49 protein-coding genes, 1 pseudogene and 1 riboswitch (1 of these 51 running past the window's edge) are annotated in these 57,671 nt (G+C 61.8%); of the genes and pseudogenes, 31 read left to right on the top strand and 19 right to left on the bottom strand.

The features are described 5' to 3' along the window. Positions 1-825: the 5' portion of an ABC transporter substrate-binding protein gene (locus ACXJKO_RS06090; RefSeq protein ID WP_457090210.1), read on the bottom strand. It extends 381 nt beyond the left edge of the window; only the first 825 of its 1,206 coding nucleotides appear in the window; it begins with the start codon at positions 823-825; its stop codon lies off the left edge, out of view. A gap of 296 nt (positions 826-1,121) precedes the next feature. Between ACXJKO_RS06090 and ACXJKO_RS06085 the strand changes: the two genes are divergently transcribed. From ACXJKO_RS06085 to ACXJKO_RS06040, 10 genes are all read left to right on the top strand, one after another. Then, positions 1,122-1,814 carry an SDR family oxidoreductase gene (locus tag ACXJKO_RS06085; protein WP_457090209.1) on the top strand — a complete coding sequence of 231 codons (693 nt, stop codon included), beginning with the start codon at positions 1,122-1,124 and terminating at the stop codon, positions 1,812-1,814. A 15-nt stretch (positions 1,815-1,829) separates the two neighbouring features. After that, complete coding sequence (locus ACXJKO_RS06080) at positions 1,830-2,903, top strand: ABC transporter ATP-binding protein (RefSeq protein ID WP_457090191.1); 1,074 nt, start codon at positions 1,830-1,832, stop codon at positions 2,901-2,903. Positions 2,904-2,905: 2 nt separating this feature from the next. Further along, positions 2,906-3,787 carry a MurR/RpiR family transcriptional regulator gene (locus tag ACXJKO_RS06075; protein ID WP_457090190.1) on the top strand — a complete coding sequence of 294 codons (882 nt, stop codon included), beginning with the start codon at positions 2,906-2,908 and terminating at the stop codon, positions 3,785-3,787. An 18-nt stretch (positions 3,788-3,805) separates the two neighbouring features. Next, on the top strand, positions 3,806-4,867 hold the full coding sequence (locus ACXJKO_RS06070; protein ID WP_457090189.1) for a D-TA family PLP-dependent enzyme: 1,062 nt from the start codon (positions 3,806-3,808) through the stop codon (positions 4,865-4,867). 44 nt (positions 4,868-4,911) lie between these two features. After that, positions 4,912-5,406 carry a hypothetical protein gene (locus ACXJKO_RS06065; protein ID WP_457090208.1) on the top strand — a complete coding sequence of 165 codons (495 nt, stop codon included), beginning with the start codon at positions 4,912-4,914 and terminating at the stop codon, positions 5,404-5,406. A gap of 36 nt (positions 5,407-5,442) precedes the next feature. Beyond that, complete coding sequence (locus ACXJKO_RS06060) at positions 5,443-7,044, top strand: N-acyl-D-amino-acid deacylase family protein (protein ID WP_457090188.1); 1,602 nt, start codon at positions 5,443-5,445, stop codon at positions 7,042-7,044. Between the two features lie 251 nt (positions 7,045-7,295). Further along, the gene (locus tag ACXJKO_RS06055) at positions 7,296-12,533 is read left to right on the top strand and encodes an alpha-2-macroglobulin family protein (RefSeq protein ID WP_457090187.1); all 5,238 of its coding nucleotides are present in this window, start codon (positions 7,296-7,298) and stop codon (positions 12,531-12,533) included. Next, positions 12,530-14,641 (top strand): penicillin-binding protein 1C, encoded by a 2,112-nt coding sequence (gene pbpC / locus ACXJKO_RS06050; protein WP_457090186.1) that lies wholly within the window; start codon positions 12,530-12,532, stop codon positions 14,639-14,641. Before ACXJKO_RS06055 ends, pbpC begins: the two co-directional genes overlap by 4 nt. A 152-nt stretch (positions 14,642-14,793) precedes the next feature. Further along, positions 14,794-15,498 (top strand): response regulator transcription factor, encoded by a 705-nt coding sequence (locus tag ACXJKO_RS06045; protein WP_457090185.1) that lies wholly within the window; start codon positions 14,794-14,796, stop codon positions 15,496-15,498. Beyond that, positions 15,495-17,084, top strand: a complete 1,590-nt coding sequence (locus tag ACXJKO_RS06040; RefSeq protein ID WP_457090184.1) for a HAMP domain-containing sensor histidine kinase — start codon at positions 15,495-15,497, stop codon at positions 17,082-17,084. The genes ACXJKO_RS06045 and ACXJKO_RS06040 overlap by 4 nt, the downstream gene beginning before the upstream one ends. Before the next feature lie 16 nt (positions 17,085-17,100). Here ACXJKO_RS06040 and ACXJKO_RS06035 read toward each other — a convergent pair whose 3' ends face one another. Further along, positions 17,101-17,691 (bottom strand): IMPACT family protein, encoded by a 591-nt coding sequence (locus ACXJKO_RS06035; protein WP_457090183.1) that lies wholly within the window; start codon positions 17,689-17,691, stop codon positions 17,101-17,103. Between the two features lie 155 nt (positions 17,692-17,846). On the opposite strand from ACXJKO_RS06035, the gene pepT reads away from it, so the two are divergent. Then, positions 17,847-19,082, top strand: coding sequence for a peptidase T (pepT, locus tag ACXJKO_RS06030; protein ID WP_457090182.1), 1,236 nt, complete (start codon positions 17,847-17,849; stop codon positions 19,080-19,082). A 235-nt stretch (positions 19,083-19,317) separates the two neighbouring features. On the opposite strand, the gene ACXJKO_RS06025 is transcribed toward pepT, so the two are convergent. From ACXJKO_RS06025 to uxaC, 7 genes are all read right to left on the bottom strand, one after another. Next, positions 19,318-20,142, bottom strand: a complete 825-nt coding sequence (locus ACXJKO_RS06025) for an alpha/beta fold hydrolase (protein ID WP_457090181.1) — start codon at positions 20,140-20,142, stop codon at positions 19,318-19,320. A gap of 432 nt (positions 20,143-20,574) precedes the next feature. After that, the gene (locus ACXJKO_RS06020; RefSeq protein ID WP_457090180.1) at positions 20,575-22,065 is read right to left on the bottom strand and encodes a mannitol dehydrogenase family protein; all 1,491 of its coding nucleotides are present in this window, start codon (positions 22,063-22,065) and stop codon (positions 20,575-20,577) included. Positions 22,066-22,072: 7 nt separating this feature from the next. Beyond that, the gene (locus ACXJKO_RS06015) at positions 22,073-22,915 is read right to left on the bottom strand and encodes an ABC transporter permease (RefSeq protein ID WP_457090179.1); all 843 of its coding nucleotides are present in this window, start codon (positions 22,913-22,915) and stop codon (positions 22,073-22,075) included. 4 nt (positions 22,916-22,919) lie between these two features. After that, positions 22,920-23,828: an ABC transporter permease gene (locus ACXJKO_RS06010; protein ID WP_457090178.1), complete on the bottom strand. Its 909-nt coding sequence runs from the start codon at positions 23,826-23,828 to the stop codon at positions 22,920-22,922. After that, the gene (locus ACXJKO_RS06005) at positions 23,828-24,913 is read right to left on the bottom strand and encodes an ABC transporter ATP-binding protein (RefSeq protein ID WP_457090177.1); all 1,086 of its coding nucleotides are present in this window, start codon (positions 24,911-24,913) and stop codon (positions 23,828-23,830) included. Before ACXJKO_RS06005 ends, ACXJKO_RS06010 begins: the two co-directional genes overlap by 1 nt. A 24-nt stretch (positions 24,914-24,937) precedes the next feature. Next, positions 24,938-26,128 carry an ABC transporter substrate-binding protein gene (locus ACXJKO_RS06000; RefSeq protein WP_457090176.1) on the bottom strand — a complete coding sequence of 397 codons (1,191 nt, stop codon included), beginning with the start codon at positions 26,126-26,128 and terminating at the stop codon, positions 24,938-24,940. A gap of 50 nt (positions 26,129-26,178) precedes the next feature. Beyond that, positions 26,179-27,582: a glucuronate isomerase gene (gene uxaC / locus ACXJKO_RS05995; protein ID WP_457090175.1), complete on the bottom strand. Its 1,404-nt coding sequence runs from the start codon at positions 27,580-27,582 to the stop codon at positions 26,179-26,181. A 119-nt stretch (positions 27,583-27,701) separates the two neighbouring features. Here uxaC and ACXJKO_RS05990 point away from each other — a divergent pair, with 119 nt between their 5' ends. The 3 genes from ACXJKO_RS05990 to uxuA are packed head-to-tail and all read left to right on the top strand — an operon-like array spanning position 27,702 to position 31,260. Then, complete coding sequence (locus tag ACXJKO_RS05990) at positions 27,702-28,430, top strand: GntR family transcriptional regulator (RefSeq protein WP_457090174.1); 729 nt, start codon at positions 27,702-27,704, stop codon at positions 28,428-28,430. A 48-nt stretch (positions 28,431-28,478) separates the two neighbouring features. Beyond that, entirely contained in the window at positions 28,479-30,011 is a 1,533-nt protein-coding gene (locus ACXJKO_RS05985; RefSeq protein WP_457090173.1) for a UxaA family hydrolase, read from the top strand. A 52-nt stretch (positions 30,012-30,063) separates the two neighbouring features. Next, a complete protein-coding gene (gene uxuA / locus ACXJKO_RS05980; RefSeq protein ID WP_457090172.1) occupies positions 30,064-31,260 on the top strand; it encodes a mannonate dehydratase in 1,197 nt (398 codons plus the stop codon). Between the two features lie 24 nt (positions 31,261-31,284). On the opposite strand, the gene cobD is transcribed toward uxuA, so the two are convergent. After that, on the bottom strand, positions 31,285-32,286 hold the full coding sequence (gene cobD, locus ACXJKO_RS05975) for a threonine-phosphate decarboxylase CobD (RefSeq protein ID WP_457090171.1): 1,002 nt from the start codon (positions 32,284-32,286) through the stop codon (positions 31,285-31,287). A gap of 12 nt (positions 32,287-32,298) precedes the next feature. Between cobD and cbiB the strand changes: the two genes are divergently transcribed. Beyond that, the gene (cbiB, locus tag ACXJKO_RS05970) at positions 32,299-33,285 is read left to right on the top strand and encodes an adenosylcobinamide-phosphate synthase CbiB (RefSeq protein ID WP_457090170.1); all 987 of its coding nucleotides are present in this window, start codon (positions 32,299-32,301) and stop codon (positions 33,283-33,285) included. On the opposite strand, the gene ACXJKO_RS05965 is transcribed toward cbiB, so the two are convergent. Next, positions 33,272-34,726 (bottom strand): cobyric acid synthase, encoded by a 1,455-nt coding sequence (locus ACXJKO_RS05965; RefSeq protein ID WP_457090207.1) that lies wholly within the window; start codon positions 34,724-34,726, stop codon positions 33,272-33,274. The two genes, cbiB and ACXJKO_RS05965, sit on opposite strands and share 14 nt — an antisense overlap. Positions 34,727-34,737: 11 nt before the next feature. Then, positions 34,738-35,343, bottom strand: a complete 606-nt coding sequence (gene cobO, locus ACXJKO_RS05960) for a cob(I)yrinic acid a,c-diamide adenosyltransferase (RefSeq protein ID WP_457090169.1) — start codon at positions 35,341-35,343, stop codon at positions 34,738-34,740. Between the two features lie 106 nt (positions 35,344-35,449). Further along, a riboswitch (cobalamin riboswitch) is annotated at positions 35,450-35,635 on the top strand. Positions 35,636-35,748: 113 nt separating this feature from the next. Here cobO and ACXJKO_RS05955 point away from each other — a divergent pair. Genes ACXJKO_RS05955 through cobJ form a run of 8 tightly spaced genes read left to right on the top strand, consistent with a single transcriptional unit; the run spans position 35,749 to position 44,605 of the window. Continuing rightward, positions 35,749-36,381, top strand: coding sequence for a HupE/UreJ family protein (locus ACXJKO_RS05955; RefSeq protein ID WP_457090168.1), 633 nt, complete (start codon positions 35,749-35,751; stop codon positions 36,379-36,381). Between the two features lie 19 nt (positions 36,382-36,400). Continuing rightward, positions 36,401-36,796: a DUF1636 family protein gene (locus ACXJKO_RS05950; RefSeq protein WP_457090167.1), complete on the top strand. Its 396-nt coding sequence runs from the start codon at positions 36,401-36,403 to the stop codon at positions 36,794-36,796. A 25-nt stretch (positions 36,797-36,821) separates the two neighbouring features. Further along, positions 36,822-37,859 (top strand): cobalamin biosynthesis protein CobW, encoded by a 1,038-nt coding sequence (gene cobW, locus ACXJKO_RS05945; protein ID WP_457090166.1) that lies wholly within the window; start codon positions 36,822-36,824, stop codon positions 37,857-37,859. A gap of 1 nt (position 37,860) precedes the next feature. After that, positions 37,861-41,175, top strand: coding sequence for a cobaltochelatase subunit CobN (cobN, locus tag ACXJKO_RS05940; protein WP_457090165.1), 3,315 nt, complete (start codon positions 37,861-37,863; stop codon positions 41,173-41,175). Beyond that, positions 41,172-42,467 (top strand): precorrin-3B synthase, encoded by a 1,296-nt coding sequence (gene cobG / locus ACXJKO_RS05935; RefSeq protein WP_457090164.1) that lies wholly within the window; start codon positions 41,172-41,174, stop codon positions 42,465-42,467. The genes cobN and cobG overlap by 4 nt, the downstream gene beginning before the upstream one ends. Next, positions 42,464-43,096: a precorrin-8X methylmutase gene (locus ACXJKO_RS05930; RefSeq protein WP_457090163.1), complete on the top strand. Its 633-nt coding sequence runs from the start codon at positions 42,464-42,466 to the stop codon at positions 43,094-43,096. Before cobG ends, ACXJKO_RS05930 begins: the two co-directional genes overlap by 4 nt. Positions 43,097-43,103: 7 nt before the next feature. Then, on the top strand, positions 43,104-43,844 hold the full coding sequence (locus ACXJKO_RS05925; protein WP_457090162.1) for a precorrin-2 C(20)-methyltransferase: 741 nt from the start codon (positions 43,104-43,106) through the stop codon (positions 43,842-43,844). Then, complete coding sequence (cobJ, locus tag ACXJKO_RS05920; protein ID WP_457090161.1) at positions 43,841-44,605, top strand: precorrin-3B C(17)-methyltransferase; 765 nt, start codon at positions 43,841-43,843, stop codon at positions 44,603-44,605. The genes ACXJKO_RS05925 and cobJ overlap by 4 nt, the downstream gene beginning before the upstream one ends. Here the strand turns inward: cobJ and ACXJKO_RS05915 are convergent. Continuing rightward, the gene (locus ACXJKO_RS05915) at positions 44,587-45,339 is read right to left on the bottom strand and encodes a cobalt-precorrin-6A reductase (RefSeq protein ID WP_457090160.1); all 753 of its coding nucleotides are present in this window, start codon (positions 45,337-45,339) and stop codon (positions 44,587-44,589) included. The two genes, cobJ and ACXJKO_RS05915, sit on opposite strands and share 19 nt — an antisense overlap. Between ACXJKO_RS05915 and cbiE the strand changes: the two genes are divergently transcribed. The 5 genes from cbiE to ACXJKO_RS05890 all read left to right on the top strand — a co-directional run bounded on the left by cbiE (position 45,338) and on the right by ACXJKO_RS05890 (position 49,946). Continuing rightward, on the top strand, positions 45,338-46,591 hold the full coding sequence (gene cbiE, locus ACXJKO_RS05910; RefSeq protein ID WP_457090159.1) for a precorrin-6y C5,15-methyltransferase (decarboxylating) subunit CbiE: 1,254 nt from the start codon (positions 45,338-45,340) through the stop codon (positions 46,589-46,591). The genes ACXJKO_RS05915 and cbiE overlap by 2 nt on opposite strands. Then, positions 46,588-46,974, top strand: a complete 387-nt coding sequence (locus tag ACXJKO_RS05905) for a cobalamin biosynthesis protein (protein WP_457090158.1) — start codon at positions 46,588-46,590, stop codon at positions 46,972-46,974. The genes cbiE and ACXJKO_RS05905 overlap by 4 nt, the downstream gene beginning before the upstream one ends. Next, positions 46,971-47,744 (top strand): precorrin-4 C(11)-methyltransferase, encoded by a 774-nt coding sequence (gene cobM / locus ACXJKO_RS05900; protein ID WP_457090157.1) that lies wholly within the window; start codon positions 46,971-46,973, stop codon positions 47,742-47,744. Before ACXJKO_RS05905 ends, cobM begins: the two co-directional genes overlap by 4 nt. 88 nt (positions 47,745-47,832) lie before the next feature. Further along, positions 47,833-48,627, top strand: a complete 795-nt coding sequence (gene cobA / locus ACXJKO_RS05895) for a uroporphyrinogen-III C-methyltransferase (RefSeq protein WP_457090156.1) — start codon at positions 47,833-47,835, stop codon at positions 48,625-48,627. Further along, positions 48,624-49,946 (top strand): cobyrinate a,c-diamide synthase, encoded by a 1,323-nt coding sequence (locus tag ACXJKO_RS05890; RefSeq protein WP_457090155.1) that lies wholly within the window; start codon positions 48,624-48,626, stop codon positions 49,944-49,946. Before cobA ends, ACXJKO_RS05890 begins: the two co-directional genes overlap by 4 nt. 47 nt (positions 49,947-49,993) lie before the next feature. Here ACXJKO_RS05890 and ACXJKO_RS05885 read toward each other — a convergent pair whose 3' ends face one another. The 4 genes and pseudogenes from ACXJKO_RS05885 to ACXJKO_RS05870 all read right to left on the bottom strand — a co-directional run. Next, positions 49,994-50,674, bottom strand: a complete 681-nt coding sequence (locus tag ACXJKO_RS05885; RefSeq protein WP_457090154.1) for an SDR family NAD(P)-dependent oxidoreductase — start codon at positions 50,672-50,674, stop codon at positions 49,994-49,996. Positions 50,675-50,742: 68 nt separating this feature from the next. Then, the gene (locus ACXJKO_RS05880) at positions 50,743-51,072 is read right to left on the bottom strand and encodes a hypothetical protein (protein ID WP_457090153.1); all 330 of its coding nucleotides are present in this window, start codon (positions 51,070-51,072) and stop codon (positions 50,743-50,745) included. 5 nt (positions 51,073-51,077) lie between these two features. Next, the gene (locus tag ACXJKO_RS05875) at positions 51,078-52,043 is read right to left on the bottom strand and encodes an FAD-binding oxidoreductase (protein ID WP_457090206.1); all 966 of its coding nucleotides are present in this window, start codon (positions 52,041-52,043) and stop codon (positions 51,078-51,080) included. Positions 52,044-52,217: 174 nt separating this feature from the next. Next, a pseudogene (locus tag ACXJKO_RS05870) lies at positions 52,218-52,415 on the bottom strand (GtrA family protein); the annotation flags it as partial. 195 nt (positions 52,416-52,610) lie between these two features. On the opposite strand from ACXJKO_RS05870, the gene ACXJKO_RS05865 reads away from it, so the two are divergent. The 3 genes from ACXJKO_RS05865 to ACXJKO_RS05855 all read left to right on the top strand — a co-directional run bounded on the left by ACXJKO_RS05865 (position 52,611) and on the right by ACXJKO_RS05855 (position 56,590). After that, on the top strand, positions 52,611-53,330 hold the full coding sequence (locus ACXJKO_RS05865; RefSeq protein WP_457090152.1) for a decaprenyl-phosphate phosphoribosyltransferase: 720 nt from the start codon (positions 52,611-52,613) through the stop codon (positions 53,328-53,330). Positions 53,331-53,636: 306 nt separating this feature from the next. Next, the gene (locus ACXJKO_RS05860) at positions 53,637-55,229 is read left to right on the top strand and encodes a hypothetical protein (RefSeq protein WP_457090151.1); all 1,593 of its coding nucleotides are present in this window, start codon (positions 53,637-53,639) and stop codon (positions 55,227-55,229) included. 176 nt (positions 55,230-55,405) lie between these two features. Further along, complete coding sequence (locus ACXJKO_RS05855) at positions 55,406-56,590, top strand: YihY/virulence factor BrkB family protein (protein ID WP_457090150.1); 1,185 nt, start codon at positions 55,406-55,408, stop codon at positions 56,588-56,590. A 70-nt stretch (positions 56,591-56,660) separates the two neighbouring features. Here the strand turns inward: ACXJKO_RS05855 and ACXJKO_RS05850 are convergent, their stop codons facing one another. Beyond that, on the bottom strand, positions 56,661-56,957 hold the full coding sequence (locus ACXJKO_RS05850) for a hypothetical protein (protein ID WP_457090149.1): 297 nt from the start codon (positions 56,955-56,957) through the stop codon (positions 56,661-56,663). A 69-nt stretch (positions 56,958-57,026) separates the two neighbouring features. Further along, entirely contained in the window at positions 57,027-57,488 is a 462-nt protein-coding gene (locus ACXJKO_RS05845) for a hypothetical protein (RefSeq protein ID WP_457090148.1), read from the bottom strand. Positions 57,489-57,671 lie beyond the last annotated feature (183 nt).

Raw genomic sequence — 57,671 nt, 5'->3', positions numbered from 1 at the left:
CGGGATCGGAGCCACGCCATATTTCAGGTTCGGCGCTTCGTCGCGGATTTGGTTGGCGAGGAACGGCGCGGTCATCATCATGCCGATCTTGCCCTGCTTGAACAGGTTCTGCACATCCTCACGCGCATAGGAGGTTACGCCCGGCTGCGTGGCGCCCTGATCGATGAGGCGCTTGTAAAGCGAGGCAGCGTCGACGGCGGCTTTCGAGTCGAGACCCGACTTGCCGTCCTTGACGATATCTCCGCCGAAGGACCACATGCCGTAATAGAAATAGACGTCGGTCTCGACTTCCTTGCCCTGAAGCCCGAAGCCATAGACGCCATTGCCCTGCGCGGAGATCTTCTTGGCGTAGTCCTCCAGCTCGGCCCAAGTCTTGGGAGGCTCGGAGAGGCCCGCTTTCGCGAACAGATCCTTGTTGTAGTACATCGCACGCGCGGAAGCCGCGATGGGAAGGCCGTATGTCTTGCCGTTCATCACGGAGGGCGTCAGGAAGGTCTCGATGAAGCGCCCCTTGATCTCGGGCGTCATATAGCTGTCGAGCGGCTCAGCGATGTTCTGCTGAACGAAATCCACGAGCCAGCGCGTGCCGATGATCGACAGGTCGGCATTGGCGTTGGCCGAAATGTCGGTGGTCAGCTTCTGGAGCAGGTTGTCCCACGGCACGACCTCGAACTGGATCTTGATTCCCGGATTGGCCGCTTCGAAGTCCTTGGCCACCTGCTCGAAATAAGGCCCGGTCTTGGCCGAATATTCCGCGACGGTGACGCGGACGGTGCCGGCATTGGCGCTCGCGGACAGGGCGATGGCGCCAAGGCCTGCGAGCATGAGTCCCTTAAGGCTGAAGAAGGTGTTCTTTTGGTTTGATTTCACGTGCATGTTCCCTCTGCTTAGGGCCGCACACCTTAGAAAAGCAGCCCGGCAACCCACATTGTTGTGAAAGAAAATTACTTACGCAAGGGAATTTTTGCGTATATTCCTGACGCATATGTTGCTAAATTTCATAAACCGCTTCAGCCTTAAGGAATCCAAAGGTTAGAAGCGTTCGGAGCAAACCGTTGGCAAACAGCTTGGAAGGCCGACTGGCCGTCATCACAGGCGCAGGCGGCGGCATTGGCGTCACGATGGTCCGGTGCTTTCAGGAGGCCGGAGCAAAGGTTGTCGCTTGCGACGTCTCCGAGGAAGCTCTCGGATTGCTGGATGTCGCCCACAAGGAATTCTTCGACCTTGGCGATACCGATGCATGCAGGCAGGCCGGCGAGCGCATCCAGTCGCAGGTCGGCCTCCCCGATATCATCGTCAGCAATGCAGGCTATACCCGCGCGGAAACTCTTGAGCAGGTCGACGACCATGCCTGGAATTTTGAGCTCGACGTGAATCTCAACGGCGCACGCAGTTTCACCGTTCCCTTTCTCGAGCCCATGAAGGCGAGAGGCTCCGGCACCTTCGTCTTCATCGCATCCGTGAACGCCCTCGCCCATTTCGGCAACCCCGCTTATGCCGCGGCCAAGGCAGGCCTCGTGGCTTATGCGCGCGCCATCGCGACGGAATGCGGAGCTTATGGCATCCGGTCGAATGCGATCTGTCCCGGGTCCGTGCGCACCCATGCCTGGGATCACCGGATCGAGAAGGATCCGCACATTCTCGAAAAGGTGTCGCGTCTTTACCCTCTCGGCCACATGGTCGCCCCCGTCGACGTGGCGAATGCGGCGGTGTTTCTCGCCTCACCGCTCGCGGCCGGAATCACGGGTGTCGCCCTGCCTGTGGATGGCGGCCTGACCGCCGGAAACCTGCCCTTTATCGATGCGATCCGGTGAGAAGAGGAGCTTGCAATGGCCGATCTCCATCTCGACAACGTCAAGAAGCGCTACGGCGCTCTCGACATTCTTCATGGGATCGATCTTGCCGTTGAAGACGGCGAGTTCGTCGTGCTCGTCGGCCCATCGGGATGCGGGAAGTCCACCCTGCTGCGCATGATCGCCGGCCTGGAAACGGTCTCCGACGGCGAGATCCGCATCGGCGGACGGCGCGCCAACGAGGTGCCGCCGCAGAAGCGCAATATCTCGATGGTGTTCCAGTCCTATGCGCTGTTTCCGCATATGTCGGTGAAGGACAATATCACCTTCGGCCCCCGCATCCGCCGCGAGAATGCACAGGAAACGGAGGAGAAGCTGAAGCGCGCCGCTTCGATCCTCAATCTCGGCGCTTACCTCGACCGGCGCCCCGGCCAGCTCTCCGGCGGCCAGCGCCAGCGCGTGGCCATGGGGCGGTCCATTGTCCGCAACCCGGATCTCTTCCTGTTCGACGAACCGCTTTCCAACCTCGATGCGAAGCTCAGGGTGCAGATGCGGACGGAGATCAAGGCGTTGCACCACAAGTTTGAAAGCACGATCATCTACGTGACGCACGATCAGATCGAGGCCATGACCATGGCCGATCGCATCGTCGTGATGAATGGTGGGCGCATCGAGCAGGTCGGCACACCCCTTGAGCTCTACGATCATCCGGCCAATCTTTTCGTGGCAGGCTTCCTCGGCTCCCCGGCCATGAGTCTAGTCCAGGGAACGGTGGTGAGGTCCGACCAAGGTACTTCCGTTCGCCTCTCGGACGGCGCCGTGGTGCCGGTTGCGGGCACATCCGCGCCGGATGGCGCCAGCGTGATCCTCGGCATTCGGCCGGAGCATTACCGACTCGATGCGGCAGGGCCGATCCGTCTGGTGGTGGACGTCATCGAGCCTACCGGGTCGGAAAGCCATATCTACGGGCACGTAGATACTTCAGAAGTGCGTGCTGTCTTCCGTGAACGGATCGTCGTCACCCCCGGCGAGACGCTTCGCCTGTCCGTCGAACCGGAGAAGGTTCATCTCTTCGATCCCGGCACCGGCATGCGCCTTTTGGGAGCATGAATGTGAAGGCGACGCAGGATATCATCGCGCGCGTTCGCCGCTGGGCCGAGGATGGCTCCAAGGCGGAGCGCAGGCTTGCGTCCATGATTCTGAGCGATATCGCCTATGTCTCCAAAGCGCCGATTGCCGATATCGCAGCACGCGCAGGCGTGAGCGAGCCTACGGTAACGCGCTTTGCAAGAGCGCTCGGATGCGAGGGCATTCGCGACTTCAAGTATCATCTCGCACAGGCCTTGGCGGTAGGCGGCAATTACCTCAATCCCGCTCCTCTGCCGCATGTGGAGCGCAAGGAGCATGTTCTGGCAGCCGTTTGTGGAAACGCGATGATGGCCATCGAGCGTCTGCGCTCCAACATCGACATGGAGATCATCGGCGCCATTGCCGATGAGATCGCCGTGGCTCGGTCTGTGCTGTCCTATGGCTCCGGCGGCAATTCCTCCATCATGGCGATGGAACTGCACAACCGCCTCTTCCGCCTCGGCCTGTCCGTCATCGCCCACAGCGACGGGCAGATGCAAAGGATGACGGCGTCGGTGGCGACACCCGAAACGGTGGTGATCGCCTTCTCGATCTCCGGCTACTCCCCCTCCGTCGTCGATTCCATGCGCATCTCGCGCCATTATGGAGCGAAGACCATTGCCGTGACCGCGCCGGGGTCGACCTTGGCCCAAGCCGCCGAAATTCTTCTGCCCTTCTCGGTGCCGGAAGACAGCAATCTCTACAAACCCAATTCCGCGCGCTATGCCATGATGGCCATTGTCGATCTGATCGCAATGACCACGGCTGAAACCATCGGCCCCTCGGTTCTCGAAGGACTCCGCCGCATCAAGCACAGTTTGGCGGCGGTGAATGTCAACGATCCCAGACTACCCCTTGGCGACTAGAAGAAGTTAGACCTGACAATGACGAAGATCCATGAACTCGATACCCCCGTCGTTCTGATCGACCTCGACCGTGTCGAGGCCAACCTCAAGCGGGCACAGGACTATGCGGATGCTCACGGGGTGAAGCTGCGCCCGCACATCAAGACACACAAGCTGCCGCAATTCGCCAAGCGTCAGATGGAGCTCGGCGCCATCGGCATCACCTGCCAGAAGATCGGCGAAGCCGAGGTGATGGCGGATGCCGGGATCACGGATATCTTCCTTCCCTACAATATTCTCGGCGTGCCCAAGCTGAAGCGCCTTCTGGCGCTCGCCAAGCGCACATCGCTCAAGGTCATCGCCGACAGCGCCATCGTCATCGACGGCTATTCGAAGACCTTTGCAGGATCCGGCATCACTCTCCCGGTTCTTGTGGAATGCGACACCGGCGGCGGGCGCGTGGGTGTGCAGATGCCCGAGGAAGCGCTCGCCCTTGCCAAGCATATCGCCGGCTCCGATGGACTGTGCTTTGCCGGCCTGATGACCTATCCCGCGAAGGGAACGGTCACGCAAGCGAATGCCTGGATGGAGCGCGCCACCGCCTTGCTGAAAGAAGCAGGCCTCTCACCGGAGATGGTCTCGACAGGCGGCACGCCGGATATCTGGCACAGCGACGAGAACCGCGCCGCCACGGAATATCGCCCCGGCACCTACATCTACATGGACCGTTTCCAGGTGCAGGAAGGTGTCGGCAGCTTCGACGATTGCGCGCTCACTGTGCTCGCAACCGTTGTCTCGCGCCCCACCGACAACCGCGCGGTTCTGGATACAGGCTCGAAGTCGCTCACCAGCGATACCCTCGGCCTCCAGGGCTTCGGCCGTATCGTCGAATATCCCGATGCCGCCATCGTTTCCTTGAGCGAGGAACACGGTGTCGTCGATCTGTCGAACTCCAAAGCGAAGCCGGAGGTCGGCGAGATGGTGCGCATCATTCCCAACCATGTCTGCCCCGTCTCGAACCTTTTCGACGAGGTGATCTTCGTGCGGGGTAACGACGTGATCGAGACAGTTCCGGTCGCGGCTCGCGGCAAGGTGACTTGAAGCATACCATTCCTCTCCTGCCCGATCCTGGAGGTTCCGTCGTGATAGCGCATACGCAAAACCCCTTTTCCGAATCCGATCCAGACCGCCGCGCGATCTGGACCATGCTGGTCGAGCGCGACATCGACGCCTTTCTCGCGGCCGATTGGTCGATGGTGGATTCCGACTTTCGGCGAGAGGGTTTTCTAGGTCTCCACGCACACAAGTCCGAACTGCCCGACAGCTGGCGGCTCGATTTCCCGGATCTGGAAACATACCGCGACGAGTGGCTGCGCCAGGCGAAAGCATCGCAGAGCGTCGAATATGCAGAACCCGTTCGCGATGCGCTGTTTCGCGCGACGAATATGCGGGACATCGACCTGAAGGGCGACACCGCCGTCTGCCACAAGAAGTTCGATGGCACCGTCGCCCTGAGAGATGGCGGCGTCGATGTGCTCAACTGGCAGACGCTGTATTTCTGCGCCCGGCTCGACGGGCGCTGGAAGATCACCGGCTTCGTCGGATACATGCCGTTCCCAATGGGCAAGCCCAGAGGCTGACAGATTTCAATGCCTTCCTATGTGGTCGATAAGACGATGACGAAGAACTGGCTTATCCGAAGTGCCCGGATCATCGATGGCACCGGCGCCCCCTGGTTCCGCGGTGATGTGCATGTGGTCGATGGACGGATCGTCAGTATCGGCGCGAATCTGAAGGCGGACGCGAATACAACCATCGTCGATGCGCAGGATCGCTACCTCGCGCCCGGCTTCATCGACGCTCATTGTCATGACGACCTGATCTGCCTGCGTGATCCGGATCGGCCGGAGAAGGCGCTGCAAGGCGTGACGACCGTCGTCGTCGGCAATTGCAGTTTCTCCTTGTATCCCGCGCGGGGGCAATCCCGCGAGGATCTGCGTAAGCATTTCTCGGGTCTGCTCGGCCAGACGGCACCGGGCGAAATATTCGACGACTTTGCCGATTATCGCGCGCGGCTGCATGAGGGCGTTGCCATCAATGTCGTCTCGCTTGTGGGCCACGCGGCTTTGCGTCTCGCGGTCATGGGCTATGAGCGCCGTGCTGCGACCGCGGACGAGATCGCCGCAATGAAGGGCCTTCTCGACAAGCAACTCACGCAGGGCGCCATCGGCCTGTCGCTCGGGCTGGTTTATCCCCCAAGCGCCTTTGCCGCTCTCGATGAGATGGTGGCGTTGGCGAAGGTGGTGAAAGCGCATGGGCGGCTGATGACGGCGCATGTGCGCAGCTATGAGGATGGACTCATTCCATCCATCGAGGAGTTCATCGAAATCCTTCGCCAATCCGGCGCGGCAGGCCTCCTCTCGCACCTTCAATCGGCGGGCCGCCCGAATTGGGGCCAGATTCCCCGCGCGCTGGAAGTGCTGGAAACGGCGCGACAGGAAGGTATCGACATCAGCTTCGATATGTATCCCTATCCGGCAGGCAGCACTTACCTGCTGCAGCTTCTTCCACCGGCCGCCCTCGAAGGCGGGCTCGATCAGCTGAAGCAGAGGCTGCGCGATCCCGAGGTCGGCCCCGTGCTGCGTCGCTGGGTGGAAAATGGCGGTCCGGCTTTTCATGGCCAGAGCAAACTGTCCCTGATCGGCTGGGAGAATGTGCGCATTTCCGGCATCAACCATCCGGCTCTCAAGTCTCTGGAAGGCTTGAACATGGTTCAGGCCGCCGAGCATGAGAAAGTCGAGCCTTACGACCTGCTCATTCGCCTCGTCGAGGAGGACGAAGGACAGACCGGCGTCATTCTCTTCCAGCTCGATGAAAGCGATCTGCATGCCGCATGCTGCCATCGATTGTACATGGTGGGGTCCGACGGCTTGCCGCGCCCCGGCACGAAGCCGCATCCGCGCGCCTTTGGCACGTTCCCGCGCATCGTCGGTCCCTTGCGTCGGGACAAGGGCTGGTTCTCCATCGAGGATGCCGTGCGGCRCATGACATCGATTGCGGCGCAGCGCTTCTCCCTGCAGGATCGGGGCTTGGTGCGGCCTGACATGGTGGCCGACCTGGTGCTGTTCGAGGAAAGCGTGACCGACCGGGCCACCTTCGACGCATCAACCCTCCTGCCGTCCGGCATCACCTATGTCTGGGTCAATGGAGAGGCCATTGTTCGCGAAGGCGCGCCGACAGGCGCCCGGCCGGGCCGCATGCTGCAGGCCTCTAGGTGAAACATCGATGGAATCAGCAGCCGCACCGTGCGGAAGGGCACAGACAGCAGTAACTGCAATCCCACTCTTTAGGACCTAGCAATAAGATGCCCTGGACGGCATCGTATGATGGCGTTCACCCCGAACAGTGTTGGGCGTGTCCGAAAGCACCAAAGCTTCCGTCTGAATCGCTCCCCAACAGGGCGGTCGTTGACGCTCAAGAAAAAGGTGCAACAATACTTCGATCATAGAAACGATACGGGGATAGGCCCATGTTCCGTCAGCTGATGTCAGTCGCGCTGCTTTCCACAGTGTTGGCGATCCCCACCGGCGTTGTTGCCCAGAACGCAAAATCCTTTGTCCGTGACGATCTGGCGAGCCAATCGATCAGGCTGGAACAGGCTTTCAAGACGGAAAGCAGCGGCTCGATTGGTGGACGCAGCGCCCAGCAACTGCGCAAGGATGCTGAAGCCTATCTGTCTCAAGGTTTGGCTCAGAACGCCATGACGGCCTATTCGGCAGCTATCGCTGCGGAACCCGGCAATGAGGCGAACTGGCTGGGCTATGCCCGTGCCGCCGTTGCCGTCACGCCCAGCAATAATTGGCAGGAGCGCTACAAGCTCCAGGAGCGCCGCGCCACGGCCGCCTACATGGCCTACCAGAAAGCGAAAAGCGCCGCCGGTGAAGCGGCTGCCCTTGCCGTGCTCGGCGAGGCTTATGCGGCTCAGAAATCCTGGCGGCCTGCCCTCAACGCCTATGCCGCCAGCCTCAAGGCGAGAAACAATCCGGATATACGGATGACCTATGATGCTCTGCGGGAGGAGTATGGTTTTCGCGTTCTCAATTACAAAGTGGATTCGGATGCCGCCTCCCCGCGTGTTTGCTTCCAGTTCTCCGACCCTCTGGCCGCGAAGGTTGATTTTGCGCCGTATGTGACGGTGTCGGGCGCCAGCAATGCCGCTGTTTCCACCGACGGGTCACAGCTATGCGTGGACGGGCTGAAGCATAGCGAGCGCTACACCTTCCTCCTGCGCGAAGGCCTTCCTTCAGGCGTGGGAGAAAACCTGCTTCAAGCGGTCGAGAATGARATCTATGTCCGCGACCGCGCTGCACAGGTGCGCTTCACAGGCCGTAATTATGTGCTGCCGAGCACGGGCCAAGAGGGCGTCCCCGTCGTTTCCGTGAATACAGCGAAGGTGGATGTCCATATCTACCGCATCGGCGACCGAAGCCTTGCTCCGACCGTTCAATCCTACAATTTCCTCCAGCAGCTGGAATCCTATTCGGCGGCGAAAATCGGACGTGAGACCGGCTTCAAGGTCTGGAACGGCACCTTGGATACGAAGTCCGCTCTCAATCAAGAGACGATCACCGCGTTCCCCGTGATGGAAGCTGTGGGCAGGATGGAACCCGGCGTCTATGTGATGACGGCAAAGCCTTCCAACGGCGCTGCCAGCACCGATGAAAGCGATGAAGAGGATTACGCGAGCCTTGCGACGCAATGGTTCGTAGTGTCCGATCTCGGCCTCACCGCCTTCACAGGCAAAACGGGCGTGCAGGTTTTCGTGCGCTCGCTCGCCAGCGCCGTCCCTGTTGCGGATGTGGAAGTCCGCCTTGTCGCGAAGAACAACGAAATCCTCGCGACGAAGAAAACCGATGGCATGGGCGTCGTCACGTTCGATCCCGGCCTCGCACGCGGTGAAGGTGGTCTGGCGCCGGGCATTGCCGTGGCAAGTGTCGGCTCCGATTACGGTTTCCTGAATCTGGAGACCGCCGCTTTCGATCTCTCAGATCGGGGCGTCAAAGGCCGCTCGGTCGAGACCGCGGTCGATGCCTTTCTCTATACCGAGCGCGGAGTTTATCGAACCGGTGAGACGGTCCAGCTCTCCGCGCTTTTGCGCGACAGCCGTGGCACCGCCGTTCAGAACCTGCCTCTGACGCTCGTCGTGCGCAGACCCGACGGCGTCGAGTATCGCCGGGCTCAGGTCGAGGACCAGGGGCTTGGCGGACGGGCGTTCTCCATTCCCATTCTGCCGGGATCCCTGCGCGGCACTTGGCGCGTTGCCGCCTATACAGACCCCAAGGGCGCGCCGGTGGGGCAAGCGACATTCCTTGTCGAAGATTATGTGCCCGAGCGGCTCGAAGTGAATTTGACGCCTCAGGGAGAAGCCCTGCAATCCGGGCAGGAAGCCGCCATCGACGTTTCTGCTCGTTATCTTTATGGATCTCCCGGCTCGAGGCTGAATGTCTCGGGCGAAGTTGCGGTAGCCCAGTCTGAAAAGAGCGGCATCAAGGGCCTTGAAGATTTCGCCGTCGGCCTTGGAGATCAATCCGTCGAGGCATCGACCGCCGAGATCGAAGCCACCGCCATCACGGACGATCAGGGCCGCGTCCTCATGCAGGTCCCGATTCAGGAAGTCGCGGCCACGCGCCCAACGGAAGCGCGCATCACGTTGCGTGTTGCGGAGCCCGGCGGGCGGGCGGTGGAGCGCAGCGTGACGCTGCCGATCCTGCCCAGCGGCCCTGTGGTTGGCGTCAAGAAATTGTTCGGGGAACTCTCCGAAGGGGCCAATGCGAACTTCGATGTTGTGCTGGCCAAGCCTGACGGCCAACGCCTCGCATCACGAGGCGTGTCGTGGGCACTGTACAAGATCGAGCATCGCTATCAATGGTATCAGTCGAGCGGCACCTGGAGCTATGAGCCGGTGAAGAATCCTCGCCGGATCGCGGATGGCACGCTTGCCGTGACCGAAAATGCGCCGACCAAGATCAGAACACCCGTGGAATGGGGCACCTACCGTCTCGATGTCAGCGCTCCCGATTTGGGCGAAACCGCGCAGACCAGCGTGTCCTTCACGGTTGGATGGTCAGGCGATCAGACGGCTGAGACGCCGGACCTGCTGGAAATGAACCTCGACAAGGCCAGCTATGCCGACGGCGAGACGATGCGCCTACGCCTCAATCCCCGGTTCGCCGGCAAGGCGACTTTGGCCGTGGTCAGCGACCGCGTGCATGACATCCGCGTCGTCGATATCGCAGCCTCCGGTTCCGACATTGGCATTCCCGTCAAGGCTGAGTGGGGACCGGGAGCCTATGTCGTCGGGATGGTGCATCGCCCTCTCGATCAGACTGCAAAGCGTATGCCCGGGCGGGCGCTCGGCACGGCCTGGTTCGAGATCAACCGCGAGGCACGCTCGCTTAACGTCGCTCTCAACGCACCGAACAAGATCGCGCCTCGCACAAGCTTGAACCTGCCCATCAAAGTGTCAGGTCTCCAGCCCGGTGAGGAGGCCCGCATCACAGTTGCCGCCGTGGATGTCGGCATTCTCAACCTCACGCGCTATCAGGCACCTCAGCCCTTCGAATATTTCTTCGGCCAGAAGAGCCTCTCAATGGATATCCGCGATCTCTACGGGTACCTAATCGACGGAATGCAGGGCACCCGTGGAGCCATTCGGTCCGGCGGCGACACAACGGCCCCGGCGCTCAGCGATATCCCTCCGACGCAGGAGCCATTCGCCCGCTTCTCGGGCGTGGTGAAGGTGGAGCAGGACAGCTCGGCCAACATCACCTTCGATGTGCCGAGCTTCAATGGCACGGCGCGCATCATGGCCGTCGCCTGGACCAAGGATCGTGTCGGCAGCGCAAGTCAGGACGTCATCATTCGCGATCCTGTCGTGCTCGCTGGAACGCTGCCGCGCTTTCTCGCCATCGGCGATCAATCGCGCCTCTTCCTGCAGATCGACAATGTCGAGGGCCCGGCGGGAACCTACGAGGTCAGCCTCGATGTGAACGGACCTGTCACGGTTGCAGCTAGTTCATCCCATGCAAGCTTGAAGATCGACGCGAAAGCGAAGGGCAGCTTCACCGCACCGTTGACCGCGAAAGGCGTCGGCAACGCGGTGATCGACGTGTCATTAAAAGGCCCCAACATGGAGCCGATCACGCAGTCCTTTACGGTCGCGGTGCAGCCCGGCACGTCGTCCATGGCCTATCGCGTGGTCCGCCCCATCGATCCGGGAACCAGCCTCACACTCTCGAAAGATACCATGGCGAATATCCTGCAAAGCACCGGCGCCGCTTCGGTCTTCGTTTCGCCTCTTGCAGCCCTCGATGTGCCCGGCCTGCTGAAATCGCTCGACCGGTATCCTTATGGATGCACGGAGCAGACTGTCAGCCGCGCGCTGCCGCTCTTGTACGTCAACCGACTGGCGCGCGAGGAAAGGCTTTCTCTCGACGAGAATGCCGATGATCGCGTCCGTGGCGCCATCGAGCGGATCCTCGCGCGGCAGGGCTCTGATGGCTCGTTCGGCCTTTGGAGCGTCGGCGGCAGCGACCTGTGGCTCGATGCTTACGCAACGGATTTCCTCACGCGGGCTCGCGAGAACGGATTCGCTGTTCCGCAGCCTGCGCTGACCATCGCCCTCGACCGCTTGCGCAATTTCGTCGCCAACACGACCGATGTGGAGGAACAGGTCTCCGACATCGCCTACGCAGCTTACGTTCTGGCGCGCAACGGCAGGCCCGTTATGGGTGATCTGCGGTATCTGGCCGATACCAAGATCGAAGCCTTCACCTCCCCGCTCGCGCGGGCTCAACTTGCTGCCGCCTTGGCGCTGTTGGGTGATAGAGGCCGGGCCCAGACCGCGTTCGGCAACGCCGTGAAGGGTTTGCAGGCATCGAATGACGATGGCCGTTACCGGCACGATTACGGCTCGCGGCTTCGCGATGGTGCGGGCCTTCTCGCTCTCGCATCCGAGACCGACAACACCGCCGCCGTTCTTCGCCCCGTGGCCAGCATCATCGCTCAGGAGCGAGGAGACCGGCGCACGAGCACGCAGGAAGAAGCCTGGCTCATCCTGGCGTCTCAAGCCGTCAGCCGCGATGCAGGCGCGATGCGCCTGAACGTGGATGGCACCAACCACCAGGGAGCCTTCTACGGAACCTATCGCGACACGGCGCTGGCTTCCCATCCGGTCAAGATCGTCAACAGCGGCCGCGATATCGTGCAGGCGGTGATCACAGTCACGGGCAATCCCATCGATCCCGAACCGGCCATCGCACATGGCTATGCCATCGAGCGCAGCTATCACAAGTTGGACGGCACTCCCGTTCAGCCTGACAAGGTGCGCCAGAACGACAGGCTCGTGGTTGTGCTCAAGGTAACCGAGCCGGAGGCGAAGCAAGCGCGTCTGCTTCTCGTCGATCGCATTCCGGCCGGTTTCGAGATCGACAATCCCAACCTCGTTGACAGCAACACTACGGCCAATCTCAGCTGGCTGGGCACCAACCCCGAACCGGCCCATACCGAGTATCGGGATGATCGGCTTGTCGCTGCATTCGATCGGGATTCAAATCAGCCCGCCACATTCAGCGTCGCCTATATGGTCCGGGTCGTTTCGCCCGGTCGCTATGTTCATCCGGCAGCCCATGTGGAGGATATGTATCGCCCTGAACGCTATGGGCGAACGGGGTATGGAACGGTCGAGGTTCTGACGGCGCAGCCATGACACGGGGGAAGGATGAAAAAGCGCATCTCTGGGTAAGGCGCCGCCACGTTGCGGCGGCGCTCCTTGCCTGCGCTTTCATTCTGCCCGCAACCGCCCTCTGGCACTATACGGAAACGCTCGGCCCGCTCGATCTGACGATGTCGGAGCAGCGTTCGACCCTTGTGCTCGATCGCAATGGTCATCTCCTTCGCCCCTTCGCAACCGCCGAGGGACGATGGAAGCTGCCCGTCGAGCCCGGCGATGTCGATCCGCGCTATATCGCCATGCTGGAGGCATACGAAGATACTCGCTTCGAAAGCCATTTCGGCGTCGATGCCATCGCAATGGCGCGCGCCGCCACGCAATTCATCCGCAACGGTCGCGTGGTATCCGGCGGCTCGACACTCACGATGCAGGTTGCGCGCCTGTTAGAACCGAGACACGAACGCACATGGCAGGCTAAGCTCCGTCAGGCCATCCGCGCCGTGCAATTGGAACGACGCTTCTCCAAGCAGGAGATCCTGCGCCTTTATCTCACTCTCGCACCCTTCGGCGGCAATCTCGAAGGTGTGCGAGCCGCAAGCCTGTCGTATTTCGGACGGGAGCCGAAGCGTCTCTCGTTTGCGGAAGCCGCCTTGCTCGTATCACTTCCGCAATCTCCCGAAATCCGCCGTCCTGATCGCTTCCCTGACCCGGCCAGGAAGGCCCGCAATCGCGTGCTCGACCGCGCCCATGAGCGCGGCCTCTTGACGAATGCGGAAGTGGAGATGGCGAGGGCCGAGCGCATGCCGAAAGTCCGTGAGCTGTTTCCCATGCTGGCGGCTCACGCATCGCAGTCCGCCGTCGCAGAGCGGCCCAGGGAAACGACGCATCGGCTGACGATCGATGCGCGCCTTCAGGCCAATATGGAAGCCTTGGCCGCAGAACGAGTCGCTCAGATCGACCGCAGGCTCTCAGCCGCTATTCTCGTCATCGACAACAAGACAGGGGAAGTGCTGGCCCATGTGGGCAGCCCGGCCTTTCTCGGCCAGGAAAGGGCCGGGGCCATCGACATGACGACGGCCCTGCGTTCGCCCGGCTCCGCCCTGAAACCCTTCATCTATGCACTCGCCTTTGAGAGCGGCCTTGCGCATCCTGAAACATTGCTGGACGACAGACCCTCCCGCTATGGAATCTATCAGCCCGAGAATTTCGATCTCGCGTTCCAGGGCACGATCACGGCCCGCAAGGCCCTGCAACTCTCGCTCAATTTGCCAGCGGTCGAGTTATTGAACGAACTCGGACCATCGCGACTTCTGGCACGGTTGAAGCAGGCCGATATTCCTGTCGCGCTGCCCAAGGATGCAGCCCCCGGTTTGGCCATCGGGCTCGGCGGGCTCGGCATCACACTGACCGATCTGACACGGCTCTACGTCGGGCTTTCCCGTGGCGGTGAGATTCCGTCTCTTGTCAGACGCATAGGGGAAGGCGGCAACTCATCACCGAGCACACGCATCGTCGATCCCGTGGCCGCCTGGTATGTGTTCGACATCCTGCGCGGCGCACCGCCGCCGGATCATGCGCTCGGCGGCCAGATCGCCTTCAAGACAGGTACATCCTACGGCTACCGTGATGCCTGGGCGGTCGGCTATGATCAGCGGCACACCATCGGCGTTTGGGTTGGACGCCCCGACGGCACGGCCGTGCCCGGCCTCATCGGTCGCGCCATTGCGGCGCCGATCCTGTTCGACGCCTATGGGCGCTTAGGCGCCGAACCGAAGCCCCTGCCCGTTCCACCCTTCACGCTTCAGGCAACGACAGCCAGTCTGCCGCCGCCCTTGCGGCACATTCGCCGCGATATCCCCAAGACGATTCTGTCGACGGTGCAGGCACCCCTCAAGATCGCTTTCCCGCTCGACGGATCACGTCTCGATCTTGGCCTCTCCATGCCCTCGGAAGACAAGGCTCCGCTCGCGCTCAAGGCGTCTGGCGGCGTGCCGCCGCTCACATGGATGGTCGATGGAGCGCCGGTCGAAACAGGCTCCCTTCGACGCGAATCGTCCTGGATTCCGGAGGGCRCAGGCTTCGTCCGCCTCTCGGTGATCGATGCCAAAGGGTCCACCGACAGCGTGGTCGTGCGGGTGGAATAAGCACTTACGGCTCTGCACAAAATCTGCAGAAGAATCCTCAAATCCTGCGCGAGGCGTCTGACCTTTCTGCAAAGTCCGCTGGCAGCTTGGCGGCATGAACTCATCCAAGCCCTCCCGGAGCCCACTGCCTACCTGCCCTCAAAAAGATAGAAGTGGTGCACCGGATCCTTGTCGTCGATGACGACCCACATATCCGGGAGGTCATCTGCTTCGCCTTGGAGAAGGGCGGCATGACCACCACCGTCGCGAGGGATGGCCAGGAAGCGCTGAACCGCTTCCTGGACTTCTCTCCGGACCTGATCGTGCTCGACATCGGCATTCCGGAAATGGATGGGCTGGAAGTCTGCCGCCGGATCCGCAAGACCTCCGATGTGCCGATCCTGTTTCTCTCGGCGCGGGATGAGGAGATCGACCGCATCCTCGGCCTCGAAATCGGCGGCGACGATTATGTCACCAAGCCTTTCAGCCCGCGCGAATTGGTGGCCCGCATCAACGTCATCCTCCGGCGCATGGCGGCAAAGGCGGGTGGCGCGCCGATCGAGAGCAAGCTTCTGTCGCAGGGGCGTCTGTCGATGGACGTCTCACGCCATGCGGTGGAATTCGCCGGATCGCCCGTGTCGTTGACTGGCCTTGAATTCACGATCCTGAAAAACTTCGTCTCAAGGCCGAGCCTTGTGCTCACCCGCGAGCAGATCATGAATGCGGCCTACGACATTCAGATCTATGTCTCCGATAGGACCATTGACAGCCATATCCGCAACATCCGCGCGAAGTTCAATGCGGTCGGTTGCGGCAACATCATCGAAACGGTGCATGGCGTGGGATTCAGACTCGGCTCCTGCGAGTCCGCCGCATGACCAGAAACGTTCCGGCCAAGTGGCGGCCAACGCTTGGGATGATCGTCTTCATCGTCCTCGTGACCGTGCTGACGTTGCCGCTCGTGAGCCTTTTCTTCTTCCGGCTCTACGAGAACGAACTCGTGCGCCAGACCGAGGCCGAGCTGATTGCCCAGAGCGCCGCCCTTGCAGCGTCCTTCGCACATGAAGTGGAAACGACAGCCGACCCGGAGCTGGCTTTGGGTGCGCCGGTGGCTCCTGCTCCGTCCACCGGCGGAAACTTCGACCAGTCCCTCCAACCGTCGCTCGACTTGACGAGTGACGACGTACTCGGCCCCAGGCCGGAGGCCGCCCAGGCTCTGAGCCAGCCCGCTCCTCCAATGGTCGCCATCGGCCAGCGATTGCAGCCCATCGCGCTGAAGACACAATCGGTGACCCTTGCGGGTTTCAGATTGCTTGACGGGAACGGCGTTGTCATTGCGGGACGACAAGAACTCGGCCTGTCCCTGGCGCATATAGAGGAGGTCGCGCAGGCGCTCCAAGGCCGTTATAAGGCCGTCCTGCGCACACGCATCTCCAACGAGCCGCCTCCGCCGCTATACTCCTTAAGCCAGGGAACGCGCATTCGCGTCTTCGCCGCCATGCCTGTTGTCGTGCAAGGCCGTGTCGCGGGTGTGATCTATGCCTCCCGCACGCCCAACAACATCATCAAGCACATCTATGGCGAGCAGCGAAAGTTCATCCTCGCGGGCCTCATGGTTCTCGGCGCCACGATTATCATCGGCCTGGTTTTTTCCCGCGCCATCACCGGCCCCATCAACGCGCTTGTGTCTCGAACGCTCGAAGTCGGGCACGGAAACCGCAATGCCTTGCTGCCTCTCTCTCATCACGGAACCCGGGAAATAGCCTTGCTGTCCCAAAGCTTCATTGACATGGCGGAGCGGCTGCATGACCGCTCCGACTATATCGCGACCTTCGCCGCCCATGTCTCGCACGAATTGACGACACCGCTGACATCGATCCAGGGCGCCGCAGAGCTTTTGCGTGACGACGTGCACTCAGAATCCGCTTCCATGACGGATCCTGAACGCCTCCGCTTTCTGGATAACATCATCTCCGACACGACGCGGCTGACATTGATGCTCCACCGCCTGCGCGAACTGGCCCGTGCCGACAATCCGCAGATGAGCGGTACGGCCCTCCTCTCGGCAACGATTGTAGACCTCAAAAGCGCCTATCCGAGCTTGAATATACAGGTGTGCGAGCCACACGATTGCCGGATCGCCATATCGGCCGAGAACCTGTTCATCGTTCTCTCCCACCTCGCCGACAATTCCGTGCGCCATCACGCGAAATCTTTGCACATCTCTGCGCTCACATCCGATCATGAGGTCGTCGTCACCATCTGCGATGACGGTGAAGGGATCTCCGGGGCCAATAGGGACCGGATCTTCGACGCATTCTTCACGACACGCCGTGAAGCCGGCGGCACGGGCATGGGCCTCGGGATCGTCCAAGCGATGCTGCGCGCGCATGGAGGTTCGATCCAGCTTCTGTCACCGGAAAGCGGAGCAGGCTTTGAGATTCGTATGCCAAGGCTCGCTTGATCAAGGCGCCCCACTCTTACTTTGAGGGCAGCTTGATCTGCGCCCGCCCGCTCGTGACATCCGTGAGCATTTGGGTAACCTGCTGGGCGATTGCCTCGGGAAGCGCCGCTTTGATGATGGCGCCTGTTCCCGTAAAAGTCTCATCCTGGATCAGGACACCACCCACACCGGCAAGCCGTGCCTTTACCAGTGCGAGGTCGGAGAATACTGCAATGATGGTTGCTTCCTGAACGGCGGTTATCTCCACCAGAGGCATTGCGCGCAGACAGGCAGCCGCAGTCCCGCCATAGGCTCGGATCAGCCCCCCGCTTCCAAGAAGCACGCCACCGAACCAGCGGGTCACCACGACCGCGACGTTATCGAGTTGAAGGCGGTCGATGGCCTGCAGGATCGGCTTACCCGCCGTGCCGCTGGGCTCGCCGTCGTCGCTGAACCGGTAGGTCTGCCCCACCCGCCAGGCCCAGCAATTGTGGTTAGCGGTGGGATGGGAATGGGCCGCGATAAAAGCCTTTGCGGCAGGCTCTCCCGCGATGGGGCCGGCTGCGGCAACGAACCGGCTCTTCTTGATGACCTGCTCGAGGGTCTCAGTTCGTTCCAGCGTGAACATAGGCCCACATAAAGCCCAACTGCCCTCTCAGACAAGCCGGCAGGCGTCCGGTGGCCGGGGAGGCTCGTCCGGAAGGAACTTTATGGCACCCCATTCCCGAGAGGACTTTGGCCCGCTAAAAGTCATCGACCTTCTCTTTCAACCGGATCGTGCCCATGGCTACCAGCGTTACCGACCGTTTCCTCCGTTATGTCGTCATCGACACCCAATCCGATGCCGCATCTCCTACCCAGCCTTCGACCGAAAAGCAGAAGAACCTGGGGCGCCTGCTGGTCGAGGAGCTTCTTGAGATCGGCGTCTCCGACGCGCATCTCGACGAGCATGGCTATGTCTATGCGACCATTCCATCCAACTCGCCAAAGAACAACATTCCCGTCATCTGCATCTGTGCCCACATGGATACGGCGCCGGATTTCAGCGGCACCAACGTCAAGCCGCAGGTGATCAAGAACTACCAGGGCGGCGACATCCGGCTTCCCGGCGATTCCAGCCAGGTCATCAAGATTTCCGATCATCCCGTGCTGAAAGACCTAATTGGCAACGATATCGTCACGTCGGACGGCACCACGCTATTGGGTGCTGACGACAAGGCCGGCATCGCCGAAATCATGACGGCGGCGGAATTTCTGATCAGCAACCCGGAAATCCGGCACGGCACCATCCGCATCCTGTTCACCACGGACGAAGAGATCGGCCGCGGTGTCGACAAGGTGGACCTGCAAAAGCTCGGCGCCGATTTCGGTTACACGTTGGACGGCGAGACGGCTGGCACCATCGAGGACGAGACCTTCTCCGCCGATGCGGTCGAGATAGCCATCAAGGGCGTGGCGATCCATCCAGGCTTCGCCTACGGCAAGATGGAGAACGCCATCAGGATCGCCGGCGCCATCGTCGCTCGCCTGCCGAAGGATATGGCGCCCGAAACCACGAAGGGCCGTGACGGCTTCATTCATCCGACCGGCCTTTCCGGCGTAATGGAGAAGGCAAAGCTCAGCTTCATCATTCGAGACTTCACGGAAGAAGGCCTCAAGACCAAGGAAGCGTTGCTGGAGAAGATCACCAAGGAGGTGATGGAAAGCTATCCGGGTTCCAGCTACACCTTCACCGTGAAAGAGCAGTACCGCAACATGAAGGTCGTGCTCGACCGGCACCCCGAGATCGTCGAGTATGCGGTGGAAGCGATCAGCCGGGCCGGCATGGACCCGGTGCGCGGCAGCATTCGCGGCGGCACGGACGGTTCGCGCCTCTCGTTCATGGGATTRCCCTGCCCCAACATCTTCGCGGGCGGCCACGCCTTCCATTCCCCGCTGGAATTCGTCAGCAGCCAGGACATGGAAAAGGCAGTGAAGACCATCGTCGAACTCGCCAAGATCTGGGAAGAGCGCGCATAAGGCTCAGTGCTTCACGCAGGCTTGCGGAGCCTCTCGGTCCGCCCGAGAGGCTCTTGGCATAAAGAGGCCGAGAAGGTTTCACGCCGTGGCAGTTCCCTACGACCCCTCGCGGCGGAGTTGCGGGGCTCTACGACCTGACCAAGATCCGTGACCCGCCTGTGCCGTCGAGAAATTCCTCGCTCGCAGACAGCTGATTGTATGCGGTCATGGCGCCTTCTTCTTTTATGGCCCAGGCTCAGCCCTTGATGAATGCGAGAAGGTCCGCATTGGCGATGTCGGGATGGGTCGTGCAGAGGCCGTGCGGCAGCCCCTCATAAACTTTCAACGTTCCCTGCTTCAGCAACTTTACCGACAGAGGCGCCGAGTCGGCGAAAGGCACGATCTGATCGTCGTCGCCGTGCATCACGAGGACCGAAATGTCGATCTTCTTCAGGTCTTCCGTGAAGTCCGTTTCCGAGAAGGCCTTGATGCAGTCATAGTGCGCGTTGGTGCCGCCCATCATGCCCTGGCGCCACCAATTGTCGATGATGCCCTGTGAAACCTTTGCGCCAGAGCGATTGAAGCCGTAGAAAGGCCCAACCGGAATGTCGATGTAGAGCTGCGCCCGGTTGGCGGCCAGCGCCGTGCGGAAGCCGTCGAATACCTCGATCGGCAGACCACCCGGGTTTTTCTCCGACTTGACCATGACGGGTGGTACGGCGCCGATCAGCACGGCCTTCGCGGCGCGGCTGGTGCCATGCCGTCCCAGATAGCGCGTCACTTCACCGCCGCCGGTGGAATGGCCGATATGGATTGCATCCCTCAGGTCGAGCGCCTCGACAAGCTGCAACACATCGTCGGCATAGGTATCCATCTCGTGGCCGGCGGCGGTCTGTGTGGAGCGCCCATGTCCGCGACGGTCATGGGCGATGACTCGATAACCCTGATGAAGAAAGAACAGCATCTGGTTGTCCCAATCGTCCGCGCTCAACGGCCATCCGTGATGGAAGACGATGGGCTGTCCGGTGCCCCAATCCTTGTAGAAGATTTCCGTGCCGTCTTTCGTCGTGATGATACCCATCGTTTCTCTCCTTCAGTGGATTGGATGGCTCGATTGTGTAGATACGTCCTCAAGGCTTGAGAGAGCCCCGTAGCCGCAACCCAGATCGCCGATGTGAACAATTAAGCAGTGTTACAGGATACTAATGGCGCCGCCTGATCTTGGGCGCCGATCCGTTCAAGGCACAACCCATTGCCTCGCAGGCATAAGCATGAACGGGCAAACCGATTCCAGTACTCAGCAACTTCAATTTATGAAGACGCTGATGCGCCACCATCTCAAACAAGCGGCCTTTGATAAAGCGAAATAAAGTTGAAGCATCGCATGCCCATACTTCAATCTTATTCAACCCCGAGTGCCTTCGCTGCCACCAAACCACAGCGCTGCTATTTCTTAGGAAGGGGAATAAGTTCTACCCCATGCGAGAGGTCAATGGATGGTTGTAGGAAACCGTCAGATGTCGGTAGCGGGTATACTGAATTCAGCGACACTCTGCTTGGCGCCTTGGGCATACAGCTTCTTGAGTGCAACGGTCACAGGGCCCGTGAAGCGCGCGTCGCCGGGGAGGTCATCTCCAAAAATCTCTCGCACAGCAAATAATTCCCCGGCCAACCGTTCGGCATTCGCGCCCGCTCTCTGTGCCGCCTCCTGTAAGCGGGCCGCCATGGGATCTCGCACATCGATCGGCGCGCCCTTTTCATCGATCCCTGTCACGTAACGCATCCAGGCGGCGACGCCGAGGGCGAGACGGTTGATCGGCGCATCGACGCGAAGACGATCCCGGACCGTTCCGAGCAGGCGCTGAGGCAGCTTCTGCGATCCGTCCATGGCGATCTGCCAGGTGCGGTGCTTCAGGGCCGGATTCTTGAAGCGCTCGATGAGCGCGCGTTTGTATGGCGCGAGATTGGTGGCTACGGGCATGTGGAGTGTGGGCGTGACCTCTTCGTTCATGAGGCCCTCGATCAACCGCACGAAAGCCGGATCGGCTATGGTGTCGGCAACCGTCTCGTATCCTGAGAGGTAACCCAGATAGGCCAATGTCGAGTGGCTGCCGTTGAGCAGACGGAGCTTCATATGTTCATAGGGCTCGACATCCGACACGAACTCGGCGCCCGCCTCCTCCCAGGCCGGACGTCCTTGCGGGAAGYGATCTTCGATCACCCATTGAGTGAAGGGCTCCGTCACGACGGGCCATGCATCGGCGACGCCAAGGGCCCCGGTAATCCGCGTCCGATCCTCGTCGCTGGTTGCCGGCACGATCCGGTCCACCATAGTCGAGGGACAGGATACTTCGTCCGCAACGAACCGGCCCAACTCAGGAGAGATCAATTCGGCAAACCGAGTGAGCACCCGTTTGACCGTGCGACCGTTGGAAGGAAGGTTATCGCAGGTGAGAATCGTGAAGGGAGGAACGCCTGCATCACGCCGGCGGCGAAGCGCTTCGATAATGAATCCCGGAGCCGAGCGTGGAGCATGCAGATTCGCCAGATCGTGCACGATATCGGGATGAGCTTCGTTCAGCGTCCCAGTCGCCGGATCATGGCAATAACCTTTCTCGGTGACAGTAAGGCTCACGATACGGATTCCCGGATTGCTCATGACGGCGAGCAGATCGTCGATGGCGCGCGGCGCAACGATGACGCGGCTGATGGAGCCGATCACGCGCAGAGCCTCGCCCTCCTGTGAGCGCACCGACAAGGTATAGAGCCCATCCTGCGGCTCAAGAGCGTCGTAAGTATCTGCGCTGCGCAAGCTTGCGGCCACGATGCCCCATTTGGGATCGAGCACCATGACCTCGTCCGTGTAGACCGCCTGATGGGCACGGTGGAAGGCGCCGACGCCCAGGTGCACGATGCCTGTCCTCATCGCACGTCGGTCATAGCGGGGCCGCGCGATTCCTGCCGGTAGCCGGCCAAGCGTGCTCTCGTTCAGACGATCTGCCATCGTTTCCTCAATGCGCCGGCTGTTGCTTCGCGCGGGTGACGATCTGCGTCGGGTTGACGAAGCGCAGCGCGATGACAAGCCACACGAGGGTCGTGACCATGTAGACCACCGCCATGGCGTCGATGGATTGCACGGCGCGGACGCCCGCCGCGAACACCGCGTAGTAGAGAGCAACCACCAAGGTCTGGCTGGTCGGTCCGGCGACTAGGAATGTCAGTTCGAACATGGCGATGGTACGCACGAGCACCAGCAGGAGCGCCGCCAGGATCCCGGGCAGGAGCAGCGGCAGGAGCACATGAATGAAGAGCTTGAACGTGTTGGCGCCGAACACGCGCGCCGCCGCCTCGATCTTCGGATCGATCTGCTCGATGAACGGTATCATGACGAGGATCACGAAGGGAACCGTCGGCACGAGATTGGCCGCCACAACGCCCCAGAACGTTCCGGCGAGACCTGTCCGGTAAAGCACGGTAGCCAGTGGAATGCCGAAGGTGATGGGCGGAATCAACAGAGGCAGCAGGAATAGAAGAACGAGCAGGCGCTTGCCGGGAAAATCACGGCGAGCCAGCGCATAAGCGGCCGTGACGCCGAGAACGCCCGAGATGAGAACGACCGCACCGACGACCTGGAAGGTCACCATCAGCACGTCCCATAGTTGGAATTCGTTCCAGGCAGAAGAATACCAGCGCGTTGTCCAGCCGACCGGCAGCCATGTGCCGAGCCAGCGCGTGGCGAAGGAACTGGTAACCACGGTCCCGATCATCGCCAAAAGGTTCAGAACGAAGAATCCGACCAAAAACCAGATGGCCGCGGCCCAGAGTTTTGCGCCAAGTGTGGTATCGCGGATCATCGTTTTACCCTTTCGCGCCGGAAGCAGGGCCGCGATAGAACAGGCCACGTGCCGACAGCATCGCCACCACGATGGCAAGCTGTACGAAGCCCATGATCATCGCGACTGCGGAAGCCATGGAGTAATCATATTCTTCGAACGCCGCCTGATAGGCCGCAATCGAGATCACACGCGTCAGGCCTGCCGGCTCGCCTAGCAGAACCGCAGAGGGGAACACCGAGAAGGCCTGAACGAAGGACAAGCAGAAGGTGATGGCAAAGCCCGGCATGAGAAGCGGTAGGTAGATGTGCCGGAAACGCTGCCATGCGTTCGCGCCCAAGGTCGCGCCTGCCTGTTCCAGCGCCGGATCGATGCCCGTGACATAGGAGAGAGTGAGCAGGAAGGTGAAAGGGAAACCGGTAATCACGAGCGAGGCGAAGACGCCCCAGTAATTATGCACGAGCTTGAGCGGCTGAGAGATCAGGCCGAACGTCATGAGCGTGCGATTGAACCAGCCCTGCGGCCCGAGGTAGTTCAGCAATCCCTCTGCGACGAGAACCGTGCCAAGCGTGATCGGCAACACGAGGATCGTCGTGAGAAGGCGCTGACGGCGCAGGAGACGCACGCGAAACGCGATGGGAACCGCCAGGACGAGATTGAGCAACGTGGTCGGAATCGCGAGCCCCAGGGTCTTGCCGATCGTGTCGTAGAGGTACGGATCGGAGAAGAAGCGCTGGTAATTGGCAAGCCAGCCTCCGTTCTTCGGCTCGAAGGAGAGAAGAAAGCCGAAGGCGAAGGGATAGACGAAGAGCAGCAGGCTGAAGATGGCGGCGGGGATGACGAGAAGCGTCACCGCATCGAAGCCGCGGGCGGCAAGCCGCTGGCGCAGGCTCGGGCCGTGTTCGATGGGCGTTGCTGTGACAAGGGTGTCCATCAGTTCCTCCCCTGGATCGGCTCCGCGAAGACGAGAATGCGCTGATCGTCGGCACGCAGATGCACGGATGATCCTGGCTCCACAGGCAGATGCGAGCGGAACACAACATCGAGCCCGCTTGCGGTATGTGCCGTGCCGACAAATTCCCGTCCGCGATATTCGATGGTGTCGACAGTCACCGCCAGGGAGTTCGGGCCGGGCTCACCGAGTTCGAGATCATCGGAACGGATGGCCGCATAGGCACTGGAGCCGACAGACAATGTCTCCCGCGAGACGCCGCTGAGGCGCGATCCCTCAACGTCGATCACGGCACGGCCGCCCTCGATTGCCACCACTTTGCCGCGCAGCTTGTTGCGGAAGCCCATGAAGTCCGCCACGTCGAGATGGGAAGGCGCCTCATAAAGCTCCTTCGGCGATCCGACCTGACGCACGACACCATCGCGCAGAACGACGATGCGGTCGGCCAGCGACAGGGCCTCGTCCTGATCGTGCGTCACATAGATCGTGGTGGCACCCAGTTCGTTATGAATGCGCCTGATCTCGGCGCGCATTTCGAGACGCAGCTTCGCGTCGAGGTTCGACAACGGCTCGTCCATGAGCACGAGCGGCGGCTCGATGACGATGGCGCGGGCAATCGCCACGCGCTGCTGCTGGCCGCCGGAGAGCTGCCCCGGCAGCTTGTTTTCCTGGCCGTTGAGACGCACGAGGTTCAAGGCCTCCTCGACCTTGCGGTCGATTTCCGCCTTCGGCCGCCCGCGCATCTTGAGGCCGAAGCCGATATTCTGTCGCACGTTGAGGTGCGGGAACAGGGCGTAATTCTGGAACACCATGCCGAATCCGCGCTCCTCGGGACGCAAGGTGTCGACCCGGCTCTTGTCGAGCCAGATCGCGCCTCCGGTCACAGGCAGAAGGCCCGCGATGCAGTTCAACGTCGTCGATTTCCCGCAGCCCGATGGGCCGAGCAGCGCGATGAACTCGCGCCGCCGGATGGTGAGGGAGATATCGCGCAGGGCGTTGAGAGCCCCGAAGTCACGGCTGACACGATCGAGCCGGACTTCGTCGAATTGAGAAAGGGCAATGGTCATCGCGGGTCCTTCGCTTGCCTTGTCTTACTTGCGCTTCTGTGCGCCTACCTGCTCGTCCCACATGCGGAAGGCGACGACCATCTGCTCGGGCTGAAGCGGTAGTTCGATGGGGTTCTCGGCAATCCACTTCTCATATTCGGGACGACCGAATTCCTTGATGGCGGCCTGGCTTTCCGGCGGAGCCATGTCGAGCGTCACGCCCTTCACGGCCGGACCCGGATAGAAGTAGCCTTCATCGTAGGTGTAAGCCTGCTGCTCCTTGGTGAGCAGGAAGTTCATGAGGTCGATGAGGACAGCCACCTTCTCGTTCGACAATCCCTTGGGCACGCACATGTAATGAGCGTCCGCAACCCAGTGGAAGCCTTTGAGCGCTGCGACCTTCGCCTCCTTCGGCACGACACCGAGAACGCGCGGATTGATGTCCCAGCCGGTGGTCGACACGGTCATGTCGCGCGAGCCTTCGCCGAGTTCCTTCATCACCGCGCCGGTGCCCGACGGATAATACTCGACGTTCTGTCCAATCTCCTTGAGGAAGGCCCAGGTCTTGTCCCAGCCCTTCGCCGGATCCTGCGGATTGCTGTCGCCGAGGATATAAGGAAGCCCCATGATGAAGGTGCGGCCCGGACCGGAATTCGCGGGACGCGCATAGAGGAAGCGGCCTGGATTGGCCTTGGTGTAGGCGAGCAATTCCTCGGCCGTCGTCGGCACGGTCTTCACTTTGTCGGGCATGTATTCGAGCAGCGGGCCCGACGGATAATAGGTCACGACGACGCCCTGCCCCTTGGCAAGCGTCTGCATCTTGGCGGCGGGCGGAAGATAGATGTCATCGAGCTTCGGCAGGGAGCCTGCATGCTGCGGGATCATCTCCACCCAGAGCTTCTGGTCGATGCCGGCAGAAAGCGCATCCGTGCCGGTGAGAACGAGGTCGATATCGACTCGGCCCGCATCCTGCTGCGCCTTGATCTTGCCTGCGAGTTCAGGAGCCGGCGCTTTCGTGAAGGTGATGCGCGAGACGAGGTTCGGCTTCGCCTTGCGATAGTTTTCAATGGCCTTCTGGGTCAGGGCTAGGTTGCCTGCAACGTCGATGATGTTGAGCGTTACAGGGCTTGTCGGCAGCGGCAGCTGCTGGGCCAAGGCCCGTCCGCCAAGCGTTGCAATGCCCGCCGCGCCGGCGACACCGCCGACAAAAGTCCGTCTGGTGATCAGGTTCATCATGGTCTTCCTCCCGTTCTGTGCAGCATGGCCGTCGAGGGCCGTGCCCGTCTTCACAGCTTGTAAGCCTCTTTCGCGAGGCGATATGCGAGATCGTAAGCCACCTCGTGCGCCTCATCCTCATCGAGGCGATGAGTCGTCACGAGATTGGCGAGATAGGCGCAGTCCACCCGGCGGGCGACGTCGTGCCGTGCCGGAATGGACAGATAGGCCCGAGTGTCGTCGTTGAAGCCGACGGTGTTGTAGAAACCTGCCGTCTCCGTCGTATGTTCACGAAAGCGCCGCATGCCTTCCGGCGCATCGAAGAACCACCAGGCCGGGCCGAGCTTGAGAGCGGGATAGTGACCCGCGAGCGGCGCAAGCTCGCGCGAATAGCTCGTCTCATCCAGCGTGAAGAGGATGATTGTCAGGTCCGGCTCGTTGCCGAAACGGTCGAGCAGCGGCTTGAGCGCGCTCACATAATCCGTCTGGGAGGGAATGTCGGCCCCCATGTCGCGGCCGAAACGGGTGTAGATCTGGCTGTTGTGATTGCGCGATGAGCCCGGATGGATCTGCATGACCATACCGTCCTCGACGCTCATCGCCGCCATCTCGGTCAGCATCTGAGCGCGGAACAACTCGGCGTCGCCTGAGCTTATATCTCCCATTGAAACGCGGCGGAACAGGGATTCCGCATCGGCTTTGGACAGATCGGCTGTGCGCGCAGTCGGATGCCCATGATCGGTCGAGGTTGCGCCGTATTCACGGAAGAAGGCGCGCCGCCTGCGATGCGCCTCCAGATAGCCGCCCCAGGTGGAGGTGTCGCAGCCGGTGATCTCACCGAAGCGTACGAGATTCTCGCGAAACCCGTCGAAATCCGGATCGACGACAGGGTCGGGACGATAGGCCGTCACGACTCGGCCCTTCCAGCCCGATTGCCGGATCGTCTCATGATGTTTCAGAGGATCGAGCGGGCTTTCCGTCGTGGCAATCGCCTCGATTCGGAAGCGCTCGAAAAGAGCGCGCGGGCGAAACTCCGGCGTGCGCAAAGCTTCATCGATCCGGTCGTAATAAGCATCGGCGTTCTGCGCCGAGAGACGCTCCGTGAATCCGAAGAGCGTTGCGAAGGTATGGTCGAGCCATGCGCGCGTCGGCGTGCCACGGAAAAGATGGTACTGCGCCGCAAAGCGACGCCAGATCGCGCGCGGATCTTTCTCCACCGCGCCTCCATCCTTCGTCGGGATGCCGAGATCTTCAAGTCGCACGCCCTGGCTGTAGAGCATGCGGAAAATGTAGTGATCGGGGATAACGAAGAGAGCGGCGGGATCGGGAAAGGGCTCGTTCTCCGCGTACCAGCGCGGATCCGTGTGGCCATGCGGAGAGACGATGGGCAGATCCCGGATTTCAGCATACAGCCTGCGGGCCACGTCGCGGGCCGCAGGCTCTACAGGAAACAGCCGGTCCGGATGGATCAGCATAGCGCTCTCCCTTGGCGCCTGCCCTGCCTTGAATGGCAGGTTCTCAAGCACCGTTAGGTAAACTTTAGAGTGATCCGATCTCCTTTGCAATGGTCTACTAGTATGGTAGTGTGCCACTTATGACTAATAGACCGACCATCGCCAAGCTCGATACCGGCCGTGAACCCATGGCCCGCCAGGTCACGCGCGCCCTGCGCCAAGCCATCGTGACGATGCAGCTGGCGCCTGGGGAAATGCTGTCGGAACAAGACCTTGCCCAGCGATTCGGAGTCAGCCGCTCTCCGGTCCGGGAAGCCTTGATCAAGCTGAGCGAGGCGGGTCTCGTACGGGTTCTGCCGCAGCGGGGCACCCAGGTCGTGAAGATCTCGAAAACTGCGGTCGAGGACGGCCGCTTTATCCGCACCGCCGTGGAATCGGCCGTCGTGCGCGAGGCGGCCTTGAAAGCTACGCCTGTGATGATTGCTGAGCTGAACGCCAGCCTCACACGCCAGCGCCGTGTGCAGCGCTCCGCCTCCACGGAGGAGTTCCTCGCACTCGATGAGGAGTTCCATCGACTTCTCGCCGAGACTGCAGGACGCCCCTCAGCCTGGCGGATGATCGAGGACATCAAGCCTCAGATGGATCGGGTGCGGTTTCTCGATATGGCCAAGGCCCTTCCTCGACACGCGGTGCTTGCGCAGCACGTCGTCATCGTGGATGCGATCAAAGCTAAGGACCCTGTCGCCGCCGAACAGGCGATGAAGCAGCATTTGAGCGAGATCCTGCGTTCGCTACCGGAGCTCGCCGCACAACACCCTGATCTTTTCGAACCGGAGACGAATTCGCCTCCCGAAGCACTCAGCGCCTGAGCGCATCCGGTTCCTTTTACGAACCGGCGCGCCTGAAGGATGGAACCGATGTTGGACAAACCTGCCCTGTCGCCACGCAGCGTGCACCTGCACGAGAGCGACAAACTGGTTGTCGCCGTCGATCCTATCGTGCCCGGCTCCGTTCTTCATGGCATCACCGCCAAGGATCGTGTGCCACGCGGGCACAAGATGGCGATTGCGCCGATCGCCCAGGGCGAACCGATTCTCAAGTTTGGCCAGATCATCGGCTTTGCCGCAAAGCCGATCGAGCCGGGCGAGTGGCTGCACGAACATAATATGGAGATGCATGCCTTCGCGCGCGATTATCATTTTGCCGAGGATGCAAAGGCTGAAGAGATCCTGCCCGTCGAATTGCAGGCCACATTCCAGGGTTTCCGCCGTTCGAACGGCAAAGTCGGCACGCGCAATTATCTCGCGATCCTTACCAGCGTGAATTGCTCGGCTTCCGTTGCGCGCTTCATCGCACGCGAGGTCGAACGGTCAGGGCTGCTCGATGGTTATCCGAATATCGACGGCGTCATCCCCCTCGTCCACGGCACCGGCTGCGGCATGGATCAGAAGGGCGAAGGCGCGGAGATTCTCAAGCGCACGCAATGGGGCTATGCCTCCAATCCCAACATGGCGGGTGTGCTCATGGTGGGACTCGGCTGCGAAGTGTTCCAGATCGGTCGATGGAAGGAGCTCTACAATATCGAAGAGAGCGACACCTTCCGGTCGCTGACGATCCAGGATACGGGCGGCACGAAGAAATCCGTCGAGGCCGGCATCGCGGCGATCCGTGACATGCTGCCATTGGCGAACAAAGCACGGCGCGAGACGGTGCCTGCATCGGAGCTGATGCTGGCCCTACAATGTGGCGGATCGGATGGTTACTCAGGCATCACGGCCAATCCGGCACTGGGCGCAGCCGTCGACCTTCTGGTTCGCCATGGCGGAACGGCGATCCTCTCGGAGACACCGGAAATTTATGGCGCAGAGCATCTCCTCACCCGCCGCGCGGCGACGCGCGAGGTTGGCGAAAAGCTCGTCGGGCTGATCGATTGGTGGGAGGATTACACCATCCGCAATCGCGGCGAGATGAACAACAATCCCTCCCCCGGCAATAAGGCCGGCGGACTCACTACGATTCTCGAAAAGTCCCTAGGTGCTGCCGCCAAGGGCGGCAGCACGACCCTCCGGGGCGTGTATCGTTATGCAGAGCCGGTGACCGCGAAGGGCTTCGTGTTCATGGATACGCCCGGTTACGATCCGGTCTCGGCGACGGGGCAGGTGGCGGGCGGCGCGAATATCCTGTGCTTCACCACCGGTCGCGGTTCCGCCTATGGCTGCAAGCCGACGCCCTCGATCAAGCTTGCCACCAATAGCGAGATCTATCACCGCATGATCGATGACATGGACATCGATTGCGGCGACATCCTCGACGGCGTGTCGATCGCCGAAAAGGGCCAAGAAATTTTTGAGACGATTTTGAAGATTGCCTCCGGCGAGCGCTCAAAATCGGAAGAGCTCGGTTATGGCGACGCCGAATTCCTGCCCTGGCAGGTCGGTGCCGTGATGTAAGACTTCAACGAGAGCCGCCGCGAGATCGGCTCCATTCTGCGAGGAGACCCCCATGGAACAGGCCTGGCGCTGGTTCGGCCCTGACGATGCCGTCGAACTTCCCCATATTCGTCAGACCGGCGCGACGGGCATCGTGACGGCTCTCCACCACATCCCCTACGGCGTCATCTGGAGTGTCGGGGAGATCGAGAGCCGCAAGGCGCAGATCGCAGCAGATGCATCGCTCGGCCTCCGGTGGAGCGTTGTCGAAAGCCTGCCTATCCATGAGAGCATCAAGATCGGCGAAGGCGACCTGACGCCGCTCTTCGACAATTACCGCCAATCCCTGCGCAATCTCGCGCAATGCGGCGTCACCACCATATGCTACAACTTCATGCCGGTGGTGGACTGGACGCGCACGGAACTCGCGCAACCGCTGCCCGGCGGTGGCACGGCCCTGCGCTTCAACCTGCATGAATTCGCAGCCTTCGACTGCTTCATGCTCAAACGCCCGGGCGCCGAAGCGGACTTCTCGAGCGAAGTCCTGACACGCGCCAGGGAATGGTATGACCGCTCGACAGATACCGACCGGCGCAAACTCCTCGACAGCATCATGGCGGGCCTGCCCGGCGCCTATGACCGTTACGACATTCCGGGCCTGCGCGCGATGCTCGACCGGTATCGTGGCATCGACAAGGATGCTTTGCGAGCCAATCTCGCGCGCTTTCTACGTGAGGTGATCCCGACAGCGGAAGAGGTTGGGATCCGCATGTGCATTCATCCGGACGATCCGCCACGCTCGCTCATGGGTTTGCCGCGCATCGTCTCGAATGAAGAGGATATCGCCTTCATTCTCGACACCATCGATTCACCCGCCAATGGCCTGACGCTCTGCTGCGGCTCGCTGGGCGCCGGACCTGTGAATGATGTTCCCGGGATCGCCAAGCGGTTTGCGAACCGCATCTGGTTTGCGCATCTGCGCAACGTTGCCAAGGACCCCGATGGATCCTTCATGGAGGCTGACCATCTTGGAGGCGACACCGACATGGTCGCCATCGTCAGCATCCTGCTGGAAGAACAGAAGCGCCGGAAGGATGCAGGCGACACGCGCTGGCGCATTCCCTTCCGGCCGGACCATGGGCATGAACTGCTCGACGATGTGGGCAAGCCTACCCATCCGGGCTATCCGGCTATCGGCCGCCTGAAAGGCCTCGCTGAAATTCGCGGCGTCATGACGGCGGTTTCATCGCTTCGCGGATTGCCGGTATAAACTGCGGCAAGCGCGTAGTGAAGCTCAGCGCCGGTAGGTTGCGATTGCCTCCTCAAGCCGCAACCAGGCGGCTTCCGAGCCCGGCAATCCAAACCGGAGGAGCCGAGGATTATACTCGAAGCGGCGCACCCAGATGCCGCTGCGGCCCAGATGCGTGAAAAGTTCGGACGCCCTCTCGCTCTCGATGAAGCGATAGAGCGTCGTGCCCTTCGGGGCAGATGTGGAACATGGAGCTAGAATTGCATCAAGGCGGCGGGCATCGGCGGCTCGCGCACTACGGGTGGCGGCCAGCCAATCGCGATCTCGCAAGGCCTGCTGCCCAACTTCGATGGCAGGTCCCGAGACGGCCCACGGGCCAAGCAGCGCTCGCAGTTTCCCAGCCATGTCGATTCTGGAGATCGCAAAACCGAGCCTTATTCCCGCCAGACCATAGGTCTTGCCGAAGGAGCGCAGGACAATGGCATTGTCCGATAGATGCGGAACGAGCGTCTCATCCGCATCGAAATCGGCAAAGGCTTCATCGACGATCAGCCAGCCACCCCGTTCGCGGAGACGGTCGGACATCACCATCAGATCCTGCCTTGCAAAAAGCCGGCCATCAGGATTGTTCGGGTTCACGACGATGAGGATATCGGCGTTCTCGGCCTGCTCAGGCGTTTCGCATTCCACAACCTCGTGGCCTGCCAGGCGCCATGCCCGCGCATGTTCGGCATAGGTCGGGCCCAGAACGGCAACGCGCGAGCGCTGCCACAGGGCAGGCAGGAGACTGATGAGAACCTGCGTTCCCGGCGCGGCCACAACCATCTCCGCGTCAGCGGCCCGATAGGCTTCGGCGGCGGCGCGCTCCAGATCCTTATGGGCGCCCGGCGACGGCAGCCTTTCGAACAGGGAGGGTGGCAGCGGGGGCATGGGATAGGGTATGGGGTTGATGCCCGTCGACAGGTCGATCCACGGTTGGGGCGCATCGGGGAAAAGCCTTGCGGCTTCGCCCAAATCGCCTCCGTGCCAGATCTGCGTCTCACTCATTCGATCTCACCCATGGTCCTGTCCGACAGCCTGCTCATCTTAATTCTCGCCCTCGCGACTGAAACAGCCTTCGGTTATCCGAACCGGCTTTACACGGCCATTGGGCATCCCGTCACCTGGATCGGCCGACTGATCAAGCTCCTCGATCACGGTCTCAACCGGGAAGCATGGTCCCCCGGAATGCGCCGTGCTGCAGGCATCCTGGCTCTGGTGATTCTTCTCACAGTGACGGGGACGGCAGCCTCGATCTTGCAGTCTCTCCTGCTTACCCTCGGAATCACGGGCTTGGTGATTCTCTCCATCCTCGCCAGCAGCCTCCTGGCGCAGCGCAGCCTTCACGATCATGTGGCTGCTGTCGCTACAGGCTTGAAGGAGGATGGCCTTGAGGCAGGGCGGCAGGCCGTGTCCATGATCGTCGGGCGTAATCCGAAGAGCCTCGATGAGGCCGGAGTCTCTCGCGCGGCCATCGAAAGTCTGGCCGAGAATTTTTCGGACGGCATTGTGGCCCCTGCATTCTGGCTCGGACTCGGTGGCCTTCCGGGTGGCGTGCTCTACAAGGCCGCCAACACCGCCGACAGCATGATCGGACACCGCACGCCCCGCCACGAGGCCTTCGGCTGGGCGGCGGCGCGGTTCGACGATCTCATCAACCTGCCGGCCTCGCGCTTGGCAGCCCTCCTCATCATCACCGCAGCCGCCCTCACCCGAAATGCCTCCGCATGCGATGCGCTTAAAGCTGTATGGCGGGATGCCCGCCATCACCGCTCGCCCAATGCCGGCTGGCCCGAGGCTGCGATGGCGGGAGCCCTGGGCTTGCGCCTAGCCGGACCGCGGATCTATGGCGATGTGAGAGTTGAAGATCGCTGGATGGGCGATGGCCGTGCGGAAGCGACTGCGCAGGATATCGAGCGGGCGCTTGTGCTTTATCAGACTGCCTGCGGGCTGCAATTCGCTCTCGCTGCGCTCCTTGCTTTCATTGCCTATCTCATCGCGCGCTGATCGCGAGTAGCTTTTCGCAATCGAGGTGCGTCTCCAGGTGATCCGCAAAGCGATCAAGAATGTCATCGACCAGAGCTTCATAGGCGAGATCGCTGCTGTCCGCCCCAAGCCGCTCAAGCCAGCTTCTTCTCTGGCTATCATCGGCGAAGAGGCCATGCACATAGGTGCCGGTGACACGCCCATCCTTTGAAACCGCACCGTCGAGATGGCCTGATTGCAGGCGCGCGAAGGGGCGCTCCGAAGCCTCCCGCCCTGTGGTTCCGCCGATATGCATTTCATAGCCTGAGAGCGGCGTTCCATCAGAAATCGTGACACCGGTCACCGCCTCGAGCCGCTTCCTGGCCGTGAGCGTCGTCGTCACGTCGAGAAGGCCCAAGCCTTCCATCGAGCGGCCTGCTTCACCTTCGATGCCGAGAGGATCGTCGATGCGCTGCCCCAGCATCTGATAACCACCGCAGAGCCCCAGAATATGCCCACCCCGGCGCGCATGCGCCTTGAGATCGATGTCCCAGCCCTGTGCGCGAATGAAGAGCAGATCGTCGATGGTGGTTTTCGATCCCGGCAGGAGAACGAGGGCTGCATCGACAGGAAGCGGCGTTCCAGGCTCGATCAGTACCACCTCTATTCCCGGCTCCTCGCGCAAGGGATCGAGATCGTCGAAGTTCGAAATCCAGGGCGTGACAGGAACTGCGATCACCACGGAGCCCGCACGCTTCTGCGTTCCTTGTCTTCTGAGACCAAGTCCGTCCTCCGCAGGCAGGCGCGCGGCATCCGCGAAGTGTGGGACAAGCCCCATCGCCTGCCACCCCGTGCGTTCCGCGATGATGCGCATGCCTTCATCGAACAACGCAGGATCACCCCGAAAACGGTTGACGATAAAGCCTTTGACCATGGCGGCATCGGCTTCGTCGAGCACCACCTTCGTGCCCACGAGGCTCGCGATGACGCCGCCCCGATCAATATCGCCGACGAGCACCACCGGCACATTGGCCGCGCGGGCAAAGCCCATATTGGCGATGTCGCCCGCGCGCAGGTTCACCTCCGATGCAGAGCCCGCGCCTTCGACGAGAACAAGATCGGCCTCGCCAGACAAACGCTTGAAGCTGTCGAGAACGGCTTCCATGAGGCGCGGCTTCCATGATTGATATTCGCGCGCCCGCGCCGTGCCGACCACACGGCCCTGCACCACCACCTGCGATCCGATCTCGCTCTGGGGTTTCAGTAGCACCGGATTCATATGAACACTCGGTGCAACACCGGCGGCCCGCGCCTGAAGCGCCTGAGCGCGGCCGATCTCGCCGCCATCCGCCGTCACAGCGGCGTTGTTCGACATGTTCTGTGGCTTGAAGGGCCGAACCTTCAGGTCGCGCCGCGCGAAAACTCGGCAGAGGCCCGCGACGAGCAGCGACTTGCCCACGTTCGAGCCGGTGCCCTGCACCATGAGCGCGCGCATCAGAACTCGATGCCTTCCTGCGCTTTCACGCCCGCCGCGAAATGGTGCTTCACCAGGGTCATCTCGGTCACGAGATCGGCTGCTTCAATCAGTTCCGGCTTCGCATTACGGCCCGTCACGACAATGTGGAGGTCGGCCCTGCGCCCGCGCAGCGTTTCCACGACCTCGGTGAGAGGCAGGTAATCATAGCGCAGGGCGATATTGAGTTCGTCGAGAACGAGCAGGCGGATATCCTCGCGCGCCATCAGCTCCTTCGCCTTGCTCCAGGCGCGCTCGGCAGCCGCCACATCGCGGGCGCGGTCCTGCGTCTCCCAGGTGAAGCCCTCGCCCATGGTGTGCCATTCAATCTGCTCGGAGAATCGTTCCAAGGCGAGCTTCTCTCCGGTCTCCCAGGCGCCCTTGATGAACTGCACGACGCCCACGTTGAAGCCGCGCCCCAGCGCCCGAAGCATCAGGCCGAAGGCCGCCGTCGACTTGCCCTTGCCTGGCCCCGTATTGACAATGAGAAGCCCTTTCTCGGTTGTCTTCGAGGCAACCTCGCGGTCCTGGACTTCCTTGCGCTTGATCATTTTGGCGCGGTGACGCGCCTCTTCGTCCGGGGTCATGAGGTTCTTGAATCCCTGTGAGAGGACCGCACCATGACGAGCGCGGATGAGGATTTCAAGACCGACACCATTTCTATGAGCAGGCTTGAAAGATGTCCCTCGCCCCGGTAAGCATGGTGGTGACGGTGCCCCGGCAACGGGGTGAAAAGGGAATGCGGTGAGATACCGCGGCTGCCCCCGCAACTGTAAACGGCGAGCCTGCGCTCCGAATGCCACTGGATCAACCCGGGAAGGCGGACGCGCAAAGCATCGACCCGTGAGCCAGGAGACCTGCCGTCATCAATAGCTTCTCTCGGGTCTATCGGACGGGGTGTGCCGATGGTGACCGTAGTCGAATGATTGGCAGTCATTCGGTTCCGTCCGTGGGAGTTCAACTGACCTTATGGTCTCCCGACGGAGAGAACGATGCCTATTATCAACCTGCCAAAGACCCGCCTGCTTGCCCTGACTCTCGGTGGTCTCCTTGCCACGCCGGCACTTGCTCACCACGCCATGGACGGCGAGACCCCGACGACCCTGGTCCAGGGCCTCCTGTCGGGCCTTGGCCATCCGGTCATCGGCCTCGATCACCTTGCCGCCCTCATCGGGGTCGGCTTGGTGTCCTCCCGTTTCCCGCGAGGCCTGACGCTTCCCGCCTTCTGGATCGTCGCCATGGCTGCAGGCGTCGGCCTCCATCTTGCCAGCGCCGACATTCCGCAGGTCGAGCTGCTCGTGGCGCTGAGCGTCGTGATCATCGGCCTTGCTGCGACCCTACGCACCACCCTGCCTTATGCTTTGATCGCGGCCCTGTTCGCTGCCGGCGGCGCGGTGCACGGCTATGCGCTCGGCGAATCGATCATCGGCGCGGAAGCCGCTCCGCTGGGCGGATACCTTGTGGGTCTGGTCGTGATTCAGACCGCTCTCACGACGGGCATCGCCTATGCGGCAACCAAGCTTTCGAAGGCGTCCTTTACGTCTCCTTCGCTCCAGTTCCGTCTGACGGGCCTTGCCGTTGCCGTGACGGGCGCAGCCTTCATCGCCCTCCCGGCCTTCGCGTAAAAAAGGGCGGGCCCGGCTCATGACCACATCTCCCGAGGAGATCTGCCTTCATGTCTGCATCACCTGCCGTCAGGCGGGTGGCCCCGACGACAAGGCGCTCCGTCCAGGGGCGGTCCTTCACCGGGCCCTCACCGAAGCGCTTGCGCAACCCGGTGCGCCGGCCGTGCGGGTGGAAGCGGTCGAGTGCCTCTCCGTCTGCAAGCGCCCCTGCACCATCGCGGTCTCGGGCCCCGGACGCTGGACCTATATCTATGGCGACCTCGACGCCGAGGTTTCAGCAGACACAATTATCGAAGGGCTTCGCCTCTATGCGGCTACCTCCGACGGCCTCGTGCCCTGGCGCGAGCGTCCGGAGGCTTTCCGCAAAGGCGTCGTCGCCCGCATTCCTCCTTTCAAGACAAGCAGCGCGGCCTGATTAAAGCCGCCGAAAGGTTCGCCTCATGAGCGATCTCACCAAAATTCCCTGCACCATCGTCACCGGTTTTCTCGGCGCCGGAAAAACCACTTTGGTGCGTCACCTGCTGGAGAATGCCGGCGGTCGTCGCATCGCAGTTCTCGTCAACGAATTCGGCGATCTCGGCTTCGACGGCTCCTTCATCGAAGGCTGCGGCATCGAAGGCTGCACGCAGGAAGACATCGTCGAACTGCCGAACGGATGCCTGTGCTGCACGGTGGCGGACGATTTCGTGCCTGCCCTGAACACGCTGCTCAACCGGCCGAACCCGCCTGAGCACATCCTCATCGAAACCTCGGGCCTTGCCCTGCCCAAGCCTCTCGTTCGCGCCTTCAACTGGCCGGATATCCGCTCCCGCGTCACGGTGGACGGCGTGATCGCCGTGGTAGACGGCCCCGCCGTCGCCTCCGGCGCCTTCGCCGACGATCCGGATGCGCTGGAAGCGCAGCGCAGCGCCGATGCTTCCGTCGATCACGAAAACCCGCTCGAGGAAGTGTTCGAGGATCAGCTTCTCTGCGCCGACCTCATCTTGCTCAACAAGACGGACCAGATGGCAGCAAGCGACAAGGCGAAAGTTCTGGCCGAGATCAACGAGCATCTGCCCCGTGCCGTAAAGGTGATCGAGACCGCGCACGGTAAGGTGGACCCGAAAGTGCTGCTCGGCCTCGGCGCTGCCGCAGAAGCTGATCTGGATGCGCGCCCTTCGCATCACGAGACCGCCGATGATCACGATCACGACGATTTCGACAGCGTCGCGATTCTGGTCGGCTCCGTCGCCACGCCGGAAGCGCTCGTTGCCCGCGTCGAGCGCGCGGCCGAAGCGGCAGGCGTGCTGCGCATCAAGGGCTTCGCGCCTGTCGATGGCAAACCCATGCGACTTGTGGTGCAGGGTGTCGGACAGCGCGTAGCGCATCACTTCGATCGCCCCTGGAAATCCGGCGAGGCACGGGACGGACGCATGGTGGTGATTGGCCTCAAAGGCTTCGACGTGAAGTCCGTCGAAGCCGCTTTGCGCAACGGGTGAAATGCACCTCCTTCCGGTCACAGCCGTTACCCTTGATGAAGGCGCGGAGGCCATCGACCTCCAGCAGCCTCCAGGGGACATCGTGGTTCTCTCCTTCGCGGATAGTGACCTCGGTGCGCTTGCGGCCGCGCACAAGCACAGGCCAGACGGACCCTCGCTCCGCCTGGCTTCTCTCCGCCGCCTGCGCCATCCCCTCTCCGTCGATTTTTATGTGGAAAAGACAGCAGCGCAGGCGCGCTTCGTCCTCGTGCGCTGCCTCGGCGGGCGTGATTACTGGCGTTATGGATTGGAACGTTTGTCCGAAACCTGCCGCGCAGCAGGTGTGAAGCTCACCGTGATGCCGGGCGACGACCGACCCGATCCACGGCTTGCAGCCTATGCCACGATCTCTCCGTCTCTCTGCGATGAGCTTGAAGCATATTTCCAGGCCGGCGGCATCGACAATATGCGCCGCCTTCTCGCGCGCGTCGCTCAGGAGATCGGCGAAGCGGATACGATTGCGGAGCCACCGCAGGCTGCTCCGCGTGCTTTCGCCTGGACGCCGGAAGATGGCATCATCGAGCCCGAGACACTGCTCGCCCGATGCTCAACTCAACGCCCTCTCGCGCATCTTCTCGTCTATCGCTCATCCGTTCTCGCGGGTGATACGCAAGCCATCGAAGCCCTGTCGTTCGCCCTTCGTGAGCGCGGTATCGACCCGCTCATTCTCGCCGTTTCGAGCTTGAAGGATGTGGAGGCCGTCGCCATCCTCCGCCGCACGATCGACCTGCGGCGTCCAGACGTGATCGTGACGACGACAGCTTTCTCGGCGCGTGACGATTCCGGTTTCGTGCTCGACGAAGCGGATTGCCCGGTCCTCCAAGCCATCCCCGTCGGTAGCGCGAAGGAGGCGTGGGAAGCCTCCCCCCGCGGCCTGTCCGCCGCCGATCTCGCCATGCAGATCGCCCTGCCCGAATTCGACGGGCGCATCGCGACTGGACCAATTTCATTCAAGGCGGAGGAGCCTGCTGATCCCGCGCTTTGCTTCTCCCACCGTGTGCAAGCACCGGATGCGACGTCCATCGACAAGGTCGCGGATATGACGGCTGCCTGGATCAAGCTTGCACTCACGCCGCGCCGAGAGCGGCGATTCGCGCTCGTTCTCTCCGACTATCCGGCGCGCGGCGGGCGCGCAGGTTTCGCGGTGGGTCTCGATACGCCCGCAAGCACCTGCGCTATCCTCGATTTGCTGCAAGATGCAGGCTACGACGCGCAAAGAGATTTTACCGCTGAAAGCCTGATGCCGCGCCTGACGGAGGGCGAGCGCTGCTTCGAAGTTCCTCTATTGGTCTATCGCGCATGGCTCGATAGCTTGCCCGCCGAGCAGCGCGCTGCAATCAATGAACGCTGGGGCGATCCTGAAAACGATCCCGCTCTCAATGGCACCGCATTCCGCTTTCGCGCGCTGCGCGCCGGTAAAATCCTCGTGGCTCTTCAGCCTGATCGGGGACACGCAAAAGACCGCAAGAGTTTTTATCACGATCCCGATTGCGCCCCGAGCCATGGCTATCTCGCCTTTTATCTCGGCATGAAAAGTCTGGAAAGCATCGACGCGCTCGTGCATCTGGGAACGCACGGCACGACCGAGTGGCTTCCAGGCAAGGCCGTTGCGCTCTCTCCCACCTGTTGGCCGCGTCTCGCCATCGGTCCGCTTCCTGTCATCTATCCCTTCATCGTCGATGATCCGGGCGAAGCGRCACCTGCCAAGCGCCGGATCAGTGCGGTGACAATCGGACATCTCACGCCTCAGACCGGCGAGGCAGGCCTGCATGGTGAAGCCGCCGCTTTGCGTGAATTGGTGGAAGAGTTTTCCTCCGCTCAGGTGCTTCATCCAGGGCGGGCCGCGCTCGTGGCCAGCGAGATCCTGGAACGTGCGCGCGCCAGCGGTCTTTCTGCCGCCTGCGGTGTCGATGATGCCATGCCCATGGACGAAGCCCTGACCCGTCTCGATGCTCATCTCTGCGATCTCGGCGAAGTCACGATCCGCGAAGGCCTTCACGTGTTCGGGCATGCGCTCAGCGGCTTCGAGGCTTGCAGAACCGGCGAGCGGGAAGGCCTGTTGAAAGCTCTCGATGGCCGCTTCGTCATTCCAGGCCCGTCCGGTTCTCCTTCGCGCGGACAGACGGAGGTTCTTCCCACCGGACGCAATCTCGCGACCCTCGATCCTCGCGCAATCCCGACCCGCGCTGCCACCGAACTCGGGTCTCGCGCGGCAGCGGAGGTCGTGCGCCGTCACTTGCAGGAAGAAGGCGACTGGCCGCGCCGGATCGTGATGGATCTGTGGGCCTCGCCCACGCTCCGCTCCGGCGGCGAGGATATCGCCCATGCGCTCGCGCTCATGGGTGCGCGTCCCACATGGGATCACGCCTCCACGCGCGTCACGGGCTTCGAGATCATCCCGCAACCATTGCTCGATCGTCCGCGCGCCGACGTTACCGTCCGCGTTTCGGGTGCCTTCAGGGATACGTTTCCCGATCAGATCGCGCTTCTCGATCAAGCTGCCCGCGCCGTTGCCGCGCTCGATGAGGATGACGAATGGAACGAACTCTCCGCCGCTCGGCGGCGCGGCGAAGCGCTCTCGCGTATCTTCGGGTCGGCGCCCGGCGTTTACGGCGCAGGTGTTTCCTCGCAAGCCTTGGACGGTGAGTGGAACGCGCGGCACGATCTCGGCCGTACCTATCTCGATGGAACGTCTCATTCCTTCGGAGCATCGGCGGAGGCGAGCGTGGACGGAAGCTTCCCGCAGCGTGTCCAACAGGCCGAAGCCTTCGTTCATGTGAGCGACGTGGCTGAGCGCGACATCCTAGATGGGAACTCGGTCGCCGATGCCATGGGCGGCTTTGCGGCTGCGGCCGAGGCCTTGGGCTCCTCCCCGGCGCTCTATAGCCTCGACACGAGTCGCCCGCTAAGCCCGAAATCCCGCACTCTCCATGAGGATGTGGACCGGCTCGTGCGCGGACGCCTGACAAATCCGCGCTGGATCGAAGGCCAGCTCCGCCACGGATGGCGCGGCGCTGCCGAGATCGCGCAAGGCGTCGATGCCCTCTTCGCCTTCGCGGCGACGACGGATGCAGTTTCGAACGCGACCTTTGATCTCCTGTTCACCGCTCTTGTCGCGGATCAAGCCACGCGCGAGCGGATCGCATCTGCGAACCCGGCTGCGGCCCAGGCGATCCGAGATCGCTTTGCGGATGCGAAGCGGCGCGGCATGTGGCGGAGCCGCCTTAATTCCGTGGCAGCCCTGCTCGATGATGATCGGCAGGAGGCGGCGGAATGAGCGTGTCAAGCTCCATCATGCGCAAGGGCTGGTGCCCAGGCGTGCGCCGCCCCATGACGACCGGCGACGGGCTGCTCGCGCGTCTTCATCCTTTGGCGGGCAAGCTCACAGCCGATCAGGCGCGCCTCATCGCGCAGGCCGCGTGCCAGCACGGCAACGGCCATCTCGATATTACCGCGCGCGGTAATCTCCAGATTCGCGGCGTGCGTGATGAGACCTATCCTGCTTTGATGACGCTTCTGGATCATGACGGTCTCGTGGAGCCGGAAGGCGATGGCCCGAACCGCCTCGTCATAGTGTCGCCACTTGCGGGGCTTGATCCAGATGAGCTTATCGACACGTTGACATTGGCGCAGGCTATCGAGGACAAGACCCGTTCGATCAGCGGAATTCCCGCCAAATTTTTCATCGCCGTCGATGGCGGTGGCTCCCTGCCGCTCGACAAGGTCGGCGCCGACCTTCATCTGATAGCCCGTAGCAGCGATGCCATCGCTTTCGCCATTTCTGCGCCTGATGGTTTACGCTGGATTGGCGAGACTTCCCTCAGCCAATCCGCTGAAGCTGCCAGCGCCATTCTCTCAGGCTATACCGCCATGAGGGAATCCGGACGGACGGAAGCGCGACGACTGCGCGATCTTCAGGCCGACCTCGTCCTGGAACTCTCGGCACAGACAGCGCTAGAACCGACGACGCCCCCTTCTCCGCGCAATCCCGCACCCCGTGCCGGTATCTTGAATGTCAAGAACGACAAGGCCGTTCTTCTGGCCCTCCCATTCGGTCGCTGCACCGTCACGCAACTGGAACAAGCTGCTTCATGGAGCGCACACTTCGGCGCCGGTGAGATTCGTTTGTCATTCACGCGTGGCATCCTGATACCCGGCGTCAGTCGGGGCCACCTGACGGAGTTGCTCGACGAAGCTAGGCGAAGCGGCTTCATCACCGAAGAGGCCGATCCACGGCCCTCATTGCATGCCTGTCCCGGCAAGCCGGATTGCGCAGGCGCCCAGACGCACGCTCCGCTAGATGCACTGATGATCGCTCAGGCCTGCAAGCATCTGTTGGTCCAAGGCGTTACCCTTCATGTCTCAGGCTGCGCCAAGGGCTGTGCCCATCCCGGCAAGTCCGATCTCACGCTGGTCGGGCGAGCCGATGGACGCTATGACATCGTGCACCAGGGCTGCTCTCGCGATGTACCCTCCCTTCATTTATCCGTCGAAGAAATCATGAATCGATTATCACCTTTTACCTCTCCGGAGGATTTGCACCGTGCGTTCTCAGAGAATGCGCGATGAGCAATGCCCGCGACTACATCCGCGAAGGTGCAGAGATCTATCGCCGCTCGTTCGCGATCATCCGCAACGAGGCGGATCTATCCCGATTTTCCGGCACGGCCGAACGCGTCATTGTTCGTATGATCCATGCATGCGGCATGACGGACCTGCCGAAGGATGTCGATCTCTCGCCTGAATTCGCTGAAGCTGCGGAAGATGCGCTCAGGCGTGGCGCGCCGATTCTGTGCGATGCCAAGATGGTGGCGAACGGCATCACCCGCGCGAGGCTGCCCGCGAACAACGAAGTTATCTGCACCCTCGACGATCCCCGCGTCCTGGCGCTTGCAGTGGAACTCGGCAACACGCGCTCGGCCGCCGCCATGGAATTGTGGCGCGAGCATCTGGATGGCGCGCTCGTGGTGTTCGGCAATGCACCGACTGCGCTGTTCCACCTTCTCGAAATGCTCGATACCGGTGCGCCGAAGCCTGCCGCCGTGATCGGCATTCCCGTCGGCTTCATCGGTGCGGCGGAATCGAAAGAGGCTCTTGCCCGCGACGGACGCGTGCCGCACCTCGTCGTTCACGGACGACGCGGCGGGAGCGCGATGGCGGCTGCGGCGGTCAATGCCCTTGCCAATCCGGTCGAGTGAGGCAGGCATGACCGAGAACACGATTCGCCTCTATGGATTGGGACTGGGCCCCGGCGACCCGGATTACATGACCGTGCGCGCCCGCAAGATGCTGGAGACGGCAGATCGGCTCGTCCATTTCTGCAAGCACGGCAGACGCGGCAATGCCCGCACGATCGCAGATGCCATCGTCGGCATGAACCCGGAGCGTGAGATTGCTCTGGCCTATCCGGTCACCACGGAAATCCCAGCCGATCACCCGGATTATGCCGCCGCACTCAATCCCTTCTACGAGGCAGCCGCGTCGCAGCTTCTTGCCGAGGTCGAGGCCGGTCGCACGGTCGCGGTGCTGTGCGAAGGCGACCCCTTCTTCTACGGTTCGTTCATGCACCTATGGTGGCGCCTCAAGGACAAAGTACCGACGGAAGTCGTGCCTGCCGTGTCCAGCATGTCGGGCGCCTGGACCCGCGCCGGCGCGCCGATTACCTGGGGCGATGACGTGCTCACCGTCGTGCCAGGAACATTGCCTGAAGCCGAGCTGACGCGCCGCCTCTCCGGCACCGATGCCGCCGTGGTGATGAAATTAGGACGCAACCTGCCGAAGGTGCGCGCGGCGCTTGCAAGCGCCGGACTTCTGGAGCGCGCCATCTATGTGGAGCGCGCCACCATGGCGGAGGAGAAGATTATCCCGCTGCCTGAACTGCCAGATGAGATGGACGCTCCCTACTTTTCCCTCATCATCGTGCCCGGCCAAGGAAGACGCGTATGACCGGCCGCGTCACCATCGTGGGCCTTGGCCCCGGCGATCCGCGCTGGCTTACACCGGCTGCCTCCGAAGCGCTCACCTCCGCCACCGATCTCATCGGCTATGGTCCTTATGTTGATCGCATAGGCGAGCGCCCCGGACAGCGCCGCCATGGCTCTGACAATCGTGTCGAACTCGATCGCGCGCGTTTCGCGCTTGACCTTGCAGAGAAAGGCGCCCGCGTTGCCGTTGTCTCCGGCGGTGATCCCGGTGTGTTCGCGATGGCGGCAGCGGTCTTCGAAGCGATTGAGAACGGCGATCCGGCTTGGCGCGAACTCGACATCCGCGTAGAGCCCGGCATCACCGCCATGCTCGCGGCGGCGGCCCGCGTGGGTGCGCCGCTGGGCGGAGATTTCTGCGCCATGTCGCTGTCCGATAATCTCAAGCCTTGGGACATCGTTGAGAAGCGGTTGAGAGCGGCCGTCGAGGCCGATTTCGCGGTGGCGCTCTACAATCCCATCTCCTCCGCGCGACCATGGCAGCTCGGCGCGGCCCTGAAGATCGTTTCCGAAATTCGCAGTCAGGATACACCGATCATTCTCGCGCGCGCCGTAGGACGGCCTGATGAGAGCATCAGGATTCTCCCACTTGCCGACGTGGAGGCTTCCATGGCCGACATGTCTACGATGGTGATCATCGGCGCCAGCACGACACGCCTGATCGAACGGCCCGGGAACGAAGCACCTTATGTCTATACGCCCCGTTTCTACGGAGTGCGCCCGTGATGTCCTTCGAGCCATTCGAGAGCAGCATCGGCGGTCGTGACCTCCTCGACATTCCGAGGTGTTTCGGGACGCGAGATCATGATGACCGGCAGACCCAGGGCGCGCGCGGCGGAAATCTTCGGATAAGTCGCATCGCCGCCGGAGTTCTTGGTCACCAGCACATCAATGCGTTCACGCTCCATCAGCGCGCCCTCAGCTGCCTCGCTGAACGGCGCGCGGTCGCGAATGGCGATGACGTTCGGAACAGGCAGCGCATCGCCGACGGGCTCGATGGTTCGGACCCAATAAGTGTGCTGCGGGGCAGCCGCGAAGGGCGGGAGTTCGAGACGCCCAATGGTGAGGAAAGCGCGGCAGGGCCGCTGACCAAGAGCCTGAACCGCTGCGTCCATGGACGGAACATCGATCCAGCGATCGCCGTCCTGCCTCGCCCAAGGCGCACGGCGCAGGGCGAGCAGCGGCACACCGGTCTTCGCGCAGGCCTCAGCAGTATTGTGCGACATGATCGCGGCAAAGGGATGGGTTGCATCGACGACCGCTTCGATGCGCTCATCGTGCAGGAAACGGATGAGTCCCTCCACACCGCCGAAACCGCCGATGCGGGTTGGAATCGGCAGAGGGCGAGGGTCGCTGGTGCGACCGGCCAGGGACAGAAGCGGGCTAAACGCGGACCGACCTGCAAGCCGCGCCGCGAGCGAGGAGGCTTCAGTCGTGCCGCCCAGAAGGAGAATGCGCATGAGCCTCTTTTCTCCGAATTCTGAGTTGAAGTCGAGCGTCTCAGTGAAGCGCCCCTGGCTGACCATCATCGGCATCGGCGAGGATGGGCGCGCGGGCCTGTCGGCCGCAGCGCTTACCGCCCTCGACGGCGCGGAATTCGTGATCGGCGGCGCGCGCCATCTGGACCTTGCGGCGCCCGCTACCGCACAGACGCACACATGGCCGATTCCCTTTTCGGACGGGTACGCCATGATTCTGAACCGCCGGGGGCATTCGACATGCGTCCTCGCGACAGGCGATCCTTTCCATTATGGCGTCGGCGCGGAACTAGCCCGCTTGATACCCCCCGATGAAATCATCAGCTTCCCGCAGCCTTCAGCCTTCAGCCTCGCCGCCGCGCGCATGGGCTGGTCACTGCCCGATTGCGATTGCGTGAGCCTGCATGGCCGGGCACTGGAGCGCATCGTTCCGTATCTGCAACCCGGCGCGCGTATCCTGGCTCTATCGTGGGACGGCTCCACGCCGGGAAAGCTCGCAGCAATCCTGAAAGCGCGAGGGTTCGGAGCCTCGACGATCACCGTGCTCGAAGCCATGGGCGGGTCGCGCGAGCGCATCCGTAGCACGACAGCCGCCGATTTCGATCTCGCAGAGATCGACCAGCTCAACACCGTGGCAATCGAGGTTGTGGCGGCGAACGATGCCCGGATCGTCACCCTCGCCCCCGGTCTCCTCGATGCGTGGTTCGAGAATGACGGTCAGCTTACGAAAGCGGAGATTCGCGCCTTGACGCTGGCCGCTCTTGCACCGAAGGCAGGCGAGTTGCTGTGGGATATCGGCGCCGGTGCGGGCTCCATCGGAATCGAGTGGTGCCTGCGTCATCCGCGAAATCGCTGTATCGGCATTGAAGAGCGACAGGAGCGGGCCGAACGGGCGCGGCGCAACGCAACCGAGCTTGGCGCAACGGCCATGAATGTCAGGATCGGTCGCGCTCCCGAAGCACTCGTGGATCTCCCGCCGCCGGATGCGGTGTTCATCGGCGGCGGCGCTTCTGAATCCGGCGTGTTCGACGCTGCAKGGGACGCTCTCAAGCCGGCCGGGCGTCTCCTCATCAATGCCGTGACGCTTGAGACCGAGACATTGCTTGGAACACTCCACGCACGTCATGGGGGCGCTATGCGGCGCCTGGCGTTCTCGCGCCTGGACCGTGTTGGCGACATGCATGGCTGGCGGGCGGCGATGCCTGTCACGCAATGGGTGGTGACAAAGCCATGATCGTGGCCGGAGTGGGTTTAAAGCGCAGCGCAACCGCCGATGAGATCGTAGCGCTCGTGGAGCAGGCGGTGATTTATGCCGGGTTGCCCGATGACGCCTTGAACCAGTTGGCGACAATCGACGCACTTGCGGCTCTTCCCGCCTTCGAGGAAGCCGCGCGCCGCCTTGCGGTCAGCGCGATAGCCATCGACRGTGCGGCCTTAAACGCAGCTTCCCCTCGCATGAGCACGCATTCCGCCCGCTCGCTGGCGGCGCATGGCGTCGGATCGGTTGCCGAAGCTGCAGCTCTCGCGGCAGGAGGCCCTGAGGCAAGCCTTATCCTGGAGCGCATCGCCTCAAGCTCTGTTACATGCGCCCTCGCGCAGAGGGAGACGAATTCATGACTGTCCATTTCATAGGCGCAGGCCCCGGAGCCGCCGACCTGATTACCGTGCGCGGACGCAATCTCGTCGAGCGTTGTCCTGTCTGCCTCTATGCCGGTTCCATCGTGCCGCCTGAAATTCTTTCCTGGTGCCCGTCCGACGCGCGCCTCGTCGACACGGCACCTCTCGATCTCGACGCGATCACGGCGGAATATGCGCGCGCTCATGAGAGGGCTGAGGATGTCGCGCGTTTGCATTCCGGCGATTTGTCGATCTGGAGTGCCATGGGTGAGCAGATCAGGCGGCTCGACGCGCTCGGCATTCCATACACGATTACGCCCGGCGTTCCCGCTTTCGCGGCCGCAGCCGCTGCGCTTGGGCGTGAGCTGACGGTGCCGGAGGTCGGCCAATCGGTGGTTCTCACCCGCACCTCGGGCCGTGCCTCGGCGGTGCCGGAGACGGAGCAGCTTGCAATCTTCGCGCAGACGAAAGCGACACTCGCCATCCATCTCTCGATCCATGTGATCGAGAAGGTGATCGATGAATTGCTGCCCTCTTATGGAGCCGATTGTCCGGCAGCGGTGATCTGGCGCGCGTCATGGCCGGATGAGCGCGTGATCAAAGGCACGCTCGGTACGCTCGCTGCCATGGTGCATGCCGAGAAGCTGGAGCGCACCGCGCTGATCCTGGTCGGCAAGACGCTCGCGGCAAAGGATTTTCGCAACAGTGCGCTCTACTCTACGGATTACGACAGACGTTTTCGCCCCAGCGCAGGTGAGACCAGGCGATGATGTGTTTGATTGCAGGCACCACCAGTCCAATCGTGGCGCAACGAAGCGGCGGGTTTCATTCTTCTCATGCTCACGCATGGTGGCGCGCATGACGTCTCTTGCCGCTCTCTCTCCCGATTTCACGCCCGGCACGGTCTGGCTTGTCGGTGCAGGCCCGGGTGATCCGGGTCTCCTCACTATCCATGCCTTGAATGCTTTGAAGGCCGCCGATGTGGTCGTCTACGATGCCCTTGTCGAACCGGGAATCCTGTCCCTGACCCGCGAGGATGTCATTCTCGAATATGCGGGCAAGCGCGGCGGGCAGCCCTCGGCGGCGCAGAAGGATATCTGCGAGCGGCTGATTGCGCTGGCGCGCGACGGCCATCGGGTTCTACGCCTCAAAGGCGGCGATCCGTTCATTTTCGGACGTGGCGGGGAAGAGGCGCTGGCCTTGGCCGAAGCCGGCATTCCATTTCGTATCGTTCCCGGCGTGTCGAGCGGGCTGGCATCGCTTGCCATCCACGGTATTCCGGCGACCATGCGTTCGACCAACCATGCTGTCATTCTCGCAACAGGCCATCGCGCACCAAACCAACAGGCCGAGTGGGCGGCATTGGCGCGCACGGGCGTGCCTATCGTGCTCTACATGGCGGTCACGAACCTGCCGGACATCGTCGCAGAGCTGATCGAGGGCGGATTGCCAGGATCGACGCCGGCTCTCGCCGTGCATGGGGTAACGACGTCGCGAGAGGATGTGGTGGAGGCAACACTTGCAGATCTGCCGCGACTGGCGTCGGAAGGAGCAATTCGTTCGCCGACCATTGTCGCCATCGGCGCCATCGCGACATTCCGCGCCGCGATTCAGAACCACCTTCTGACCTATGGCGCCGAGGCCGCGCAATGACGCTCGCTCCCGGCCTTCTGATCGCAGCGCCGAGGTCCGGCTCCGGCAAGACCACCATCGTGCTGGGCCTCCAGCGGGCGCTTGCACGGCGCGGTTTGCAGGTTCGGGGCGCCAAATGCGGACCCGATTACATCGACCCGGCTTTTCATGCGGCGGCGACCGGCGCACCGAGCTTCAACTTCGACAGCTTCGCGATGGGAAAGCCGCTCCTGCATGCGCTCGCAGTTCGAACCGCAGGCCAAGCGGATATCGTCATCGCCGAAGGGTCCATGGGCCTGTTCGACGGCATCAGGCAGGAAACCGGACGCACCGGAGCGAGCGCCGATATGGCAGCCCTCTTCGGTTGGCCCGTCGTGCTCGTCCTCGACGTATCGGGCCATGCGCAATCCGCCGCCGCCGTGGCGCTGGGCTGTGCACGGTTCGATCCTCGCATCGAGGTTGCCGGCGTGATCCTGAACAAGGTCGCGAGCGAGCGGCACCGCAGGCTCGTCGAGGATGGCATGGCGCGCATCGGCATGCCGGTTCTCGGCGCTTTGATGCGTAGCAACGAGCTTGCATTGCCGGAGCGCCATCTCGGCCTCGTGCAGGCAGGCGAGACCGATAAGCTGGATCAGCGACTGGAACGTCTTGCCGATGCCATCGAAGCATCCGTCGATATCGACCGGCTGCTCACGCTGGGGCGTCCGACGAATACGGGCGAGACTGCATCTGGCGCCGCTTTGAATCCTCCCGGACAGCGAATCGCATTGGCATCGGACCGAGCCTTCTCGTTCATCTATCCTCATGTGCTCGCGAGCTGGCGCGATGCGGGAGCGGAAGTCGTGACATTCTCGCCCCTCGCGAATGAGCCTCCGCCGGAGCAGTGCGACAGTTGCTGGCTACCGGGCGGATATCCCGAACTTCACGCGGCCCGCATTGCTGACTCTCGGCGGTTTCTCGACGGTTTGCGCGCCTTCGCGCAAACCCGCTCGATCCACGGGGAATGCGGCGGGTACATGGTGCTGGGTGAGACCCTCGAGGACGGCAACGGGCAGGCACACAGAATGGCCGGGCTTCTGCCGGTGAGCACGAGCTATGCCAAGCGCAAGCTGCATCTTGGCTACAGGGTGGCGCACTTGCTTCATCAGGGAGCGCTCGGGCCCGCCGGCCAACGACTCGTCGGCCACGAATTCCATTATGCTTCCGTTACCCATAGCGACAACAGCCGCGAAACGGCTTTCGCTACCATTACGGATGCTGAAGGCAATGATCTCGGCACGGCCGGCCATCGCGTCGGGTTGACGACGGGAAGCTTCTTCCATGCCATCGCGCATGGATGACGGGCCGCGCAACTGTTCTGACCGTCGTCGGCGATTGAAAGGCAGGATCAGATATTCATCTTGTTGAAGATGAAGGATGGCAGAAGTCGGATTACGAGCATGATCAGGCGCCATTGTCCTGGCGCGTAAACGACGGCCTGTCGGCGTGCCATGCCGTCCACGATGTTCTGCGCCACGCCTTCCACCGAGGCGAGCTTGACGCCCTTGGCTTTCATCTGCGCAGTCATCGGCGTATCCGTCGGGCCGGGCTTGATTAGCACGATGGACACGCCGCTGCCCGCAAAGCGATGCTGCATGCCTTGCGCATAGCAGGTGACCAGTCCCTTGGCGGCGCCATAGACATAGTTGCTCTTACGGCCGCGATCCCCTGCGACGGAACCGATGATGCCGATCACACCGGAACCGGCTTTCTCCATGTGTGAAGCAAAGGCCTCGGCGTAGAGCACGGGAGAAACCGCATTGATGGCGAGCGCGTCACGGTTCTTCTCCAGATCGGTCTGGCATGCGCCTTGATCGGGCAGAGAGCCATGCGCGATCAGCGCGATATCGATTGGGCCATCCGCTGCGGTGGAAGCAACCGTTTCCTGAATGGCTTTGGGGTCGTGGAAATCCGCCTGCAGCACGCGAATATCCGTATCGGGGCTGCGCACGCGAAGATCCGCCGCGATGGGCTCCATGCGCGCCGCATCGCTCCCGACGAGAACGAGGTCGGCGGATTTGTTGGTCACCCAAAGGCGGGCAATGCTCGGCAATCGCCGAAGTGGCGCCCACGATAACGATCTTGTTCTTGCTCAAGTCAGCTTCCTAGAAGACGTCGCGACATGCCGGAGCTGATGCCCGGATCGCGATAGGTGACAAATTGTTTTAGGTTGGGATAGCCCGCCTCGAAAAGATCGCACGGCATGCGCGCGTCCTTCGCGGGGTAGATCCGCCCGCCCGCTTCGCGCAGAACGTTGTCCAGCCTTTCGAAGAGCTGGCCGGTGCGGGCGCCGTTGTTGGGGAAGTCGAGCGCAAGCGTCGTTCCCGGCATCGGAAAGCTCATCATCCCCGCTGGCTGCCTGTCGCCGAATGTCTTCAGCACGGCCAGGAATGAGCCCTCTCCGGAACGGGCGATTTCCGCCAGCATCGCCCTCAACGCGTCTCGCGCGGTACGACGCATTGATACTGGTAGAAGCCCTTGGGGCCATACATGCGGTTCCAGTTCTGGACGTTGTCGAGCGGGTAGAAGAAGTGCTCGTAATGCTCGATGCGACGGCCTGCCTTTAGCCTGTTGAGGTGGTAATAGGCCGTGTTGAAGGGCTTGAGGGAAAGTCTGTTGACCAGAGAGAGCGGCGGGGTAATCGGCATCGCGAGCTTGCGCGGGCGTGGCTCGGCCCGATTGCGGGCATTTGTGGGATTGGCGCGCAGAAAGATGCCGCGTCCACCATCGCCGGACAGGCAGTCGAACCAGGCGACCGTGTGCTCCCAATCGGCAAGCGATTCCTGCGTGAGGCGGAAGAACTCGTCGAGGCGTCCATAAGGAACGGCATCGGCAGCGAGCCAGGGACCCGGCACGCGAACAAGCTGAAGCTCGGCTTCGACGATCACGCCCGTAAGCCCCAAGCCTCCGACGGTGGTGGCAAACCAATTAGGCTGAAGATCGGGACTGCAATCAATGAGTTCGCCATCGCTGCGAGCCAAGGTGAACCGGCGCACGTGATTGCCGAACGAGCCCTGCATCGTATGGTTCTTGCCATGAACGTCGTTGGCGATGGCGCCGCCCACCGTGACGAGCTGGGTGCCCGGTGTCACTGGCAGAGCCCATCCGCGCGGCATCATGACCCGCTGGATATCCCGCAGAAGGACGCCTGCCTCGCAGATGAGCCTGCCCTCGGCTTCATCGAAACTGATGAAGCGGTCCAGACCCGTCGTCTTCCAAAGAGTGCCGTTGGGGTTGAGGCCCACGTCGCCGTAGCTGCGCCCCATTCCATAGGCAATGCCTGGCCCCTGCTCGGCCAGTGCAGCCTGGATAGCTCTATGCCGCGGCAGCTCGACGACGCGCTGCTCAGGAGCAGCGAGATTGCCCCAGGCGCGAACCTTGGTGGATGCTCCCCTCATGCGAGCTCCGAACGGAAGACGTAGCGCTTGTCCAGGTGGTACTTGATCCAGTAGCCAATCGCGAGGCCGATGGCTCCCCCAAATAACGGATGCCCTTGTGCTCCGACATGAGATGGAACCCGAATTCGAAACCCAAAAAATCACGGTCGTCGCGAGCCCCATGATCGTGTAGAGGATGAAAGTCCTCCCGTCATGAGCCGCATTCTTAGGGCGAAACCGGAAGATGAACCGCTTATTCAGCATGTATTTGACCACCAACCCGACGCCCGTGCCCAGCACCACGGACAGGAAGATGTCATAGGGGCCCTGGTAACCGCGAATGAAGAGATCCTGAGCTGCGATATTCGCAACGGTAGCGATCAGCGCAAACATTGCGCATGAAGCGACAATGGTCATGGCTCGTGACGATATAATGGACGAGAAAACAATGGATCAGCCTTTTAAAAGGCCATCGGCGAGAGCGCAACTGCTTGGGCTGGTCAAGCTTATGCGGCCCAAGCAATGGGTCAAGAACAGCTTCGTCGCCGCTCCGTTGGTCTTTTCGGCCGAATTCCTAAACCGCAGGCCGTGGGGCGTACCCTCCTGGCGATCCTACTGTTCTGCCTCGCCGCATCAGCCGTCTACATCGTCAATGACATGAAGGACTTGGAGCGCGATCGGCTCCACCCGAAGAGATCCCGAACCCGTCCCCTCGCGGCGGGAATCGTGACCTCGTCGACGGCCTATGTGCTGCTCGGAGCGATCTATACCATCCTTCTGGCAGGCTGGTGGTTTGAGCCGAAGATCGTGCAGGTCATCGTGGTCTATCTGGCGCTGAATATCGCCTATACCTTCGTCCTCAAGCACCAGCCGGTCGTGGACATCTTCACGATCGCCATCGGCTTCGTGCTGCGGGTCTATGCTGGCGCCATGGCGCTCTCTGTACCGGTTTCCAACTGGATGCTCGTGACGACCCTGTGCCTCGCCCTCTATCTCGCCGCCGTGAAGCGGCGTCAGGAACTGAGACAGAGCGGTGTCGATGGGCGGGCCGTGCTGGAAAAATATTCCCTGCCGCTCATCGATCGTTATGCGGAAATGGCGGCAACCGGCGCACTGGTGTTCTACAGCATGTTCGTGATGTCGGCGAAACCCGACCTTGTTCTCACCATCCCTTTGGTTCTGTTCGGCCTGTTCCGCTACTGGTACGTGGTCGAGGAACTCGACGGCGGTGAATCGCCCACAGATGCGCTGCTTACCGATTGGCAACTTCTCTTGACCGTTGTGGCGTGGGTCGCCGTTTGTGCCTAGAATCTCTGGCCGCACGCGTAGATCCACACCTTCAGCAAGGCTGGCGGCTGCGGGCGGAATTCATGAGCTGGCAGCCGTTTGACTTGAGCTACCCGTTGCCAAGGTCCCGCCCAGGACGCGAGCCCAGTCTTATGCATGACGGAGGAGTGACTTAACGCTATCGCCGCCCTACCTCTTTCACGGCATGGCAGGTTTTTGAACGCTGCTTGCATCGCTGCTTCTAGGCACATCTGCATCCGCTTCTGCCGCTGAGAGGGACTGACTCATGGCGCCAAACGGCATCTCGCCGGACCGTATGAGACGGCCATGATGGCCGATCTTGATGCATTGCCTGTTCGCAGGATTGTTCTGGCTGCCGCCGTAATCCTCGCCGCACTCCTTGTGATGCCGGGCCAGACGGTTGTTGCATCCTATGTCAACGATCTCTTCATTTTCCTGGATGGCGCTCAGCGCATTGCCGCAGGCCAAGTGCCCAACCGCGATTTCAACACGACTCTCGGGCCGCTCTCATTCTATATTCCCGCGCTAGGCTTCTGGATCACGGGAGACATGGGACGTGCGATGCCGTTCGGCATGGCTGCGGCAACCATTCTACTGGCACTCCCGATTGCTCATATCCTGGCCACACGCCTCCAGCCGATCATCGCCATTCCCTATGGCCTGTTTCTTCTGCTGATCCTGGCCGTTCCGCAGAATTTGGGCGAGAGCATCACCGCTCTCTCATTCGGAATGTTCTACAACAGGATCGGATGGGCGGCTTTGGGCGCGCTCCTCATCATGTATCTGAGGCCGGTGCGAACCTGCTCCGGCCAGAATACGCTGGACGCGATCTGCGCTGCGATCCTCGTGCTGGTCATGCTCTACACCAAGATCACCTATGGCTTGGTGGCTCTCGCATTTCTCATCTTCATGTTGAGCGATTCCCGGCAACGCCGTTGGGTCGCTGGCGCAATTGGATTGACGATTATTGCGTGCCTCTCCATCGAGGTCGTCTGGCAATCCTCAAGGGCTTATATCGACGATATCGCCGTGGCGAGTGCCGTCAGCGGCTCGCGCAGCATCGCCGATCTCGCGCGCAGTTTTCTCAAGCATCTGGCCGATTATACGGTGTTCGCCATGCTGGCCGCGCTCGCCGTCTGGCGAACGCGCAGCCTTCGAGATCTCCTATTCTTCGGCTTCTGTGCCATCCCCGGCCTTCTCATCCAGAACCAGAACGCCCAGCCATGGGGCATCATGACCCTTCATGCAGGAGCCGTCGTAGCGGTTGCATTGGCTTTGCGCGAAAGGCCGGATGCGCAGCCGTCTCAAGCAGCGACTCCACTTGCTTATGGCGCACCGCTCCTTCTGATGGCGCTGATCCTCCCGACGCTCCTGCACAACCTGGCGGCCTTGGGCTTTCACGCTGTGCTCTCCACCGCCCGCGCAGGTGAAGCGTTCAAGCTGCCTCAGTTCGGCAATATCAGGATCATCTCACCGTGGCTCTCCGCTGAGCGGACCATGATGCACGCCTATCTGGCGAGTGCCGAAGAAGGAGCACGACAATTGGAGCGCCTGCCGGAGATGCCAAGGAAAGTGCTCGTGCTCGATTTCGCGAACCCATTCTCCGCAGGCCTCGATCTTGTTCCGCCGCGGGGAGGCAGCGCGTGGCTCCATTGGGGACGCAATATCGACGCGGCGCATTTCATTCCTCCGAAGCGGATGTTCGCCGATGTTGAGGTCCTTATGGTTCCGAAATGGGGCATCAACAATCTCCCGCTCCGAGACCTCTACCAATCCTATATCGAAGCGACCTTTGAACCCATGCTCGAGAGCGACGGCTGGATCATCCATCGCCGCCGCCAGAACGAGATTGCGAGCCGGTTCGGTCCTCCCCAAGAGCATGAAAGTCTGGCGCGATAAAAAGCGCCGGGCAGATTCTCGGAGTTCGAAGCCTGGCAGTTAGAGACAGGAGCCCGCAAAGTCTTACCCCACCGCCTCTTTCCGCATCGGAGCCTCGTGGAACCGCTTTGTTCCCTATGAGGTTTACGGAAGAGCCAAGCCTGTTCGGTTGGCGTAATGAATGAGGTCGGTCGGACATGGCGGACAATCCAGCAGTTCAGCAATCTAGGTCATCATCGTCCACGGCGGTGACGACCATGTGGGCCGTGGTTCTCGGCTGGGCTCTCGTCAGGCTGGTCGCCAATGGCGAGCGCCAGCCGTTACCGGCAACACGGACGGCCCAGCGCCCGGCAGGGCAAGGGTCCGGTCAGGCCTCGAAACCCGATACCGGCTTCACCGAGAAAGAGCACGCCGATCCCCATGCGGCTGCCACGGAAAGCGGCCGTGGTCGCCATGCCGATACACCAACGGAAATTCCCGCACAGGGGTGGAAGGACATCCTTTGGCGCACTTACGAGGAATTCGGCAAAGACCGGATCATGTCCGTCGCGGCGGGCGTCACCTATTATGCCCTTCTCGCCGTATTCCCAGCCATCGCGGCTCTCGTTTCGATCTACGGCCTCTTCTCCGACCCTGCCACGATACGGGACCACCTGACCACCATGTCGGGCGTTCTCCCAAGCGGCGCGCTTGAGATCGTCGGCGAGCAGGTTGCGCGCATCTCCTCAAAGGGTGGAGGAGCCTTGGGTTTCGGCTTCATCATCGGCCTCGCGATCTCTCTCTGGAGCGCCAATGCCGGCATGAAGGCCATCTTCGATGCGCTCAACATCGTCAATGACGAAGAAGAGAAGCGCAGCTTCATCAAGCTGAATCTGATGTCTTTATCGTTCACGATCGGGGCTATTCTCTTCATCCTGTTCGCGCTCGGCAGCATCATTGTCCTGCCCATCATCTTCAACTTCGTGGGTCTCGGAAGTCAGACGGAATGGATCCTCGCCATCGCGCGCTGGCCTATCCTGCTTGTCGGCGTGATCTTCGCCTTGTCGCTGATCTACCGCTTCGGCCCGAGCCGCGACAAAGCGGAATGGCGCTGGGTCACTCCGGGCGGCGTTGTGGCGGCCGTGCTGTGGCTCGCGGTGTCGATGATCTTTTCCTGGTACGTGTCGAATTTCGGCAGCTACAACGAAACCTACGGTTCGCTCGGCGCCGTCATCGGCTTCATGACATGGATCTGGCTCTCGACGATCATTGTGCTTCTGGGCGCGGAGATCAATGCCGAGATGGAGCACCAGACGGTGAAGGATACGACCGAGGGTGCCCATCAGCCCCTGGGCGTTCGGGGCGCCAAGATGGCCGATACGGTCGGCGTTGCTAAGACCTGATCATTCACGCGGTGAAAACCGAAGGGCGCCCTAGCGGGCGCCCTTTCTGCATGTATAAACTAGGATTCTTTCAGGTTCCGGCGCTCTCGGCGGAGGTGCGTTCCGAGGCGTATTTCGTGCGTGCGGCACTGTCCGGCTCAACGCCTTGTGCGAGACACCAAGCCTTGAACTCTTCCGGCACGATCATGATCCTCGCGATCTCGAGCCCGGCCTGCCGTCCGACAGATTCGTTGTTCTCAGCCGCAGCAAGCCATTGATCATAAACGGGAGCCAGCACATGCGGATCCGCCATCATTTGGCGGATGGCGGGATAATCCTCGCGGCGATACCAAGGCAGACCTATGATGCGGCGAGGCGCGTCCTGCACGAAAAACTCCATTCACAGGCAAGCCGGTTTCGAGCCTTTTTTGAGAGCGCTCGAAACCGGCTTGAAGGATCAGATTAATAGGTAGAGCACCGCCGGCGCAGCTGTCAGAAGGCCGGCTGCCGTGAACAACATAAGGCGGTGATCGGGATTGGCCAGGCGGCGAACCTTGCGGGCTGTGGTTMCGGCTTCCATGCTCCACCCGTTCATGCAGGAGCAGAGAAGGCGGTGTGCCGCGCGATCCGAGAGATCGAAGAACTCCATCGCGTCCCCGAGCCTGTCGCTCCTCAAGCCATCCGCCCGAAGGACAGGGTCCTCGAACGCCACCGTGATGGGTGATTCATCGGACCTCAGTTCCGGCCGCTTTTCTTCGGGAGTGAACTCGATCTCGCCCAGGGAACGGAGGCGCCGTTTCGGTTGCCTTTCCAGAACCTCGGCCCAGCGCTCCAGGCGCTCGTGCCGGGAAAGGAAACCTTGCTTGAACTCATGAACCTCAGCAACGCCACGCAGTGTTTCTACAGGCTTATGTTCCATCGGTGTTCTCCAGAATGGGAGCCGGCCTTGAGGCCAAGGCCATGCCCTGGAGAATCCATGATCATGCCAGTCATAGGCTTTTTTGCGTCAAAGTAGACACTCAAAAGAGCGTTTCGTGCGGGTGCGCCACATGCTCCTGGAAGACCGCGCCGGTCGCGGATTCCACCTCCTTCAGAACCACGT

The sequence above is a fragment of the Microvirga sp. P5_D2 genome (genome assembly GCF_054049475.1).
This window is presented reverse-complemented; position numbering and strand designations above follow the sequence as displayed.

Bases quoted from the DNA above. Each gene is read 5' to 3' on its own strand.
- ACXJKO_RS06085 (WP_457090209.1), top strand. From the start codon at position 1,122: ATGGTCCGGTGCTTTCAGGAGGCCGGAGCAAAGGTTGTCGCTTGCGAC.
- ACXJKO_RS06080 (WP_457090191.1), top strand. From the start codon at position 1,830: ATGGCCGATCTCCATCTCGACAACGTCAAGAAGCGCTACGGCGCTCTC.
- ACXJKO_RS06070 (WP_457090189.1), top strand. From the start codon at position 3,806: ATGACGAAGATCCATGAACTCGATACCCCCGTCGTTCTGATCGACCTC.
- ACXJKO_RS06040 (WP_457090184.1), top strand. From the start codon at position 15,495: ATGACCAGAAACGTTCCGGCCAAGTGGCGGCCAACGCTTGGGATGATC.
- ACXJKO_RS06035 (WP_457090183.1), bottom strand. From the start codon at position 17,691: ATGTTCACGCTGGAACGAACTGAGACCCTCGAGCAGGTCATCAAGAAG.
- ACXJKO_RS06025 (WP_457090181.1), bottom strand. From the start codon at position 20,142: ATGGGTATCATCACGACGAAAGACGGCACGGAAATCTTCTACAAGGAT.
- ACXJKO_RS06015 (WP_457090179.1), bottom strand. From the start codon at position 22,915: ATGATCCGCGATACCACACTTGGCGCAAAACTCTGGGCCGCGGCCATC.
- ACXJKO_RS06010 (WP_457090178.1), bottom strand. From the start codon at position 23,828: ATGGACACCCTTGTCACAGCAACGCCCATCGAACACGGCCCGAGCCTG.
- ACXJKO_RS06005 (WP_457090177.1), bottom strand. From the start codon at position 24,913: ATGACCATTGCCCTTTCTCAATTCGACGAAGTCCGGCTCGATCGTGTC.
- ACXJKO_RS06000 (WP_457090176.1), bottom strand. From the start codon at position 26,128: ATGATGAACCTGATCACCAGACGGACTTTTGTCGGCGGTGTCGCCGGC.
- uxaC (WP_457090175.1), bottom strand. From the start codon at position 27,582: ATGCTGATCCATCCGGACCGGCTGTTTCCTGTAGAGCCTGCGGCCCGC.
- ACXJKO_RS05990 (WP_457090174.1), top strand. From the start codon at position 27,702: ATGACTAATAGACCGACCATCGCCAAGCTCGATACCGGCCGTGAACCC.
- ACXJKO_RS05985 (WP_457090173.1), top strand. From the start codon at position 28,479: ATGTTGGACAAACCTGCCCTGTCGCCACGCAGCGTGCACCTGCACGAG.
- uxuA (WP_457090172.1), top strand. From the start codon at position 30,064: ATGGAACAGGCCTGGCGCTGGTTCGGCCCTGACGATGCCGTCGAACTT.
- cobD (WP_457090171.1), bottom strand. From the start codon at position 32,286: ATGAGTGAGACGCAGATCTGGCACGGAGGCGATTTGGGCGAAGCCGCA.
- cbiB (WP_457090170.1), top strand. From the start codon at position 32,299: ATGGTCCTGTCCGACAGCCTGCTCATCTTAATTCTCGCCCTCGCGACT.
- ACXJKO_RS05965 (WP_457090207.1), bottom strand. From the start codon at position 34,726: ATGGTGCAGGGCACCGGCTCGAACGTGGGCAAGTCGCTGCTCGTCGCG.
- cobO (WP_457090169.1), bottom strand. From the start codon at position 35,343: ATGACCCCGGACGAAGAGGCGCGTCACCGCGCCAAAATGATCAAGCGC.
- ACXJKO_RS05955 (WP_457090168.1), top strand. From the start codon at position 35,749: ATGCCTATTATCAACCTGCCAAAGACCCGCCTGCTTGCCCTGACTCTC.
- ACXJKO_RS05950 (WP_457090167.1), top strand. From the start codon at position 36,401: ATGACCACATCTCCCGAGGAGATCTGCCTTCATGTCTGCATCACCTGC.
- cobW (WP_457090166.1), top strand. From the start codon at position 36,822: ATGAGCGATCTCACCAAAATTCCCTGCACCATCGTCACCGGTTTTCTC.
- cobG (WP_457090164.1), top strand. From the start codon at position 41,172: ATGAGCGTGTCAAGCTCCATCATGCGCAAGGGCTGGTGCCCAGGCGTG.
- ACXJKO_RS05930 (WP_457090163.1), top strand. From the start codon at position 42,464: ATGAGCAATGCCCGCGACTACATCCGCGAAGGTGCAGAGATCTATCGC.
- ACXJKO_RS05925 (WP_457090162.1), top strand. From the start codon at position 43,104: ATGACCGAGAACACGATTCGCCTCTATGGATTGGGACTGGGCCCCGGC.
- cobJ (WP_457090161.1), top strand. From the start codon at position 43,841: ATGACCGGCCGCGTCACCATCGTGGGCCTTGGCCCCGGCGATCCGCGC.
- ACXJKO_RS05915 (WP_457090160.1), bottom strand. From the start codon at position 45,339: ATGCGCATTCTCCTTCTGGGCGGCACGACTGAAGCCTCCTCGCTCGCG.
- cobM (WP_457090157.1), top strand. From the start codon at position 46,971: ATGACTGTCCATTTCATAGGCGCAGGCCCCGGAGCCGCCGACCTGATT.
- cobA (WP_457090156.1), top strand. From the start codon at position 47,833: ATGACGTCTCTTGCCGCTCTCTCTCCCGATTTCACGCCCGGCACGGTC.
- ACXJKO_RS05890 (WP_457090155.1), top strand. From the start codon at position 48,624: ATGACGCTCGCTCCCGGCCTTCTGATCGCAGCGCCGAGGTCCGGCTCC.
- ACXJKO_RS05880 (WP_457090153.1), bottom strand. From the start codon at position 51,072: ATGCTGGCGGAAATCGCCCGTTCCGGAGAGGGCTCATTCCTGGCCGTG.
- ACXJKO_RS05875 (WP_457090206.1), bottom strand. From the start codon at position 52,043: ATGAGGGGAGCATCCACCAAGGTTCGCGCCTGGGGCAATCTCGCTGCT.
- ACXJKO_RS05860 (WP_457090151.1), top strand. From the start codon at position 53,637: ATGATGGCCGATCTTGATGCATTGCCTGTTCGCAGGATTGTTCTGGCT.
- ACXJKO_RS05855 (WP_457090150.1), top strand. From the start codon at position 55,406: ATGGCGGACAATCCAGCAGTTCAGCAATCTAGGTCATCATCGTCCACG.